Origin of the sequence: Actinomadura sp. B10D3 (assembly GCF_039871695.1) — a bacterium.
GTDB lineage: Bacteria > Actinomycetota > Actinomycetes > Streptosporangiales > Streptosporangiaceae > Spirillospora > Spirillospora madurae.
Genome location: NZ_JBDPLY010000005.1, coordinates 53,695 through 107,840, shown reverse-complemented (window position 1 = coordinate 107,840; position 54,146 = coordinate 53,695). Strand labels below are relative to the sequence as shown.

At 74.7% G+C, this 54,146-nt stretch carries 56 protein-coding genes and 3 pseudogenes (2 of these 59 only partly in view); 23 read left to right on the top strand and 36 right to left on the bottom strand.

Features of this window, described 5'->3' with window-relative positions:
- The 4 genes and pseudogenes from ABGB11_RS11105 to ABGB11_RS11090 form a co-directional block, all read left to right on the top strand.
- Positions 1–211, top strand: partial view of a response regulator transcription factor gene (locus ABGB11_RS11105; protein WP_347631553.1) — the end only. Its footprint begins 455 nt before the window's first position; only the last 211 of its 666 coding nucleotides appear in the window; its start codon lies off the left edge, out of view; it ends in the stop codon at positions 209–211.
- 45 nt (positions 212–256) lie between these two features.
- Entirely contained in the window at positions 257–928 is a 672-nt protein-coding gene (locus ABGB11_RS11100; protein ID WP_347631551.1) for an RNA polymerase sigma factor, read from the top strand.
- Positions 925–1,692 (top strand): methylated-DNA--[protein]-cysteine S-methyltransferase, encoded by a 768-nt coding sequence (locus ABGB11_RS11095; protein WP_347631549.1) that lies wholly within the window; start codon positions 925–927, stop codon positions 1,690–1,692. The genes ABGB11_RS11100 and ABGB11_RS11095 overlap by 4 nt, the downstream gene beginning before the upstream one ends.
- Before the next feature lie 487 nt (positions 1,693–2,179).
- Positions 2,180–6,295 (top strand): annotated as a pseudogene (locus ABGB11_RS11090) (Pls/PosA family non-ribosomal peptide synthetase); the annotation flags it as partial.
- An 81-nt stretch (positions 6,296–6,376) separates the two neighbouring features.
- Here ABGB11_RS11090 and ABGB11_RS11085 read toward each other — a convergent pair.
- Positions 6,377–7,339 carry a DMT family transporter gene (locus ABGB11_RS11085; RefSeq protein WP_347631547.1) on the bottom strand — a complete coding sequence of 321 codons (963 nt, stop codon included), beginning with the start codon at positions 7,337–7,339 and terminating at the stop codon, positions 6,377–6,379.
- An 83-nt stretch (positions 7,340–7,422) separates the two neighbouring features.
- Here ABGB11_RS11085 and ABGB11_RS11080 point away from each other — a divergent pair, with 83 nt between their 5' ends.
- From ABGB11_RS11080 to ABGB11_RS11070, 3 genes are all read left to right on the top strand, one after another.
- Entirely contained in the window at positions 7,423–7,977 is a 555-nt protein-coding gene (locus tag ABGB11_RS11080) for a CGNR zinc finger domain-containing protein (protein WP_347631545.1), read from the top strand.
- Between the two features lie 127 nt (positions 7,978–8,104).
- Positions 8,105–9,181 (top strand): NAD-dependent epimerase/dehydratase family protein, encoded by a 1,077-nt coding sequence (locus ABGB11_RS11075; protein ID WP_347631543.1) that lies wholly within the window; start codon positions 8,105–8,107, stop codon positions 9,179–9,181.
- A 50-nt stretch (positions 9,182–9,231) separates the two neighbouring features.
- Positions 9,232–9,483: a hypothetical protein gene (locus tag ABGB11_RS11070; protein ID WP_347631541.1), complete on the top strand. Its 252-nt coding sequence runs from the start codon at positions 9,232–9,234 to the stop codon at positions 9,481–9,483.
- Between the two features lie 44 nt (positions 9,484–9,527).
- Here the strand turns inward: ABGB11_RS11070 and ABGB11_RS11065 are convergent, their stop codons facing one another.
- From ABGB11_RS11065 to ABGB11_RS11050, 4 genes are all read right to left on the bottom strand, one after another.
- Complete coding sequence (locus tag ABGB11_RS11065; RefSeq protein WP_021600351.1) at positions 9,528–9,692, bottom strand: CDGSH iron-sulfur domain-containing protein; 165 nt, start codon at positions 9,690–9,692, stop codon at positions 9,528–9,530.
- A gap of 85 nt (positions 9,693–9,777) precedes the next feature.
- Positions 9,778–10,479: a HemK2/MTQ2 family protein methyltransferase gene (locus tag ABGB11_RS11060; protein ID WP_347631539.1), complete on the bottom strand. Its 702-nt coding sequence runs from the start codon at positions 10,477–10,479 to the stop codon at positions 9,778–9,780.
- Positions 10,480–10,508: 29 nt separating this feature from the next.
- Entirely contained in the window at positions 10,509–11,621 is a 1,113-nt protein-coding gene (locus ABGB11_RS11055; RefSeq protein WP_347631537.1) for an iron-containing redox enzyme family protein, read from the bottom strand.
- 14 nt (positions 11,622–11,635) lie between these two features.
- The gene (locus tag ABGB11_RS11050; protein ID WP_347631535.1) at positions 11,636–12,904 is read right to left on the bottom strand and encodes a glutamate--cysteine ligase; all 1,269 of its coding nucleotides are present in this window, start codon (positions 12,902–12,904) and stop codon (positions 11,636–11,638) included.
- A gap of 213 nt (positions 12,905–13,117) precedes the next feature.
- Between ABGB11_RS11050 and ABGB11_RS11045 the strand changes: the two genes are divergently transcribed.
- Together ABGB11_RS11045 and ABGB11_RS11040 are read left to right on the top strand one after the other, a co-directional pair.
- Positions 13,118–13,726 (top strand): isochorismatase family protein, encoded by a 609-nt coding sequence (locus tag ABGB11_RS11045; protein WP_347631534.1) that lies wholly within the window; start codon positions 13,118–13,120, stop codon positions 13,724–13,726.
- A gap of 7 nt (positions 13,727–13,733) precedes the next feature.
- The gene (locus ABGB11_RS11040; RefSeq protein WP_347631533.1) at positions 13,734–14,678 is read left to right on the top strand and encodes a DJ-1/PfpI family protein; all 945 of its coding nucleotides are present in this window, start codon (positions 13,734–13,736) and stop codon (positions 14,676–14,678) included.
- A 28-nt stretch (positions 14,679–14,706) separates the two neighbouring features.
- Here ABGB11_RS11040 and ABGB11_RS11035 read toward each other — a convergent pair whose 3' ends face one another.
- From ABGB11_RS11035 to ABGB11_RS11025, 3 genes are all read right to left on the bottom strand, one after another.
- The gene (locus ABGB11_RS11035) at positions 14,707–15,465 is read right to left on the bottom strand and encodes a sulfite exporter TauE/SafE family protein (protein ID WP_347631532.1); all 759 of its coding nucleotides are present in this window, start codon (positions 15,463–15,465) and stop codon (positions 14,707–14,709) included.
- Positions 15,462–16,238, bottom strand: a complete 777-nt coding sequence (locus tag ABGB11_RS11030) for a GntR family transcriptional regulator (RefSeq protein ID WP_347631530.1) — start codon at positions 16,236–16,238, stop codon at positions 15,462–15,464. The genes ABGB11_RS11035 and ABGB11_RS11030 overlap by 4 nt, the downstream gene beginning before the upstream one ends.
- Before the next feature lie 101 nt (positions 16,239–16,339).
- Entirely contained in the window at positions 16,340–16,471 is a 132-nt protein-coding gene (locus tag ABGB11_RS11025; RefSeq protein WP_347631528.1) for a hypothetical protein, read from the bottom strand.
- 172 nt (positions 16,472–16,643) lie between these two features.
- Here ABGB11_RS11025 and ABGB11_RS11020 point away from each other — a divergent pair, with 172 nt between their 5' ends.
- Complete coding sequence (locus ABGB11_RS11020; protein ID WP_347631954.1) at positions 16,644–17,255, top strand: recombinase family protein; 612 nt, start codon at positions 16,644–16,646, stop codon at positions 17,253–17,255.
- Between the two features lie 189 nt (positions 17,256–17,444).
- On the opposite strand, the gene ABGB11_RS11015 is transcribed toward ABGB11_RS11020, so the two are convergent.
- From ABGB11_RS11015 to ABGB11_RS11005, 3 genes and pseudogenes are all read right to left on the bottom strand, one after another.
- Positions 17,445–17,873, bottom strand: a complete 429-nt coding sequence (locus tag ABGB11_RS11015) for a hypothetical protein (RefSeq protein ID WP_347631526.1) — start codon at positions 17,871–17,873, stop codon at positions 17,445–17,447.
- Between the two features lie 71 nt (positions 17,874–17,944).
- A pseudogene (locus ABGB11_RS11010) lies at positions 17,945–18,697 on the bottom strand (crosslink repair DNA glycosylase YcaQ family protein); the annotation flags it as partial.
- Between the two features lie 173 nt (positions 18,698–18,870).
- The gene (locus ABGB11_RS11005; RefSeq protein ID WP_347631524.1) at positions 18,871–19,458 is read right to left on the bottom strand and encodes a TetR/AcrR family transcriptional regulator; all 588 of its coding nucleotides are present in this window, start codon (positions 19,456–19,458) and stop codon (positions 18,871–18,873) included.
- Between the two features lie 149 nt (positions 19,459–19,607).
- Between ABGB11_RS11005 and ABGB11_RS11000 the strand changes: the two genes are divergently transcribed.
- Positions 19,608–20,399 carry an alpha/beta hydrolase gene (locus ABGB11_RS11000; protein ID WP_347631522.1) on the top strand — a complete coding sequence of 264 codons (792 nt, stop codon included), beginning with the start codon at positions 19,608–19,610 and terminating at the stop codon, positions 20,397–20,399.
- A gap of 31 nt (positions 20,400–20,430) precedes the next feature.
- Here the strand turns inward: ABGB11_RS11000 and ABGB11_RS10995 are convergent, their stop codons facing one another.
- Positions 20,431–21,054 (bottom strand): YigZ family protein, encoded by a 624-nt coding sequence (locus tag ABGB11_RS10995; protein ID WP_347631520.1) that lies wholly within the window; start codon positions 21,052–21,054, stop codon positions 20,431–20,433.
- Between the two features lie 54 nt (positions 21,055–21,108).
- Here ABGB11_RS10995 and ABGB11_RS10990 point away from each other — a divergent pair, with 54 nt between their 5' ends.
- Positions 21,109–21,528, top strand: coding sequence for an ester cyclase (locus tag ABGB11_RS10990; RefSeq protein WP_347631518.1), 420 nt, complete (start codon positions 21,109–21,111; stop codon positions 21,526–21,528).
- Between the two features lie 3 nt (positions 21,529–21,531).
- Here ABGB11_RS10990 and ABGB11_RS10985 read toward each other — a convergent pair whose 3' ends face one another.
- Positions 21,532–22,311 carry an HAD-IIA family hydrolase gene (locus tag ABGB11_RS10985; protein ID WP_347631516.1) on the bottom strand — a complete coding sequence of 260 codons (780 nt, stop codon included), beginning with the start codon at positions 22,309–22,311 and terminating at the stop codon, positions 21,532–21,534.
- A 177-nt stretch (positions 22,312–22,488) separates the two neighbouring features.
- Between ABGB11_RS10985 and ABGB11_RS10980 the strand changes: the two genes are divergently transcribed.
- Positions 22,489–24,234 (top strand): class I adenylate-forming enzyme family protein, encoded by a 1,746-nt coding sequence (locus ABGB11_RS10980; RefSeq protein ID WP_347631514.1) that lies wholly within the window; start codon positions 22,489–22,491, stop codon positions 24,232–24,234.
- 39 nt (positions 24,235–24,273) lie between these two features.
- Positions 24,274–24,696, top strand: a complete 423-nt coding sequence (locus ABGB11_RS10975; protein WP_347631512.1) for a RidA family protein — start codon at positions 24,274–24,276, stop codon at positions 24,694–24,696.
- Between the two features lie 141 nt (positions 24,697–24,837).
- Here the strand turns inward: ABGB11_RS10975 and ABGB11_RS10970 are convergent, their stop codons facing one another.
- The 3 genes from ABGB11_RS10970 to ABGB11_RS10960 form a co-directional block, all read right to left on the bottom strand.
- The gene (locus ABGB11_RS10970) at positions 24,838–25,413 is read right to left on the bottom strand and encodes a TerD family protein (RefSeq protein WP_347631510.1); all 576 of its coding nucleotides are present in this window, start codon (positions 25,411–25,413) and stop codon (positions 24,838–24,840) included.
- A 144-nt stretch (positions 25,414–25,557) separates the two neighbouring features.
- Complete coding sequence (locus tag ABGB11_RS10965; RefSeq protein ID WP_347631508.1) at positions 25,558–27,342, bottom strand: acyl-CoA dehydrogenase; 1,785 nt, start codon at positions 27,340–27,342, stop codon at positions 25,558–25,560.
- Positions 27,339–28,370 (bottom strand): acyltransferase domain-containing protein, encoded by a 1,032-nt coding sequence (locus ABGB11_RS10960; RefSeq protein ID WP_347631506.1) that lies wholly within the window; start codon positions 28,368–28,370, stop codon positions 27,339–27,341. Before ABGB11_RS10960 ends, ABGB11_RS10965 begins: the two co-directional genes overlap by 4 nt.
- A gap of 154 nt (positions 28,371–28,524) precedes the next feature.
- Between ABGB11_RS10960 and ABGB11_RS10955 the strand changes: the two genes are divergently transcribed.
- Together ABGB11_RS10955 and ABGB11_RS10950 are read left to right on the top strand one after the other, a co-directional pair.
- Complete coding sequence (locus ABGB11_RS10955; RefSeq protein ID WP_347631504.1) at positions 28,525–29,583, top strand: ketoacyl-ACP synthase III; 1,059 nt, start codon at positions 28,525–28,527, stop codon at positions 29,581–29,583.
- Between the two features lie 121 nt (positions 29,584–29,704).
- Positions 29,705–30,076: pseudogene (locus tag ABGB11_RS10950) on the top strand (SRPBCC domain-containing protein); the annotation flags it as partial.
- A 329-nt stretch (positions 30,077–30,405) separates the two neighbouring features.
- Here ABGB11_RS10950 and ABGB11_RS10945 read toward each other — a convergent pair.
- From ABGB11_RS10945 to ABGB11_RS10935, 3 genes are all read right to left on the bottom strand, one after another.
- The gene (locus ABGB11_RS10945; protein ID WP_347631502.1) at positions 30,406–30,549 is read right to left on the bottom strand and encodes a hypothetical protein; all 144 of its coding nucleotides are present in this window, start codon (positions 30,547–30,549) and stop codon (positions 30,406–30,408) included.
- 190 nt (positions 30,550–30,739) lie between these two features.
- Complete coding sequence (locus ABGB11_RS10940) at positions 30,740–31,162, bottom strand: DoxX family protein (protein WP_347631500.1); 423 nt, start codon at positions 31,160–31,162, stop codon at positions 30,740–30,742.
- Between the two features lie 112 nt (positions 31,163–31,274).
- Positions 31,275–32,132 (bottom strand): LysR family transcriptional regulator, encoded by an 858-nt coding sequence (locus ABGB11_RS10935; protein WP_347631498.1) that lies wholly within the window; start codon positions 32,130–32,132, stop codon positions 31,275–31,277.
- A gap of 71 nt (positions 32,133–32,203) precedes the next feature.
- On the opposite strand from ABGB11_RS10935, the gene ABGB11_RS10930 reads away from it, so the two are divergent.
- The gene (locus ABGB11_RS10930) at positions 32,204–32,956 is read left to right on the top strand and encodes an SDR family oxidoreductase (RefSeq protein ID WP_347631496.1); all 753 of its coding nucleotides are present in this window, start codon (positions 32,204–32,206) and stop codon (positions 32,954–32,956) included.
- 19 nt (positions 32,957–32,975) lie between these two features.
- On the opposite strand, the gene ABGB11_RS10925 is transcribed toward ABGB11_RS10930, so the two are convergent.
- From ABGB11_RS10925 to ABGB11_RS10885, 9 genes are all read right to left on the bottom strand, one after another.
- Positions 32,976–33,578, bottom strand: a complete 603-nt coding sequence (locus ABGB11_RS10925) for a DUF6058 family natural product biosynthesis protein (RefSeq protein ID WP_347631494.1) — start codon at positions 33,576–33,578, stop codon at positions 32,976–32,978.
- 59 nt (positions 33,579–33,637) lie between these two features.
- The gene (locus tag ABGB11_RS10920) at positions 33,638–35,011 is read right to left on the bottom strand and encodes a hypothetical protein (protein WP_347631492.1); all 1,374 of its coding nucleotides are present in this window, start codon (positions 35,009–35,011) and stop codon (positions 33,638–33,640) included.
- Entirely contained in the window at positions 35,008–35,475 is a 468-nt protein-coding gene (locus ABGB11_RS10915; protein ID WP_347631490.1) for a hypothetical protein, read from the bottom strand. The genes ABGB11_RS10920 and ABGB11_RS10915 overlap by 4 nt, the downstream gene beginning before the upstream one ends.
- Entirely contained in the window at positions 35,472–36,596 is a 1,125-nt protein-coding gene (locus tag ABGB11_RS10910) for a molybdopterin-dependent oxidoreductase (RefSeq protein WP_347631488.1), read from the bottom strand. Before ABGB11_RS10910 ends, ABGB11_RS10915 begins: the two co-directional genes overlap by 4 nt.
- Before the next feature lie 11 nt (positions 36,597–36,607).
- Positions 36,608–37,225, bottom strand: coding sequence for a class I SAM-dependent methyltransferase (locus tag ABGB11_RS10905; protein ID WP_347631486.1), 618 nt, complete (start codon positions 37,223–37,225; stop codon positions 36,608–36,610).
- The gene (locus tag ABGB11_RS10900; RefSeq protein ID WP_347631484.1) at positions 37,222–37,890 is read right to left on the bottom strand and encodes a TIGR04282 family arsenosugar biosynthesis glycosyltransferase; all 669 of its coding nucleotides are present in this window, start codon (positions 37,888–37,890) and stop codon (positions 37,222–37,224) included. The genes ABGB11_RS10905 and ABGB11_RS10900 overlap by 4 nt, the downstream gene beginning before the upstream one ends.
- On the bottom strand, positions 37,887–38,555 hold the full coding sequence (locus ABGB11_RS10895) for a glycosyltransferase family 2 protein (RefSeq protein ID WP_347631482.1): 669 nt from the start codon (positions 38,553–38,555) through the stop codon (positions 37,887–37,889). The genes ABGB11_RS10900 and ABGB11_RS10895 overlap by 4 nt, the downstream gene beginning before the upstream one ends.
- 37 nt (positions 38,556–38,592) lie before the next feature.
- Entirely contained in the window at positions 38,593–39,618 is a 1,026-nt protein-coding gene (locus tag ABGB11_RS10890; RefSeq protein WP_347631480.1) for an NAD-dependent epimerase/dehydratase family protein, read from the bottom strand.
- Positions 39,619–39,719: 101 nt separating this feature from the next.
- Positions 39,720–40,781 carry an aminotransferase class V-fold PLP-dependent enzyme gene (locus ABGB11_RS10885; protein WP_347631478.1) on the bottom strand — a complete coding sequence of 354 codons (1,062 nt, stop codon included), beginning with the start codon at positions 40,779–40,781 and terminating at the stop codon, positions 39,720–39,722.
- An 84-nt stretch (positions 40,782–40,865) separates the two neighbouring features.
- On the opposite strand from ABGB11_RS10885, the gene ABGB11_RS10880 reads away from it, so the two are divergent.
- Positions 40,866–41,768: a LysR family transcriptional regulator gene (locus ABGB11_RS10880; RefSeq protein ID WP_347631476.1), complete on the top strand. Its 903-nt coding sequence runs from the start codon at positions 40,866–40,868 to the stop codon at positions 41,766–41,768.
- Here ABGB11_RS10880 and ABGB11_RS10875 read toward each other — a convergent pair.
- Positions 41,765–42,541: an IclR family transcriptional regulator gene (locus tag ABGB11_RS10875; RefSeq protein WP_347631474.1), complete on the bottom strand. Its 777-nt coding sequence runs from the start codon at positions 42,539–42,541 to the stop codon at positions 41,765–41,767. The genes ABGB11_RS10880 and ABGB11_RS10875 overlap by 4 nt on opposite strands.
- A gap of 61 nt (positions 42,542–42,602) precedes the next feature.
- On the opposite strand from ABGB11_RS10875, the gene ABGB11_RS10870 reads away from it, so the two are divergent.
- Positions 42,603–43,967, top strand: a complete 1,365-nt coding sequence (locus ABGB11_RS10870; RefSeq protein ID WP_347631472.1) for a cytochrome P450 — start codon at positions 42,603–42,605, stop codon at positions 43,965–43,967.
- A gap of 19 nt (positions 43,968–43,986) precedes the next feature.
- Here ABGB11_RS10870 and ABGB11_RS10865 read toward each other — a convergent pair whose 3' ends face one another.
- A complete protein-coding gene (locus tag ABGB11_RS10865) occupies positions 43,987–44,940 on the bottom strand; it encodes a YafY family protein (RefSeq protein WP_347631470.1) in 954 nt (317 codons plus the stop codon).
- Between the two features lie 62 nt (positions 44,941–45,002).
- Here ABGB11_RS10865 and ABGB11_RS10860 point away from each other — a divergent pair, with 62 nt between their 5' ends.
- On the top strand, positions 45,003–47,294 hold the full coding sequence (locus ABGB11_RS10860; RefSeq protein ID WP_347631468.1) for an excinuclease ABC subunit UvrA: 2,292 nt from the start codon (positions 45,003–45,005) through the stop codon (positions 47,292–47,294).
- 157 nt (positions 47,295–47,451) lie between these two features.
- On the opposite strand, the gene ABGB11_RS10855 is transcribed toward ABGB11_RS10860, so the two are convergent.
- Positions 47,452–47,796, bottom strand: coding sequence for an ArsR family transcriptional regulator (locus ABGB11_RS10855; RefSeq protein WP_347631466.1), 345 nt, complete (start codon positions 47,794–47,796; stop codon positions 47,452–47,454).
- 54 nt (positions 47,797–47,850) lie between these two features.
- On the opposite strand from ABGB11_RS10855, the gene ABGB11_RS10850 reads away from it, so the two are divergent.
- Positions 47,851–48,630 (top strand): SDR family oxidoreductase, encoded by a 780-nt coding sequence (locus ABGB11_RS10850; RefSeq protein ID WP_347631464.1) that lies wholly within the window; start codon positions 47,851–47,853, stop codon positions 48,628–48,630.
- Between the two features lie 66 nt (positions 48,631–48,696).
- On the opposite strand, the gene ABGB11_RS10845 is transcribed toward ABGB11_RS10850, so the two are convergent.
- From ABGB11_RS10845 to ABGB11_RS10835, 3 genes are all read right to left on the bottom strand, one after another.
- Positions 48,697–49,248, bottom strand: coding sequence for a carboxymuconolactone decarboxylase family protein (locus ABGB11_RS10845; RefSeq protein ID WP_347631462.1), 552 nt, complete (start codon positions 49,246–49,248; stop codon positions 48,697–48,699).
- 2 nt (positions 49,249–49,250) lie between these two features.
- Entirely contained in the window at positions 49,251–49,868 is a 618-nt protein-coding gene (locus tag ABGB11_RS10840; RefSeq protein WP_347631460.1) for a TetR/AcrR family transcriptional regulator, read from the bottom strand.
- 106 nt (positions 49,869–49,974) lie between these two features.
- Entirely contained in the window at positions 49,975–50,436 is a 462-nt protein-coding gene (locus ABGB11_RS10835; protein ID WP_347631458.1) for a PPOX class F420-dependent oxidoreductase, read from the bottom strand.
- A gap of 85 nt (positions 50,437–50,521) precedes the next feature.
- Between ABGB11_RS10835 and ABGB11_RS10830 the strand changes: the two genes are divergently transcribed.
- Complete coding sequence (locus tag ABGB11_RS10830; RefSeq protein ID WP_347631456.1) at positions 50,522–51,046, top strand: pyridoxamine 5'-phosphate oxidase family protein; 525 nt, start codon at positions 50,522–50,524, stop codon at positions 51,044–51,046.
- Between the two features lie 787 nt (positions 51,047–51,833).
- Here ABGB11_RS10830 and ABGB11_RS10825 read toward each other — a convergent pair.
- Positions 51,834–53,132 carry a hypothetical protein gene (locus ABGB11_RS10825; protein ID WP_347631454.1) on the bottom strand — a complete coding sequence of 433 codons (1,299 nt, stop codon included), beginning with the start codon at positions 53,130–53,132 and terminating at the stop codon, positions 51,834–51,836.
- A 3-nt stretch (positions 53,133–53,135) separates the two neighbouring features.
- Entirely contained in the window at positions 53,136–53,555 is a 420-nt protein-coding gene (locus ABGB11_RS10820) for a hypothetical protein (protein WP_347631453.1), read from the bottom strand.
- Between the two features lie 136 nt (positions 53,556–53,691).
- Between ABGB11_RS10820 and ABGB11_RS10815 the strand changes: the two genes are divergently transcribed.
- A protein-coding gene (locus ABGB11_RS10815; RefSeq protein WP_347631451.1) for a hypothetical protein crosses the window boundary here: on the top strand, positions 53,692–54,146 show its beginning. 1,399 nt of this gene lie beyond the right edge of the window; the window shows 455 of its 1,854 coding nt (coding positions 1–455); its start codon is at positions 53,692–53,694; its stop codon lies beyond the right edge, outside the window.

Here is a 54,146-nt window from a genome sequence, read left to right as displayed (position 1 = left end):
GAACTCCCTCACCGACCGGGAACGCGAGGTGCTGGAGCTGGTCGCGGCCGGGCTGTCGAACGAGGAGATCGCCGGGCGGCTGGTGCTGTCGCCCGCCACCGCCAAGACCCACGTCAGCCGTATCCTGTCCAAACTGGGGGCGCGGGACCGGGCGCAGCTGGTGGTGCTGGCCTACGAGACGGGAATGATCCGCCCCGGCTGGCTCGGCTGACCCGGGGGGCTGCAACCGGGCCGGTCACGGCGGTGTTGAACGGATGTGACGGTCACGGACGAAGCTCTTGCCCACACCCCGCCCGACACCGGCACCGACACCGGCACCGGCACCGACGGTGGCGCCGGTTCGGGGGCGGGTGGTGACAGCGCCGCCGGTGAGGTCGTCGCGGCGCTGGCCGACGACCTGGACGCCGGGTTCGCCGCCCTGTACGAGGCGTACCGGGGCCCGGTGTTCTCCACGGCGCTGCGGCTGTGCGGGCGGTGGGCCGAGGCCGAGGACCTGTCCGCCGAGGCGTTCCTGCGCGCCTACCGGGCGCTGGCCGGATACGAGGCGGACCGGATCGCCGAGCTCCGGCCGCGGGCGTGGCTGCTGACGATCCTGACCAACGTGTGGCGCAACGGGCTGCGCACCGCGGCGCGGCGCCCGCCGCCGGGCCCGATCGAGGACGCCCCGGACCCGCCGGACCCGGGCGAGGGCGTGGAGGACGCCGCGGCGCGGCACGAGACCGGCCGGGAGCTGGCCGCGCTGCTGGCCGAGCTGCCCCGGGCCCAGCGCGCCGCCGTCGTCCTGCGGCACGTCACCGACCTTCCGGTCGCCGAGATCGCGGTCATCCTCGAGGTGCCCGAGGGGACCGTGAAGTCCCACATCTCCCGCGGCCTGGCCCGCCTCCGCCGTCTCCGCACCGACCCTCCGCAGAAAGGGGGCATCCGATGAACCGCACCGAGCCCGACGACGAGCTCGCCCGGGAGCTGGCGGCGCTGGCCGCCGACGCGCCGCCCGCGCTGCTGGACCGCATCGCCGCGCACCGCGTCCACGTCCCCGGGCCCTTGGACGGCCTGCAGGTCGCCTTCACCGACCACGGCGTGGCCTACCTGCGCGCCGGGATGGACGAGCGGGAGTTCGCGGCGGCGTTCCGGGCCCGGTTCGCGCGGCCGCTGCTGCCCGCCGACCGCCCGCCGGCCGGGCTGGTCCCGGCGCTGCGCACCGGGCGGCTCGGCGGGCTGCGGCTGGACCTGCGCGGCCTCAGCGACTTCGAGGCCGCGGTGCTGCGCGCCGCGGCGCGGATCCCGCGCGGGCAGACCCGCCCGTACGCGTGGGTGGCGCGGCAGGCGGGACGGCCCAGGGCGGTCCGCGCGGTCGGGTCGGCGCTGGGCCGCAACCCCGTCCCGCTGCTGATCCCCTGCCACCGGGTGACCCGGTCGGACGGGGCGCTCGGCGACTACGTGTTCGGCGCCGACGCCAAGGAGCGGCTGCTGCACGCCGAGGACGTCGACGTCGACCAGGCGGCCGAGCTGGCGCGGCGCGGTGTGCGGCTCGTCGGCTCCGACACCACCGGGATCGTGTGCTACCCCACGTGCGGTGACGCCCGCCGGATCAGCCCCGATCACCGCCGCGGGTTCCGGGACCTGGCCGCGGCGCGGGCCGCCGGGTACCGGCCGTGCCTGCGCTGCCGCCCCGGCGACCCGCAGCCCGCGTAAGCGCACCACCGGTCGACGGTGGCGGCCCATTCCGCCGTGGCCCGAATGAGACGGCTCCCGCGCGGGTGCCGATGACCACCGGCCGAATCCTGGAATACCTTTTACTTCGGACCCGAGTTGCTCGAAGAAATGCATGTCGAGTAAGGGGAAGTGGCGTTGATCGCAGTTCGGCCGGGCGGCGCCGTTTGTTCGGGTCGCACTCGTCCGTTCGGATCCGCTTCGCAGCGCCGGTCAAGACGACGTCGGTCACGTGCTCGTCATGGCCGGGCACTGACACCGCCGTCCCGTCAAAAACGACGGCAAGCCGGGCTACTGTAGCGGTCAAACCGCATTTGCGCTGCATTTGGGAATGCTCTCCATAATTCGATCAAGACATCATCAGATCGGTGCGGGCTAGAGTCGCGATGGTGTTGCTGGGCATCATCCACGGGCCCCCGACAACGTCGCGGGAAATGAACGGCGGATTTACCGATCTGGGGAGCGAAGAATGGCGGCGAGCGGTACCGGCCGGGCCACCCCCGGCGAGGCGGCCGGCCATGTCACCGCGGACCACGTCCTGGTCCCCGCGGGGCCGGCGCACGGGACGCGGGGGCGGCAGGGGGAGCGCCTGGAGCACCTGTTCGAGGAGCGGTGCGACCGGCTGCGAGCCGAGGGCTCCCCTGACCACCCCGCCGTCGACGCCGGCGGCACCACCCTGACCTACGACGACCTCGACGCGCGGGCCAACCGGCTCGCCCGCCACCTGCTGGCGCGGGGCATCCGCCCGGGCGACCGGATCGGGCTGCTGTTCGACCGGGCCCTGCCGTCCTACACGGGCATGCTGGCCGCACTGAAGATCAACGCCGTGTACGTGCCGCTCGACCCCGGCTACCCGCCCGACCGGCTGTCCTACATCGCGGCGGACGCGGGCGTGCGGACCGTGCTGACGCTGTCGCACCTGCGCGGGCCCCTGGCGGCCGCGACGGCGCAGGTCGTGTGCCTCGACGAGGCGGAGCCGCAGATCGCCGCCCTTCCCGGCCACCGCCTCACCGCCACCGAGAAGGGCGTTCCGGCCGGCGACCTGTGCTACATCATCTACACCTCCGGCTCGACGGGACGGCCCAAGGGCGTGGCGATCCAGCACGCCGCCGTCTGCAACTTCGTCCGCGTCGCGGCCGAGGTCTACGGGGTGGAGCCGGCGGACCGGATGTACCAGGGCATGACGATCGCCTTCGACTTCTCCGTGGAGGAGATCTGGGTGCCCCTGGCCTCGGGCGCGACCCTGGTCCCCAGGCCGGGCGGGACGGCGCTGGTCGGCGCCGAGCTGGGCGACTTCCTGCGGGACAGGCGGGTCTCCGCCCTGTGCTGCGTCCCGACGCTCCTGGCCACGCTCGACCAGGACCTCCCCGGGCTGCGCTTCCTGCTGGTGTCCGGTGAGGCGTGCCCGCAGGACCTGGTCGCCCGGTGGCACCGCCCCGGACGCCGGTTCCTGAACGTCTACGGGCCCACCGAGACCACCGTCACCGCCACCTGGACGACGCTCCACCCCGACCGGCCGGTGACCATCGGCGTCCCGCTGCCCACCTACGCGGTGGTCATCCTGGACCCGGACGAGGACCGCGCCCTGGAGCCCGGCCGCCCGGGTGAGATCGGCATCGCGGGGGCCGGGCTGGCCGCCGGGTACGTCAACCGCGAGGACCTGACCCGCACCAGGTTCGTGCCCGACTTCCTCGGCATCGAGCACAACCCGTCCGGCCGGATCTACCGCACCGGTGACCTGGGCCGGATCAACGCCGACGGCGAGCTCGAGTACCACGGCCGCATCGACACCCAGGTCAAGATCCGCGGCTACCGCATCGAGCTGACCGAGATCGAATCGGTCCTGTCGGAGGTGCCGGGGATCGCGCAGACGGTGGTCGGCGTCCACGAGCCCGAACCGGGCGTGGTCGAACTCGTCGCCTACTACACCTGCCGCAACGGCGACGGCCAACGCGAAGGTGGAGGCGGCGGCCACCGTGAACGCCTGCACCGGCGCGCGCGGGAGCGGCTGCCCCGCTACATGGTGCCCGCCTACTTCGAGGAACTCGACGCCATCCCGACGCTGCCGAGCGACAAGGCCGACCGCAGCAGGCTCCCCGCACCGAGAGGACCGCGCGGCCTCGCCGCCACCGGCGGCGGCACCGGCGGCGGCACCGCCCCGGCCGGCGGCACCGAGCGGTTGCTCGCCGACGTGCTGGCCGGCCTCACGCGGCTGGACGGCGTGCCGGCCGACGGCCACTTCTTCGACGACCTGGGCGCCGACTCGCTGGTGATGGCCCGCTTCTGCGCCGCGCTGCGGGACCGGACGGACCTGGCGGCACCGTCGATGGCCGACATCTACCAGAACCCCACGATCAGGGATCTGGCCGCGACGATCGACGCCACGGCCCCCGCGCCCGCGCGTCCGCCGCTGGCACCGCCGGACGCGGCCGAGCCGGTCCTGGCGACGGCGAAGGCCCCGCGGCGCACGGCGGAGTACGTGCTGTGCGGCCTCCTGCAGTTCCTGCTGTTCCTCGGCATCATCTACCTCGGCGCCAAGGCCGCCCTCGGATACCGGTGGGTCGCCCACGCGGACGGGCCGCTGGACCTCTACCGGCGGGGACTGGTCTACGGCTGCGTGGTCTACGGGTACCTGTGCATCCTGCCGATCCTGGCCAAGTGGGCGCTCGTCGGCCGCTGGAAGCCCCAGGAGATCCGCGTGTGGAGCCTGCCGTACGTGCGGTTCTGGACGGTCAAGACGCTGGTACGGGCCAGCCCGCTGGCGCTCTTCGCCGGATCACCGCTCTACCTCCTGCACCTCAGGATGCTGGGCGCGAAGATCGGCCGCGGGGCCGTGGTGTTCTCCCGGACGCCGCTGTGCACCGATCTGCTGACGATCGGCGCCGGGACGGTCATCAGGGAGAACTGCGCCATGTCCGGATACCGGGCCGACGCGGGCGTCATCCGGACCGGCGCGATCACCCTCGGCGACGACGTGTTCGTCGGCGAACAGACCGTCCTGGACATCGACACCCGCATGGGCGACCGGTCCCAGCTCGGGCACGCCTCGTCCCTGCACGCCTCCCAGACCGTCCCGGAGGGCGAACGCTGGCACGGATGCCCGGCCCGGCGCACCGACGCCGACTACATGCCGGTCCCCCCGGCACGCTGCGGCACCCTGAGGAGATTCGCCTACGGGTTCACCCAGGTGTTCGTCCTGCTCGCGATCTCCCTGCCCTTGGCGGCCATGATCCTTACCGTGCTCTTCACGCGTTTCCCAGTGCTCGACGAGGTGCTGGGCCCGCATCCGGAAGGGCTCGGCAGCCCGGCGTTCTACCTGGACGCCCTGCTGCTGTCCACCGTGCTGTTCTTCGGCGGCGCCCTCACCGGACTGCTGGTGGTGGTGACCGTTCCGCGCCTTCTCACCCTCCTGGTCAGGCGGGACCGCGTCTATCCGCTCTACGGGATCCACTACTGGGCCCAGACGGCGATCAGGCGCGCGACGAACGCGAAGTTCTACACCGACCTGTTCGGCGACAGCTCCTACATCGTCCCCTACCTGCGCGCCCTGGGGTACCGCTTCGCGCGGCCGATCGTGCAGACCGGGACGAACTTCGGCACCGAGCTGAGCCACCATTCGCCCTACCTGACCACGGTGGGCAGCGGCACGATGGTCTCCGACGGGCTGTCGATCATGAACGCCGACTTCTCCAGCACGTCCTTCCGGGTGTCGCGGGTGACGATCGGGGCGCGCAACTTCTTCGGCAACGCCATCGCCTTCCCGGCCGGGGCCCGCGTCGGCGACGACGTCCTGCTCGGCACGAAGGTGGCGGTCCCCGTCGCCGGGCGGGTACGGGAGAACGTCGGGCTGCTGGGCTCGCCCTGCTTCGAGATCCCCCGGTCGGTGCGCCGGGACCGCGGGCTCGAACACCTGGACAAGACCCCAGAGGCCGGGGACGAGACCGGGGACCTCCAGCGGCGCCTGGCCGCCAAGAACCGCCACAACCTCACCACCATGGGCCTGTTCCTGCTGGTGAGGTGGTTCGGGTCCACCGTGGTGATCACGCTGTGGCTGCTCGCCGAGGAGGTGTTCCAGGGCCCGCGGGCGCTGGGCATCGTCGCGGCGGTCCTGGTCACCCTCCTGTTCGGTGTCGGCTACGCCGTGCTGGTCGAGCGCGCCGTCACCCGGTTCCGCCCGCTCAGGCCCCGGCTGTGCTCGATCTACGACCCGTACTTCCGGTGGCACGAACGCCTGTGGAAGCTGGGCGCGCCGGCACCGTTCAGCGGAACCCCGTTCAAGAACCTCATCTGGCGCCTGCTCGGCGTGCGCATTGGCCGCCGGGTCTTCGACGACGGCTGCGCGGTGCCGGAGAAGACCCTGGTCACCATCGGGGACGAGGCCACGCTTAACGCCGAAAGCGTGATCCAGTGCCACTCGCTGGAGGAGGGCGTCTTCAAGTCCGACCGGACCACGATCGGCGCCGGCTGCACCCTGGGCGTCGAGTCGTTCGTGCACTACGGCGTGACGATGGGGCAGGGGGCGACGCTCGACGCCGACTCCTTCCTCATGAAGGGCGAGCAGGTCCCCGCGAAGGCGAGATGGCGGGGAAACCCGGCGGGCCACACCCGCACGACCACCCCGGACCTCACCGCGCCGGCGGCGGCCGTCCCGCCAGGGCGTTCCCCGTCAGCGGCGGGCGGCCAGGGCGACGCCGGCGCCGCCCAGCACCAGACCCGCCACGGCCATGGCGTTCAGCGACTGCCCGATCGTCAGCCACGCCATGACCGCCGTGACCGAGGGGATCAGGAAGAACAGGGTGGCGACCCGGGCCGCCGGGGCGCGCCGCAGCATCAGGTTCAGCAGCACGAACGCGCCGATGGAGTTGACCAGCACCATCCAGCCGAGCGAGGCGCCGAACGGCGCCCAGTCCGTCACGCGCGGCGTCTCGGTCAGCAGCGACAGCACGCCGACCGGGACGGCGGCGATGAGGAACTGCGCGGCCGTGCCGGTCCGGACGTCCATGGCCGGGACGAACCGCTGCTGGTAGAGGGTGCCCAGGCTCAGGCCGAGCAGGCCCGCCGCGCACAGCGCCACCCCGAGCGGTGAGAACGCCAGGCGGCCGGCCACGGCCAGCACGACCCCGGCGCCGCCGAGCGCGAACCCCGCCCACTGGCGGGCGGTGACCCGCTGCCCCGGCAGCAGCGCCGACAGCGCCGCGATCACCACCGGGTTCAGGCCCTGGACGAGCGCGACGACGGCGGCGGGCAGGCCCATGTCCATGGCCGTGTACAAGGCGCCGAACTGGACGGCCTGGATCAGCAGCCCGCTCACCGCCACGTGCGCCAGCGCCCGGCCGCGCGGCCAGGGCGCCCGGACGGCGACCGCGAACGCCGCCAGCAGCAGCCCCGCCAGCCCGAACCGGGCGAAGATCAGCAGCAGCGGCGGGGCCGCGTCCACCCCGATCACCCCGGCGATGAACGCGCTGCTCCACAGCAGCACGAACACCCCCGGGACCGCCCGCACCGCCCTCCCGCCGGCGGGCGGCGCCGCCGTCTCGCTCGCGGGTCGTGCGGTGGCCGGGCCGCTGCCTGCGGCCCGCCGCTCGGTACCCACCAGCTCGGTGTCCACCCGCCCGGTGCCCGCGGCCATCGGATCCCCTTAAGTAACCAGTCAGAACGGTTACTGAGTCTGAATCCCCCCACGTAACCTGTCAAGCCGGTTACGATAGGGGGATGACGTTCAGGTTCGTCAGCGGCAACCTCGCCCTCGACTTCGTCGGCACCCTCCAGCACCGCCGGCACGACCGCCGCGACCTGCTGCGCGACCCCGCCGACGTGGCCGCCTGGATCACCGCCGCCGGCCTGGTCACCGGCACCCCCGCCCTGCGGCCCGGCGACCTGGAACACGCCCTCGCCCTGCGCGAGGCGATCTTCCGCGCCGCCGCCGCGGCCATCCGCGGCGAGCCCCCCGCCGACGACGACGACCGCGCCACGATCAACGCCGCCGCCGCGCCGCCGCCCCCCGTCCCCTCCCTCCCTCGTCCCGGCGCCGCCGGCGATCCCGTGCACCGCTCCGGGGACGCCCGCGCGGCCCTGTCCCAGGTCGCCCGCGCGGCGATCGACCTGCTCGGCGGAGCCGTCCCCGGCACCCTCAAGGAATGCGGATCGGGCACCTGCACCCGCCTGTACCTCGACACCTCCCGCCGCGGCACCCGCCGCTGGTGCGACATGCGCGAATGCGGCAACCGCGCCAAGGCCGCCGCGTTCCGCGCCCGCCAGCGCACCTGACCCCCCGCCCGCCCCGGCGCCGCCCGGCTCCGGGAGCCGGGGGGCGGGCATAGAACGGCACGGGACGGGAATGGGGCCGTCCACCTGCGGGAATCCCGCGGGAACCGCCGACGAGGGGGAGATCGCCATGCGCGTCGTCGTCACCGGCGCCACCGGCAACATCGGGACCAGCACCATCCGCGCGCTCACGCAGGACCCGGCCGTCACCGCCGTCACCGGACTGGCCCGCCGCCGGCCCGGACCCGACGCCGCCGGAGAGACCGACCCTTCCGGCACCGGCAAGCTCCAGTGGGAGGAGGCCGACGTCACCGACAGCGACCTGGTCCCCCTCATGCGCGGCGCCGACGCCGTGATCCACCTGGCCTGGCTGTTCCAGCCCACGCACCGCCCCGCGGTGACCTGGGACGCCAACGCCGTCGGCAGCGCCCGGGTGTTCGACGCCGCCGCCGAGGCCGGCGTGCCCGCACTGGTGTACTCCTCCTCCGTCGGCGCCTACTCCCCCGGCCCCAAGGACCGCCCCGTCGACGAGTCCTGGCCCACCCACGGCTGGCCCGGCGCCGCCTACAGCCGCGAGAAGGCCTACGTCGAACGGCTCCTGGACGCCTTCGAGACCGCCAACCCGAGCTGCCGCGTCGTGCGGATCCGGCCCGGGTTCATCTTCGAACGGGGGAGCGCCGCCCAGCAGCGGCGCCTGTTCGCCGGGCCGCTGCTGCCCGGCCGGCTCGCCCGCCCCGGCCTCATCCCCATCGTCCCGGACCTGCCCGGGCTCCGCCTGCAGGTCCTGCACTCCGCCGACGCCGGGCAGGCGTTCCGCCTGGCCGCCACCGGCGACGCCCGCGGCGCCTTCAACATCGCCGCCGACCCCGTCATGGACGCGGCCGAGCTCGCCGGCCTCCTCGGCGCCCGCACCGTGCGGCTGCCCGCCCGCGGCGTGCGGGCCGCGCTCGCCGCCGCCTGGGGACTGCATCTGGTCCCCGCCTCACCCGGCCTGTTCGACCTGGCCCTGCAGGTCCCGCTCATGGACACCGCGCGGGCCCGCACCGAACTCGGCTGGACGCCCCGGCACACCGCCCGGGAGGCCATCACCGAGTTCCTGGAGGGCCTGCGCGCCGGCGCCGGCCGCGACACCCCGCCGCTGTCCCCCGAGACCGGGGGGACGATGCGCGCCCGCGAGTTCAGCACCGGCATCGGCCGCAAACCCTGACCCCGCAAACCCGACACCAGGCCCTGCCGCCACCGACCCGGAGGTCACCCATGCCGACGATCACACCCGACCACCTGTACGCCCTGCTGGCCTCCGACGACCGCGGCGCCGCGCTCGTCGTCATCGGCGGCGAGGCCACCGTCGTCCCTACCGCCCCCGGCCGCGGCGACGGCCCCGAGGACGCCCTGGTGATCACCACTCGGGACGCCGTCATCGCCGAACTCGACACCGGCGCCAACGAGGAGCAGATCGAACGCCTCGCCCAGCGCCTGGACGTCGCCCTCGACAGCCTCGGCGGCTGACCTCCGCGCCGCGGCCCTGCACGAGCACGAACGGCCCCGGGGGATCACTCGCGGCGGCGGCGCCGGTGGCTGGTGTCGCAGAACGGGTAGGCCCGGCTGCGGCGGCACGCGCACAGCGCCACCAGCCACCGGTCCGACACCACCGTCGTGCCGTCCTCCAGCACGACCTCGACCGGGCCCTCCACCAGCACCGGCCCGCCCGGCACCATCCGCACCCGCCGCCGCTCCCGCGACCCCGCAACGGGTTCCGCAGCGGTCTGCGGGGCGGTCTCGGGCGCGGTGTCAGGCGCGGTGTCAGGCGGCCCGCCGGGCACTGTCACGTTCGCTCCCCTCCTCGATCCGCGCGGCGCGCACCACCACCAGCTCCTCGTGAAGCTGACCCGGATCCACCATGCCCCGCGCCCGCAACGCCGCTGCACGGCGCCGCATCACCGGACCGAACGGCTCGCGGTGCCGCGCCACCACCGACGCCCGCATGCCCGCACTGCGCAGCGCCACCAGCGTGGCCGCCACCCCGTTCAGCGACGAGTGCACCATCAGCAGGGTCCCCGACGGGCTCAGATGCCCCGGCGCGCCGGCGCAGATCCGGTCCAGCAGCGCCCGCCCGTCCGGCCCCGCCTCCCACGCCCGCGCCCGGCCGCGCACCGCCGCCGGGTCGGCGTCCCCCGCCACGTACGGGGGGTTGGCGACGATCACGTCGAACTCCTCGCCCGCCACCGGTGCGAACAGGTCCCCGCGCAGCACCCGCACCGGCAGGCCCCGCATCCGCGCGTTCACCCGCGCCGCCAGCACCGCCTGCGCGGACACGTCCACCGCCACCACCCGGCAGCCCGCCCGCGCCGCGGCCAGCGCCACCGCTCCCGTCCCGGTGCCGAGCTCCAGCACCCGCGCGCCCGGCGGCGCCCCCGCCTGGCCGAGCGCCCGCAGCAGCTCCCCCGCCAGCAGCGAGGTGTCGGACTGCGGCCGGTACACCCCCGGCGGCCTGAACAGCAGCATTCCCCGTCCCCCCTTCACCCGTGCCCCCTTCACCCGGCGGCCCGCAGGCCCGCGGGCGATCCCGACAGCAGGCCCGGCGACAGGTCCGGCAGCGGGCGCCGCAGCGCCGACCGCCCCTGCCGCCACCGGTCCAGCAGATGCGCGCCCAGCCGGTCCTCCAGCAGCGCGGTCGCCTGGATCCCCAGCACCACGTCCCCCGCCAGGCCCGGCTCGGACTCCAGCAGCCCGCCGACCACCTCGTGCCGCAGCACCTGCTCGTGGACGGCGTCGGCCTCGACGTGCTCGGTGTAGAAGAACCGGGCCCGCGGACCGGCGCCCAGCCGCTCCAGGGCCCGCACCATCCGCCGCGCCGACGGCGCCGTGGTGATCTCCGCCGCGGCGAAATGCCCCACCAGCGCGGCCCGCAGCGAGCGCCGGAGCCCGAACAGCGACATCATGTTCACCGTCGCCAGCATCACCGCCGGAGCCGCGTCCACGTACGCGCCGTAGGAGGAGTCGAGGCCGAGATCGTCCAGCAGGTCGGCGTACAGGCCCTGATGGATCATCTGCGCGCGGCCGCCCCCGAACTCGTCGTTCTCCACCGCGACCAGCGCCGTCTTGACCCCACCCCGCAGCCGCGGGATCACCCACGCGTGCGGATCGGCCTCCTTCAGGTGGTAAACCGACCGCAGCGCCGCGTGTTCGAGCAGCTGCCACCACTCGCCCTCGTCACGCAGGTACTGCGACACGCCGCGCGCGTCCACCGGCTCCACCAGCAGGTCCTCCAGCGCCTCCACCACGTCGCCGCCGCCGGGCACGTCGCGGCGCAGCGCCGCCAGGAACACCGCCTCCATCGCGCCGCGCAGCCGCAGCAGCCCCGCATCCCACTCCCAGTCCGGGTCCACGCCGGCGAACCCGCGGTAGTGCAGCTCGTAGCACAGGTGCAGCGCCAGCTGCAGATCCTCCCCGTAGGGATCGGCGGCCGTCACCTCGGCGACCGGAACCTCCGGAATCGGCGGCGCCGCCGCGTGCGGGACGGGGCCCGGGGCCGGGCCCGACTCCAGGGCGGCCGCGACAGCGCGCGACAGCGGCCCGCGCGGCTCCGGCACCACCGGGTCGCCGCTGGGCCGCCGTGAGGGCGGCAGATCCTGCTGAACGCTCATGTCTCCTCCGTGCATCAGGGGGTGTCCGGCTCCGGTACCCGCTCACTCGCGTCCCATACGCACGGTTTCTCCCCCGATGTCGCACCAGGCCCCTCCGCGGGGCCTCCCGGCCCGTCCGCTCCGGTGCCGGCGCCCGCCAGGCCACCGGACTCGGTCTGCCGCGCCAGCATCTCCACCACCGCGCGCGGGCCGCCCCGGCGCGCGGCCCGCCGCTGCCGCTGCGCGCCCGTCCCGGCCCTGCGCACGCCCTCCACCAGCGCCAGCACCGCGTCGAGGTCGCCCGAGCGCGCCAGCGCCGGGCCCGCGCGGGCCACCAGATCGTCCACCCGCCGCCACGCCGGGACGCTCCGCCGCGCCACCGGGTCCGCCATCGGGCCGTCCATGCCGTACCGTGACGCGCTCCACAGCGCCGCAGCGCACACCTGCCCGTCCGCCCGCGGCGCCTCCCGCCCCCGCGCCAGGTCGTCCAGCGCCGCGCCGACCAGCCCCCGCACCAGCGCGGCCTGCAGCAGCGCCTCGTCGGCGGTGGCCGCCGCGTCCGCCGCCCGCACCTCCACCGTCGGCCACCGCGGCGACGGCCGCGCCAGCCAGAACGTCATCGCCGCGTCCACCAGCACCCCCGCCTCCACCAGCGCCGCCACCCGCGCGTCGTACTCGGCCGCCGACGCCGACCACGGCGGCACCCCCGCCCCCGGGAACCGCGACATCTCCACCTGCCGCCGGCCCGGATAGCCCGCCGCGCGGCCCCGGTCGAACGCCGAGTTCACCGACAGCGCCATCAGGACCGGCAGCCACGGCCGCAGATGGTTCACCACCGCCACCGCGGTGTCCCGGTCCGGCACCCCGACGTGGACGTGGCACCCGCACGCCTGGTAGTCGCGCACCACCTCCCCGTAGGCGGCCACGATCGCGGCGAACCGCTCCCCGCGCGCGACCGGCGGCGGAGGGCCGCCCAGTACCGGCGTCCCCGCCGACACCAGCAGCGCGCCGCACCCGCGCGCCGCCTCCGCCAGCCGCGCCCGCCCGTACCGCAGCTGCGCCCGAATGCCCGCCAGGTCGTGGCACACCCCTGTCGTCGCCTCCACCTGCGAGGCCAGCAGCTCGCCCTGGAACGACCCGCGGGTCCCCGCCCACCGGTGCGGGCCCGCCGCGCGCAGGACCTCCTCCGCGCGCCCGACGCACTCCCCCGACACCGCGTCCACCAGCAGGAACTCCTCCTCCACTCCGAGGCTCCTGCCCGCCACCACCGCGTCCGGCGCAGTGTCCGGCGCGGTGTCCGGCACGCCGCCGTCTCCCGCAGGCCCGTCTCCGCCCATGCCCCGTGCCCCCTCGCTCGCACAGACCCGTCACCCCCGGCAGATGCCCGTCCGGAACGTCCCCTCCCACCCCCGGGCAAGATCCTTTACGGCGGGCGGTGCCGCCGTGACCGGATCGTTCCGCATGGCGCCGCGATGATGCCTGCCGCCGCGGCGCGGCTCCCGGCCAGCATCGGACGCATGAACCGAGCGCTTCTCGTCATCGACGTCCAGGAGTCCTTCCGCCACCGCCCCCTCTGGGCCGCGGTCTCAACCCCCGACATCGCCGCCCGCACCGCCCGCCTCGCCGCCGCCGCCCGCGAAGCGGGCGACCTGGTCGTGTGGATCCTGCACGCCGAACCCGGCAGCGGCGATGTGTTCGACCCCGCCCTCGGCCACGTCCGCCTCATGGACGGCCTGCGGCCCGCCGCCGGGGAACCGGTCCTCACCAAGACCTCCCGCAACGCCTTCACCACCACCAACCTGCAGCAGTTGCTGACCTCCCGCGGCATCGGCGAGGTCACCGTCTGCGGCATCCAGACCGAGCAGTGCTGCGAGACCACGGCCCGCCTGGCCGCCGACCTCGGCTACCGGGTCACCTTCGTCACCGACGCCACCGCCACCTTCCCCATCCCCCACCGCGACGCCCCGCCCGGCCGCCCCCTCGCCGAGATCCTCGCCGACCCCGCCACACTGCCCACCGACCAGATCATCGCCCGCACCGAGTACGCCCTGGCCGGACGGTTCGCCGCCATCGCCTCCCTCGACGACCTCGCCCCCGCGGAGGGCGCCACGGCCCCGGTAGGCTGACCGGATCGTGACACGCATCGTCTTCCTGCTCGTCCCCGGACTGCACCTGCTCGACCTCGCCGGCCCCGCCCAGGTGTTCTCCACCGCCGCGAACGCCGGCCTGCCCTACCGGCTCGCCTACGTCGCCGACCGGCCAGGCTCCGGGGACGAGCCGGACGACGACCCGCCCGAACACGTGCCGACCGCCCAGGGCATCGCGCTGCAGGCCGACACCGCCTGGCCCGCCCTGACCGCCGACGACATCGTCCTGGTCCCCGGATGGCGCTGGGGAACCGGCCGCCCCCACGCCCCGCCTGTCTCCGACCACGCCGCACACCGCCTGGCCGGCCACCACGCCGCCGGCGGCACCGTCGCCAGCGTCTGCGCCGGCGCGTTCGCCCTCGCCCACGCCGGGCTCCTGGACGGACGCCGCTGCACCACCCACCACGAGCTCCAGGACGCCCTCGCCCGCCGCCACCCCCGCGCCACCGTCGTCCGCGACGTCCTGTACGTCACCGACGGCCGCGTCATCACCTCCGCCGGCATCGCCTCCGGCATCGACCTCGCCCTGCACCTGGTCGCCGCCCGATACGGCCCCGCCGCCGCCGCGCGCATCGCCCGCACCATGGTCGTCTACGCCCGCCGCAACGGCGACGAACCCCAGGCCAGCGCCCTGCTGCGGCACCGCGCCCACGTGTCCGACACCGTCCACCGCGCCCAGGACCTCATCGACGCCCGCTACACCCGCCCCCTCCCGCTGGCCGCCCTCGCCGCCGAGACCGGGGTCAGCGAACGCACCCTCACCCGCCGCTTCACCGCCGCGACCGGCCTCACCCCGCTGCGCTACCAGCAGGAATTGCGGCTCGAACGCGCCGAGCACCTCATCGGGCAGGGCGCCACCACCGACGCCGCCGCCCGCGCCGTCGGGTTCACCGACGCCCGCATGCTCCGCCGCCTGCGTGCCCGCCCCTGACCTCGCGCCCGCACGGCCGAGGGCGGGGTCAGCCGTGCAGCGCCACGTACGGCGCCAGCACCAGCAGGCTCACCACCAGCGCGCCCTTCAGCACCCCCGCCGGGACCGCCCGCGCGATCGCCCACCCCGCCACCACACCCGCCAGCTCCGGCACCCCCACCAGCGCCGCCAGCGGCCAGTCGACCGCTCCCGCCGCGACGTACCCCAGCGTCCCGGCCCCGGCGATCACCACCGACTGGGCCTGCGCGGCCGCCAGCGCCGCCAGCACCGGCGACCCGAGCGCCACCAGCAGCGGGACGCACAGCATCGGCCCCCCGACCCCGAACAGCGCCCCCGCAGCCGCCACCGCCGCCCCGGCCGCCAGCACCACCGGCCACCCCGGCCCCGCCGCCCCGGCCCCCTCACCCCGGCGGCACAGCACCAGAATCGCGGTCAGCGCGACCAGCACCCCCAGCAGCACACCGAACACCCGCCCGGTCACCAGGCCGTTCAGCCACACCCCCAGCGGCGTCCCGGCCACCGCGCCCCCGCACAGCAGCGCCGCCGTCCGCCGCGTCCCCGGCTCGCGCAGCTGCCCCGACCGGGTGTAGACGGCCGTCCCCAGCACCCCGGTCGCGACATTGGTCACCATGGCCGTCCCCGCCACCTGCGCCGGCGGCAGCCCCGTCAGCGCGAACAGCCCGGCCGTGACCAGCACTCCGCCCGGCCCGACCGCCGTCACCCCCACCCCGGCGGCCACCCCCAGCAGCACCAGCGCCGCCACCACCCCCGGCTCCAGCCCCGTCACGGCCCAGATCCCCGCCGCTCGGCGGCGCCCCGGTACAGGGTCGCGTGGAAGGTGAGCCGGTCCGCGCGGATCCGGATGTCCTCGCAGTCGACCGGGCGGCCGTCGGCGAGCCGGGTCAGCCGGCCCACCGCGAACACCGCCGCGCCCTCCGCCACCCCCAGCAGCCCCGCGAGCCCCGGCCCGGCGCCGACCGCGTCCAGCGTCACCTCCGCCCGCCCCAGCCGCTGCCCGGCCACCTCCTCGATCAGCGCGAACAGGTCGCGCCCCGCCAGGTCCAGCCCCAGCACCGCACCGCCCACGTCCGCGGGCAGGTAGCTGACGTCCAGCGACAGCGGCTCCCCCTCCAGCCGCCGCAGCCGCTCGATGCGCACCGCGCCCTCACCCGGCGCCAGCCCAAGCCGCGCGGCCACGCCGTCCGGCGGGTCGTCGACGCGCCCGGCCGCGCGGACCTCGTTGGTGACCGCGCCATGCCCGGCCAGGGTCTCGGCCAGCCCCTCCAGCCGGTCCAGCCCGTGCCCGTACCAGGGCGCCACCACCATCGTCCCCACGCCCCGCCGCCGGACGACCAGCCCCTCGTCCCGCAGCAGCGCCAGCGCGTCCCGGACCGCGTTGCGGGACGCGCCGAGCCTGGCCCCGAGCACCCGCTCGTCGGGCAGCAGGCCGTCCGCGAACGCCCCGCCCGCGATGTCGCGGCGCAGCACCTCCGCCGCCCGCCGCGCCCGCTCCGCCCGCGGGCTCGACGACACCCACCCCGCCCGCGCCGCATCATCCATGCCGCCCCTCCCACCCCCGGCCGACTTCCGCCACTGTTCCGCCACCCAAGGGTACGACGCTCGTCCGCCGCATGGAGGCCGTCCGCTGTCGCGGGGGTCGCTCAGCGGGGTGAGGCGGCGCCCCGGACGCGCTCGGCGGCACCGTCCGACAGGAACGAGGCGAGCTTCCGCCCCTCCGCGGTGACGGCCTCGCGGTCGGCCCGGGTGAAGCGGCGCAGCGGCGTGACCGACACGGTGCCGTCCTCGACGTCCCACGTGGGGGCAGACCAAGTAAGCAGGAAAGGGGCAACGGGGCAGGTCGGCGGTGGTTGTGCTAGGTGAGGTGTGACCGTCCGCGTTGACTTGATCACAGTTCTGTGAACTGTGTGATGTTGGATCGTTGTAGTCCGTTACGGTGCGTAGGTCCTGGTTCGACGTGGTTCGGAAAGAGGCCCCGCGAGTGACGTCGATCGAGCGCACCGCCTACCCACAGTTCAAGAAGCTGATCTCGGCGCGGGTGCTGCATGTGTCTTCACTCCGACGAAGGTGTTCGAGGAGAAGATCGGCGGCAAGCTGAACACCGACGACCGGCCCGCGCTACTGGAAGCGCTGTCCCACATCCGCGACGGCGACATGCTCACCGTCCAGGAAGTCGACCGCCTCGGCCGCAACCTCCTGGAGGGCCTGATCGTCCTCAACGACCTGTTCCAACGCAGTGTCGCCGTCAAGGTCCTGGAGGGCATCGCGGCCGGTGAGCACACCGAGCGCTCCTTCCTGCTCGACCTGGCCCTCGCCCTGGCCGAAGACCGCCGCCGCGACATCGTCCGCAAGACCAACAACGGCCTGGAAGCGGCCCGCCGCCGCGGCCGCATCGGCGGCCGCCGACCCGTGGTCGACGACGACAAACGCGCCGCGATCCTGGCCCGCCGCGGGCGCGGAGAATCAATCCGCACCATCGCCGCCGGAGTCAAAGTCTCCGTCGGCGTCGTCCACAAAACCCTGGCCGAAGCCCAGCGAGAGACTCAGCGGGACCAGTAGCCCCTCTCAGTGCTTGGGGTCCCGGTAGCAATCGCCGATTGCTATAGCTGACCTGCGGGAACGTATTCGCGGTACGACAGTCGGCTGGTACTGCTTATCTGCGGTAGCCCCGCCGCAGGATTATGCCGCTGAGCTGCGCGAAGAGATTCGCTTTGGGCTCATCACACCAACCCAAGCGAAGTGCTTGTGTTAGCAGGACATCTTGCAGTACAGGTGCTCGTTCTTAGCCGTGGCCCGCTCAGCGAGGTCGGCGAGTTCCCCGAGGAAGTTGACCAGTCCCGATGTATCTGCTCCCTGGAAGTCCTCGAACCGCGACCATGACTCAGCCGCCTCGGCGAGCTGCTGGCCGCTGGCTGCCGCGAGACCGGCCATGAGCTCGTCAGATACCGTCACCACCACGACCTGATGGTCGTCGACTGACGCCACTAGTCTGCCGTGGCGGGGCCCCTCCTCGATCTCCTCAGTACTGCTGCCAGTGAGAAAGGCCTCCACCGGCACCAGGTGGTAGTCCGGAAAGAGGCCCTTCATCTCGATCATGTCGTAAGACGAGATATCAGTGATCGCATGGGCGGCCGCCTCGTCGGAAGGGGCTGAGAAGTAATCGCTCAGAACGCTCATGGCAGCATAGTGCCATTGGCCCTCCCATCGCACGAACCCGAGGGCCGGGCCTTCTAGCTGGCCGTCAGCACTCAAGACCCCTTGATCGTCACCATTGCCGGGGCCCACCGGACGGTCGTTGCCCCTTTCTGGCGTACTTGGTCTGGCCCCCACGTGGCGGCGACCCGTCCGTCCACCAGCACGGCGCGGGCGCCGGAGACCGGCAGGCCGCGGTGGGCGTCGTCGATGATCCGGCGCCGGTCGTGGTAGCCGAGGATCGCGTTGTCGAACGCCGGCAGGAACCGCACCGGCGCCGGCACATCGGGATCGGGGCGGGGCGCGCCGGGCAGGTCCAGCAGCTCCCGGCCCCGCTCGTCGCGGAAGGAGACCAGCTCCCCGCGGATCGCGGCCACCGCGCCCGGCAGCCCGGCCAGGCCGGACCAGGCGCGCAGATCGGCCGTGGCCGCCGGCCCGTACGCGGCCAGGTAGCGGCGCACCAGTGCCTCGCCCGCCGGGTCGGCGCCCTCCGCGGCCGGCGGGTCGTGCTCGCGGCCCAGCCACGAGGACAGCAGCACGTTGCGCACACCCGCCCGCTCCCGCCACAGCCCGCGCGGTGGCGCCTGCACCATCGGGACCAGCGCGGCGACCATCAGCTCGCCCAGCGCGCGCCGGCGCCGCGCCGGCAGGTCCCCCGCCACCGCCCGCACGAGCTCGGCCATCGAGCGGGGCTCGCCGTCGGCCATGACCGCCCGGCCCGCCGCCGCGAGCTCCTCCAGATCCACCCCGTCCAGCTCGCGGCGGTAGACCCCGAGGACCCGCTGCCGCAGCATCGGATCGTGGCGAGCAGCAGCTGCCGTGCGAGCGTCGCACGGTTGAGCGCCCGGACGGTCAGGACGGTCACCCGGCACCGCCGATACGCGGGGACGACACGTCGTTGTGGATCGTCATGAGGCAACGCTGGCAGACGAAGCGGTCAGGACATGACCGCTTCTCCGTCCCGACTGCGGCACGGAACCGGTCAGCCTCGGCCGGCGGGACCGTCGGGCGGCGGGGCCAGGGCGCCGGACAGGAACAGGGTGGTGACGGCGGCGCTGGCCTCCTCCACACCCAGGCGGTGGCGGATGACGCGGGAGACCGCGCCCTCCAGCAGGCTGAAGTAGAGCTCGGCCAGGGTGTGGACGGGCAGGTCGCGGCGGAAGTGGCCGCCCTTGGCGCCGCGCTCGAACACCGCGCGCAGCGGGCCGGCGAGCTGGCGCTCGACGCGGCGCGCCTCGACCGGGCTCCTCTCGAACAGCCCGAGGGCCCGGTACCTGCCGGTCGCGGCGATCGTCGCGCGGGTCATCCGGGCGACGGCCTCCTCGATCGGGACCGCGTCCAGGCGGGCGTCCTCCAGCCGGTCCGTGAGGTCGGCCAGGGCCGCCTCGTAGAGGGCGTACAGGAGTGCCTCGCGGCTGGGGAAGTAGCGGTAGAGCGTCGCCCGCGCGACGCCCGCGGCCTTGGCGATGTCGGTCATGCTCGCCGACTCGCCGCGCTCGGCCAGCACACCGGCCGCGACCTCGAGGATGCCCGCCCTGACGTGGTCGCGGATGACCGTGCTCCTGCTCATCGCCCGGAAGGCTACACCACCGTCCCAAAAGGCGACGCCATGCCCCATGTACGAGACAGCCTGTCTCTTGTCGGCCCCAGTCCGGATACTGGAGCCCGCCGCGCGTGGAACACCGCGCCAAGACCGCCGCACCTGGGAAGGAACCCCCCATGGAAACCGTGCACTCCAAAGACGGCACCCGCATCGCCATCGACCGGACCGGGACGGGCCCCGCCGTGGTGTATGTCGGCGGAGCCCTGAATGACCGCGGGTCGGGCGCCGCGCTCGCCGAGCTGCTGGCCCCGGTCCACACCGTCCTCACCTACGACCGCCGCGGCCGCGGCGACAGCGGCGACACCCCTCCCTACGCCGTCGAACGCGAGATCGAGGACCTGGCCGCCGTCATCGAGGCCGCCGGCGGATCCGCCGCGGTCTACGGAATGTCCTCGGGCGCCGTCCTGGCCCTGCGCGCCGCCGCGCACGGCCTGCCCGTCACCCGGCTCGCGCTGTTCGAGCCGCCGTTCAACCCGGCGCACGACGACCACCTCACCCGGGCCAGGGCCTACCACACCGACCTGTCCGGCCTGCTCGCCGACGGCCGCCGCGGCGACGCGCTCGCGCTGTTCATGACCAACGTCGGCATGCCCGCGGAGATGGTGCGGCAGATGCGGGACGCGCCGATGTGGCCCGCGCTGGAAGCGCTCGCGCCCACCCTCGCCTACGACTCCGCCGTCATGGACGACGCCGCCACCGGCGCCAAGCTCCCCGAGGACCTGCTCGCCCGGGTCACCGTCCCGGCGCTGGTGCTGGACGGAGGCGACAGCCCCGCCTGGATGCGCGACATCGCCCGCCGCGCCGCCGAGATCCTGCCCGCCGGGGCGCACCGGACTCTGGAAGGGCAGACCCACGACGTCGCGCCCGCCGTGCTCGCGCCCGTCCTGGCCGACTTCCTCGCCGCCTGACCGCCGAATCAGGCGCCAGGCCGGCCGCTGGTCAGGGCACCGGGACCTCGACGTGGCCGGGCGCGCCCCGCCGCACCGACGCGCGCCCGGCCGTGACCTGCGCGGCCCACGCCTCGAACGCCTCCAGCTCGGGCACGGGCACCGCCACATCAGCCTCGACGCCCGCCCCGTAGCGGACGTCGGCGGGCTGGTGCCCCCGGGAGTGCAGGTCGCCCAGGAACCGCCCCGACAGCGCGTGCTCCACCCCGACGGTCACCGTCACCACCGGGCGCAGCTCCACCACCCCGACGGCGTCGATCGTGTCGGCGACGGCCTGGGTGTAGGCGCGGACCAGGCCGCCCGCGCCGAGCTTCACCCCGCCGAAGTAGCGGGTGACGACCGCGACCGTGCCGGTCAGCCCGCGCCGGGTCAGCACCTCCAGCATCGGGACGCCCGCCGTCCCGGCCGGCTCGCCGTCGTCGCTGCTCTTGGTGATCTCGCCGTGCTCGCCCACGACGTAGGCGGTGCAGTTGTGGGTGGCGTCGCGGTGAGCCCGCCGGTGCGCGGCCACGAACGCCGCCGCCTCCGCCTCGTCGGCCGCGCGGGCGAGCGTGCAGACGAACCGGGACCTGCGGATCTCCAGCTCCCGCGATCCGCCCTGCCTGATCATGCGCATGGTCGTCCCCGATTCTACGTTTGGCCGGCCGGGCCCGCGAGCAGCACCCCGGGCATGGACGACGCACTGGACGCCCTCTACCGCAGGTGGCTGTTCGAGGTGTGGGGCGGCGACCACGCCGCCGCCGCCGAGATCCTCACCCCCGGCTTCACCGGCCACTGGCCGAACCTGGAGGTGCACGGCCCCGCCGAGGCCGCCGAGCAGGTCCGCCGCTCGCACGCCTACTTCACCGACGTGCGCGTCACCCTGGACGTCGGCCCGGTCGTCGGCGGCGGGATGGTCGCCGCCGGATGGAGCTTCCACGGCTCCTACCGCGGCGGCATCCCCGGCGCCACCGCCGAGCCCGGCACACCCGTCTCCTTCAGCGGCCAGGACATCTTCCGCGCCGAGGACGGCCGGTTCGCCGAGTACTGGGTCGTGTCGGACGCGCTCGGCCTCATGACCGCCCTCGGAGCCGTGGCCCTCCCCGGCTGACGGTCAGACCAGGTCGACCAGGTCGGCGATGGACGCCACGACGCGGTGCGGCCGGAACGGGAACCGGGCGATCTCGTCCTTGCCGGTCACCCCGGTCAGCACCAGGATCGTCTCCAGCCCGGCCTCGACGCCCGCGACGATGTCGGTGTCCATCCGGTCGCCGATCATGGCGGTGCTCTCGCTGTGCCCGCCGACGACGTTCAGCGCCGTCCGCATCATCAGCGGGTTCGGCTTGCCGACGAAGTAGGGCTCCACGCCCGTCGCGCGAGTGATCATCGCGGCGACCGCGCCGCACGCCGGCAGCGACCCCTCCGGGGACGGGCCGATCGGGTCGGGGTTGGTCGCCACGAACCGGGCGCCGTTCTCGATCAGCCGGATCGCACGGGTGATCTGCGAGAAGCTGTAGGTGCGGGTCTCCCCCAGCACCACGTAGTCGGGGTCGATGTCGGTCAGGACGAAGTCCGCCTCGTGCAGCGCGGTCGTCAGCCCCGCCTCCCCGATCACGTACGCCGACCCCTCGGGCCGCTGGTCGGCCAGGAACCGGGCGGTGGCCAGCGCCGACGTCCAGATCGACTCGGCCGGGACGACGAGCCCCGCCGCGGCCAGGCGGGCCGACAGGTCCCGGCGGGTGTAGATCGAGTTGTTGGTCAGGACGAGGAACGGTTTCCCGGAGGCGGCCAGGCGCCGGATGAACTCCTCCGCGCCGGGGACGGGACGGCCCTCGTGGACCAGCACCCCGTCCATGTCCGACAGCCAGTACTCGATCGGCTTGCGCTCGGTCATGCCCCCATTGTCGCAGGCAGGGATCATCCGAAGGACCATCCGGGCGAATCGGCCCGCGGCGGCGGGGGCGTTGACCCGCCCGTGATGTGGATCATAGATTTCGAGCACGGCGCACCGAACCGTGTTCGGCGGAGGGGCCCGCGCGGCGGCGCGCCGTGACCCCGCGGGAGGCGCGACGTGCAGGACCGTGACGTGAAGGACCGGGACACGCAGGGCACCGGACAGGACGGCGGGCTGCCCGCCATCGCCGAGGTCCGGGCGGCGATGACCGCGCCCGGGCGGCTGTTCGAGATGGCCGAGACCGAGGTACGCGGCGTGCGGACCCGCATCTGGAAGAACGCCCCGGCCACCCTGCGCGACATCCTGGAGATCTCCCGCGCCCACGGCGACAAGGACTACCTGGTCTACGGCGACGACCGGCTCACCTTCGCCGCCAACTACGCGCGGGCGGCGGCGTTCGCGCGGCGGCTCATCGACCGGTACGGGATAGCCAAGGGCGACCGGGTCGCGATCGCCATGCGCAACTACCCCGAATGGTCAGTGGCGTTCTTCGGCGCCGCCGCGGCGGGCGCGGTGGTGGTGCCGCTGAACGCCTGGTGGAGCGCCGGAGAGCTGGAGTACGGCCTGGCCGACAGCGGCGCGAAGGTCCTCATCGCCGACGCCGAGCGCGCCGAGCGCCTGGCCGGGGTGGTGACGAAGCTCGGCATCCCCTCCCTGGTCGCCCGCCCGGACGGGCCGCTGCCCGCCGGGGCCGAGGCGTTCGAGGACGCCGTCGGCGACGCCGGCGACCCGGCCGCGGCCTCGCTGCCGGAGGTGGCGCTCGATCCCGAGGACGAGGCCACGATCTTCTACACCTCGGGCACCACCGGACGGCCCAAGGGCGCGCTCGGCACGCACCGCAACATCGCCACCAACCCCGTCAGCCTCGCCTACGGGATCATGTCGGCCGGGGTCCGCGCCGGCCGGACCGTCGAGGAGCTGACCGCGCCGCAGCCGCGGGTGACGCTGCTGAGCGTCCCGTTCTTCCACGCCACCGGCTGCCACTCGGTGCTGGTCACCAGCGCCCTGCAGGGCGGCACCGTGGTGCTGATGTACAAGTGGGACGTCCGCAAGGCGCTGGAGCTGATCGAGCGGGAGAAGGTCACCGGGTTCGGCGGCGTGCCCACCATGGCCTGGCAGGTGCTCACCTCCCCCCACTTCGGCGAGTACGACACCTCCAGCCTCACCGGCGTCAGCTACGGCGGCGCGCCCGCCGCGCCCGCCCTCGTCGACAAGATCAAGGAGCGGTTGCCCGAGCGCATGCCCGGCAACGGGTACGGCCTGACCGAGACGTCTTCGGTCACCACCTACAACGGCGGGGTGAACTACCTGGAGCGGCCCGAGAGCGTCGGCCCTCCCGTCGCCGTCTGCGACGTCAAGGTCGTCGACCCCGCCGGGGAGGAGCTGCCGCCCGGCGAGGTCGGCGAGCTGCTCATCAAGGGCCCCAACGTCATCAAGGGCTACTGGAACAAGCCCGAGGCGACCGCGCGGGCGTTCGTGGACGGCTGGTTCCACAGCGGCGACCTGGCCCGCTTGGACGAGGACGGGTTCGTCTACATCGTCGACCGCGCCAAGGACATGCTCATCCGCGGCGGGGAGAACATCTACTGCGCCGAGGTCGAGGCCGCCCTGTACGAGCATCCCGCGATCGCCGACTGCGCGGTCATCGGCGTCCCCCACCAGGTCCTCGGCGAGGAGGTCGGCGCGGTGGTCGTGCTGCGCCCCGGCGCCGCGGCGGGCGAGGAGGAGATCCAGGAGTTCCTGCGCGGCCGGATCGCGGCGTTCAAGGTGCCGGTGCACTTCTGGTTCCGCGACGAGGGCCTGCCCCGCAACCCCGGCGGGAAGATCCTCAAGACGCGGCTGCGGGAGGAACTGCTCGGCTGATCCTCGGCACCGCCACCGGACGGCGCGTATCGTGATCTTGTGAGCGACCACGATCCGCGCACCGGCATCAGGCAGATCGACGCGCCGGGCCTGGCCCCCGGCCCCGGCTACAGCCACGCCGTGTCCGTCGACGTCCCCGGCCGGCTGGTCGTGCTCAGCGGCCAGATCGCCCTGGACGCCGCCGGGAACCTCGTCGGCCCCGGCGACCTGGAGGCCCAGACCCGGCAGGTGTTCGCCAACCTGGAGGCCGCGCTGGCCGCGGCCGACGCCCGCTGGGAGCACGTCGTGCGGCTCGGGTACTTCCTGCGGGACGCCGGCGGCGTCGGCGTCGTGCGTGCGGTGCGCGCCGAGTTCATCCCCGAGGGCGTGTCCCCGGCCGCGTCGCTGGTGGAGGTGTCCCGCCTGGTCCGCGACGACCTGCTCGTGGAGATCGAGGCCATGGCCGTGGTCCCCGCCACCTAGCCCGTCCCACCGCAAGATGCGTCGCGGCGGTCGACATGCCCGGACTGGAACACGCGCCCCGCCGAAGAAGCGTGACCACGCCTAAGAACGCGACGGGGCGCCCCGGGCACCCGGGACGCCCCCGTCACCTGCGGCGGACGCTCAGACGTTCACCCCGAAGTCGGACGCGATGCCCGACAGGCCCGAGGCGTAGCCCTGCCCCACCGCGCGGAACTTCCACTCGGTGCCGTTGCGGTACAGCTCGCCGAACACCATCGCGGTCTCGGTCGAGGCGTCCTCCGACAGGTCGTAGCGCGCGATCTCGCCGTTGTCGGCCTGGTTCACCACGCGGATGAACGCGTTGCGGACCTGGCCGAAGTTCTGCTGGCGGGTGTCGGCGTCGTAGATCGACACCGGGAAGACGATCTTGGAGACCTCGGCGGGGACCGAGGTGAGGTTCACCTTGATCTGCTCGTCGTCGCCCTCGCCCTCGCCGGTGAGGTTGTCGCCGGTGTGCTCGACCGAGCCGTCCGGGCTCTTGAGGTTGTTGAAGAACACGAAGTGCTGGTCCGACAGGACCTTGTTCTCCGCCGAGCACAGCAGGGCGCTGGCATCGAGGTCGAAATCGCTTCCGGTCGTGGTCCGAACGTCCCAGCCCAGACCAACCACGACGGCGGTCAGTCCGGGGGCCTCCTTGGTCAGCGAGACGTTGCCGCCCTTGCTCAGACTGACTCCCACTGTCTACCTCCGTATCGGCCAGCGGGTGAAGGGCACCCGCGTGCAGTCTGTCTTACCAGAACGGTAGCCACTTCCCGCTGGTTCCCCTTGATCCTTGGCGAATTCGCGGCGTGGCGGGCCGGTCCGCGTGCCGCGGCCGGGCGCTCAGGCGAGGAAGGCGGCGGGCGCGGTGACCGGGGCGGGAAGGTCGAGCGCGGCGGCCAGATCCTGGGCGCCGGGGGCCAGTTCGTCGCAGGTGCGGCGCCGTGCCGCCCACAGCTCGTCGAGGAGGCCGGGCGGCACGACCCCCTCGTTGAGCAGGTCGGCGGCGCGGCGCTCCAGCCGGTCGAGGGCGTGCAGCCGCAGGACGGGCCCGAGGGCGCGCGGACCGCTGTCCAGGGCGGAGGCCAGGATCTCCAGGACGACCCGGTCGGCGCAGGCGGTGGCGGTCCGCGCGGCCAGGACGAGGTTGCCGTTCCACGCGGTGAAGGCGTCCTCGCCGTCGTGCAGGGCGTCGTTCACCCGGGCGGCGAGCCGGTCGCGCATCCTGCGCTCGGTGTCGCGGGCGAGGAACAGCCAGACGCGCGGTGACTCCAGATCGCCGTCGTCGGGCGGCCCTGCCTCGGCTTCGGGCGGGACGTAGCGGTCCAGGTCGGCCATCGCGCGGGCGGTGTCGTAGAGGATCAGCTCGTTGTCGCCGCCGGCGTTCTGGTAGGCGTGCGTCAGCCCCCGGTAGGCGTTGAGACGCTCGACCGCGGCGAACCCGGGCGCGCCGCTGTGCACGCGGCAGGCCGACACCGTCTCCTGCGCCTGGACGGTCGCGGCGGCCTTCAGCAGCGCCAGGTCGCGGTCGACCGCCGACCAGGGCGCCCACGCGGTCGCCGGGCCCCCCGTGGCGTCCGCCGCGGCGGCGGGCCGGGGGGCGGTGACGTGGGCGGCGACCGCGGTGAGGGCGTAGGCCGACGCCAGCGCGCCCAGCACCGCCTCCTGCTGGTTGCGGTAGTCGGTCAGCGGACGGCGCGGCGCCAGCCGCCCGAGCGTGGTGCGGCCCGCCGAATGCGCCAGCAGCGTCCCCGCCGAGGCCCGGGTGATCGCGGCGGAGGCGGACACGACCGCCCGCCACACCGGCGGCGCGATCCCCATCGACCGGGTCAGCCGCGCCGCCGCGGTCCCGGCGGGGTCGTGGAACGTCCCGTCGGCGTCGATGCGGGCGCCGTCACGCAGCCACGCCTCGTAGGGGACGCGCAGGCCGTCCAGCAGGACGGCGGCGTAATCGACCTGCAGCCCGGTCGTCTCCGGCGCCGCGACGATCCGGACGCCGGGCGGGACCGAGCCGTCCGGTCCCCGCAGCGGCACCGCGAACACGAATACGCCGCGCTCCTCGCCGCCGTGGACGAGGGTGGCGTAGACGGCGGCGGTCTTGGGGACGTCCGGATGGGCGGTGTTGGTGGGGAACTTGGCCGCCTGTCGGTCCGGGGTGCTCAGCACGAACCCTCCGGTGCTCGGGTCGTGGCGGGCGACGGTCCGCGGCGACAGGTGGCTGTTGCTGCGCCCTACCTCGGTCATCAGCAGGGTGCCGAACGACGCCATCGACTCCAGGGAGTCGCGCACCGCCCGCGTCCCGTCCTGGTCCCCGCCGAACCGCAGGACCGGGCCGAGCGCGAGGGTGTAGTGCAGCAGCATCACGTGGAACAGCGGCGGATCGGCGATCGCGGCGCGCTCCAGCAGCGCGCAGAGCGCCGGCGGGTCGGCCAGCAGTTCGCCCGCCGGCGGCGCGGCGAGCCCGGCCCGGCGCAGCCGCTCGTAGGTGAGCGCCTGCCGGTCCCGGGCGGTGAGCCCGTCGGGGACGGTGAAGAACTCCTCCGGGACGGCCTCCTCCACCCTGGCCCGGTCCTTGGCGTCCAGGGACGTGCCGCGCACGAACCCGAGCAGATCGGCGGCGGTGCTCATGATCCGTCCTCCTGGTCGCGGGCGGGGACTACGCCGGAAGCGGCCTTGCCGGTGAGTCCGTGGCGGGGGCGGTCACGCAGCGGCGCCAGGGTCCGCACCCCCGGGACGGTCAGCCGCGCGCACTGGCACAGCGCGTTGCCCGTGCCGGCCTCGGTGAACACGGTCGCGCCCGCCGCGTGCACGGCGCGCAGCGCCTCTGGCAGTCGGACGGGCCGGACGATGCAGTCGGCCATGGCGCGGTGCAGGTCGTCGCCGTCGTGGTAGGCGCGGCCCCGGACCGGTGAGTGCACCGGCAGCTCCAGGGGCCGCTGCGGGCAGTCGCGGATCAACGCGTACCACTCGTCGTCGGCGCCGGTCATCGCGGGATGGTGCGACATGTAGGGGACGGCCAGGCGCACGGCGTTGACGCCCCGGCCGCGTGCGGTGTCCAGGACGGTGTCCAAGGGCCCGTCGGGGCCGGACACGACCGTGACCTCCGGGGCGTTCAGGCAGGCGACGACCACCTCCGGGGCGCCGGCGGCCTCGATGCACGCCCGGGTGGCGTCCTCGCCGGCCTCCAGCAGGCCCATCCCGCCGCCCCGGCCTCGCCGGGCCAGCACGCCGACCGCCGCGACCGCCATGCGGGCGCCGTCGGCGATCGCGAACGCGCCCGCGCACACCAGCGCGGCGATCTCCCCGAAGCTCTGCCCGACCGCGAACCGGGGGTGGACGCCGTGCGCGCGCAGCGCCCGGTCCACGGCGACGGACGCGGCGTAGGAGGACAGCTGGGCGACGCCGGGCGTGCGGGCCGCGGCCCGGTACCCGCCCGGATCCACCAGCAGGATCGACCGCAACGACGGCCATCCGCTGCGCGGCAGGCCCTCCTGGACGGCGTCCAGGACGTCGGTGACGGCGCGGGCGGTGGCGGGTCCGGTGGCGGCGAGGCCCGCCAGGTCGGGGACGCCGGCAGAGCCGGTGCCTGGGAAAAGGAAGGCGCAGACGTCGTCGGGTTTGAGCTCCTCGACCGGGCTGAATCGGGGGGACGGCACGCGGGGTCTCCTTACCTGGAAGGAAGGCTCACGTCTCTATTCGACTCAATGCTGCGTTACAGACAGATATGGAACAAAAACCCTGAAATGGGATTATTCACTCATGGAATGGGGCTGACAACCGTCAGTGCTGTGAGCAGGGGGGAGTGCGCGCATGACAATGCCGGACGCGCCCGGACGGACCCGGACCGGACCGGGCGGACACGAGGCGGACGCCGGCCGGGGATGGGCGATCCGCGGGACCGGCGCCCACCTGCCCCGCGAGTGCGTGGCCAGCGCCGAACTCTCCCGCGCGCTGGGCCTGGAGCCGTCCTGGATCGAGCGCCGCACCGGGATCGCGCGCCGCCACGTCGCCGCGCCCGGCGAGGCCGCCTCCGACCTGGCCGCCGCCGCAGCGGACCGGGCGCTGCGCGCCGCCGGGCTGGACGCCGCCGGCATCGGGCTGCTCGTGGTCGGCACCTCCACCCCCGACGTCATCGCCCCCTCCACCGCCTGCCGCGTGCAGACCGCGCTCGGCGCCCGCAACGCCGCCGCGTTCGACATCTCCGCCGCCTGCAGCGGGTTCGTCTTCGGGCTGCAGACCGCGATCGGCTGGCTGGCCACCCAGCGCGGCTCCGCCCCGTACGCGCTGGTCGTCGGCGTCGAGGTGTACTCGCGGTTCCTCAACCGCGCCGACCGCGCCACCGCCGCGTTGTTCGGCGACGGCGCCGCCGCCGCGGTCGTCGGGCCCGCCCCGGCGCCGTACGGGATCGGGCCCATCACCCTCGGATCCGACGGCTCCGGCGCCGAGGACGTGCTGATCCCCGCGGGCGGCAGCCGGCTGCCCGCCAGCCCCGAGACCCTCGCCGCGCTCGGCCACACCATCCACATGGACGGCCGCGCCGTCCGCGACTTCATCACCGCGATCTTCCCGCGGCTGGTGGCCGAGGCGACCGACGACGCCGGGATCAAGCCCGCCGACCTGGCCCTGGTGGTGCCCCACCAGCCCAACCCGCGGCTGGTCGCCTCGCTCGCACCGGACGCCGGCCTGGAACCGCGGCAGCTGGCGATCGTCGGGCAGGACGTCGGCAACATCGGGGCCGCCAGCATCCCCTTCGCCCTGGACCGGGCCGTCCGCACGTCCCGGATCGGGCCCGGCGACCTGGTGCTGCTCGCCGGGTTCGGCGCCGGCCTGACCTGGGGGCACACCGTCATCACCTGGCCGCCCGCCTGACCTTCCCTCCGTACATGCCTTGAAGGTTATATGCGATAAGGGTTATGTTCGGAGGCGGCGGCACGCACTGCGCGTGGCCCGCCGCACGTCCGGGCAGAACGCGACCGAGGAGGCAGGCGAGATGAGCACCGGCGAGCAGTACCCCGACGGCACGGCGACCCAGCGGGACGGGCGGGCCCTGCTGCGTTTCGAGCGCCGCCTGCGCCACCCGCCCGAACGGGTCTGGCGCGCCCTCACCGACCCCGGCGAGCTGTCGGCCTGGCTCGCCGAGGCCGTCCTGGAACCCGCCGTGGGCGGCAAGTTCGAGCTGAGGTGGCTCAACGCCGGCGACGCCGCCGACGAGCCCGTCGCCCGCGGGACCGTCACCGCCTTCGACCCGCCCCGCCTGCTGGAGCTGGACTCCGACATCCACGGCCGGCTCCGCTGGGAACTGACCCCCTCCCCCGAAGGGACGCACCTGGTGTTCACCAGCGACGTCCAGCTCCCCGGCGAGTACCTCGTCCAGACGCTCGCCGGATGGCACCTGCATCTGGACTACCTCGCCGAGGCCCTGGACGGCGCGCGCGTCGACTGGGACGGCTGGACCACCGACCGCTGGCAGGTCCACCACGACCGCTACGCCGAGCGGCTCGGCTCCCTGGACGCCGTCCGCGCCCTGTACCGGCGGATCCTGGACGGCTGGAACGCCCGGGACGGCGCCGCGTTCGCCGCGCCGTTCCGCGACGACGGCGAGACGATCGGTTTCGACGGCACCCTGCACTCCGGCCGCGAGCGCATCGCCGCAGAGCTCGACGCGATCTTCGCCGACCACCAGACCGCACGCTACATCGGCCGGGTGCGCGACGTCCGGCTGATCGCCCCGGGCGCCGCCGTCCTGCGCGCCGTCGCCGGCATGGTCCCGCCCGGCTCCTCCGGTATCGACCCCGAGGCCAACAGCGTGCAGACGCTCACCGCGTCCCAGCTCATGGGCGAATGGCGCGTCGCGCTGTCCAGAACACCCCGGCCGCCTACCACGGCCGTCCCGAGGCCGCCGAGGCCCTCAGCGCCGAGCTGCGCTCCCTCCTGCCCGGCGACGGCTGAGACCGCGCAAACGGCGGACGGCCCGGGGTCAGGTGGCCGCCGGGCCGTCCGCCGTGCGCGCCGCGCGGGCACGCCGTCAGCGCTTCAGCGAGCGCAGCACCTCACGGGACTCGGCGCGGCGGTCCCAGACGACGGCAGCGAACACGACCGCGAACCCGACGGGCATCAGCGCCCACGCCGGCTCCAGCACCAGCAGCTGGGTCAGCGCGGCACCGGCCATCAGGCCGATCAGCCCGGCCGCGGCGAGCCCGGCCAGCCGCGGGACCACCAGGCCGATCGCGCCGGCGGCCTCGACCGCGCCGGTCACGTACCGGAACCACTGGCCCCAGCCGATCTCCTCGAAGGTCCGGACGGCCTCGGCCTGCCCGGCGAACTTCGGCAGCGCCGACGCGAACAGCAGGAACGCGGCGAGGAAGATCTGCGCGCCCCACAGCACCCTGCGGAGCGTGCGGCGCCCGCCGGCGCCGGTCTGGGTGGTGGCGAGGGTCTGGGTGCTCATGATCGGGGTCCTTCCGTGCGGTGTCCCATCGGCCTTTCACTGACGCGTCGCACGGCCGGCCGCCGGATCGACATCCCGCCGGATTTTTCTTCGGAAGTTTTTCGCCGCCGTATCACCCCAGGTGAGACGCGGCGGCCTCGGCCGCGACGGCGGCCGTGGCGCGGACGAACGCCGCCAGCGCCCGGGACCGGGACGTCTCGGGCCACGCCAGCACCAGCGTGGTCGGCTCGGCGTCCCGCACCGGCACCGCGGTCAGGTCGTCGCGCAGCAGCCCCCGCATCGACGCCGGCAGGATCGCCACCGCCCGGCCGAGCGCGATCAGCTGCATCAGCTGCCCGCCGTCGCTGATCACGGGACCGTCGCCCGGCCTCGCCCCGTAGGGCGCGTGCGGCTGGACCTCGCCGTCCAGGTCGGCCATCGCCACCTCGGCGCGGCCCGCCAGCCGGTGGTTCTTCGGGAGGACGGCGACCTGCCGCTCCCTCAGCAGCTCCTCGGTGGCCAGGCCGGTGACGTCCTGCCGCGGCGTGTACAGCAGCGCGGCGTCGGCGCGGCCCTCCCGCAGCACCCGATCCGCCCCGAACCCGAGCAGCATCTCCACCGGCACCGCGTCCGGCTCGCGCTCGTAGGCGGCCAGGATCGCCGGGAGCAGCCCGCCGCCGTCCCCGCCGGGTTTCAGCGCCAGGACCAGCCGGGGCCCGCCGTCACCGGCGCGGCGGGTGCGGCGGACGGCGGCCGCGACCGCCTCCAGCGCGGCGGACCCCTCGGCCAGCAGCGTCTCCCCGGCCGGGGTCAGCACGACGCGGCGGCTCGTGCGCTCCAGCAGCGTCACCCCCAGCCGCCGCTCCAGCCGGCTGATCGCCCGCGACAGCGGCGGCTGCGCGATGCCCAGCCGCTCGGCCGCCCGCCCGAAGTGCAGCTCCCGCGCCACCGCCAGGAAGTAGGTCAGCTCGCGCGTCTCCACCACGTCCATACCCCCAGGGTATTGATCGCGCGCCGATCGGTGTTGGAGCCCGCGGCCCCGCCGGTGGTGGGGTGAACGGCATGAACGACACCACGACCGCCCTGGTGACCGGGGCGAACAAGGGCATCGGGTACGCCATCGCCGCGGGGCTCGCCGCGCGGGGCATGACCGTCCTGATCGGCGCCCGCGACCCGGGGCTGGGCGAGAAGGCCGCCGTGTCGCTGCGCGACGCCGGGCACGACGCCCGCGCCGTCACCCTGGACGTCACCGACCCCGCCACGGTGCAGGCGGCGGCCCGGCAGGTCACCGACACCGACGGGCGCCTGGACGTCCTGGTCAACAACGCCGGCGTCTCCGGCGGCGCCGACCACCTGCCCGACGAGGCCGACCTCGACGTCGTGCACCGCGTGTTCGACACCAACCTGTACGGCGTGATCAGGGTGACCAACGCGATGCTGCCGCTGCTGCGCCGGTCACCCGCGGGACGCATCGTCAACGTCTCCAGCGGTACCTCCTCGATGACCGCGATGACCGACCCGGACCACTACTTCTGGAACACCGCCGCCTCGGTGGCCTACCCGGCGTCCAAGGCGGCGCTGAACATGCTCACCATCCAGTGCGCCAAGCGGCTGCGCGACACCGGCATCCTGGTCAACGCCGCCGCGCCCGGAGCCTGCGCGACCGACTTCACGGTGGAGTTCGCCCGCCTGACGGGCCGGATCGTCGACCGGACGGCCGAGCAGGGCGCTGCGATCGCGATCCGGCTCGCCACCCTCGGCGACGACGGCCCGACCGGCGGGTTCTTCCACGACGACGGCCCCGTCCCCTGGTGAACCGCCCAGGTGAGCGAGGTCAGGCGGCGCGGGGGTAGCGGGCGCGCATGCCGTCGATGCACCGGTCGCGGGAGACGGGCCCGCCGAAACGCAGCCGGTCGTAGGCGGTGAACGGGGGCGTCAGCGCGTCCAGCTCGTCGATCAGGGCGTGCAGCCGGTGCGTCCAGGCCGGCGTCCCCGCGTCCGGTTCGCCCGGCGCCGCCTCGATCGCGCTGGCCAGGGCGTCCTTGTACTGGATCGTCTGCGGCGCGACCGAGCGCAGGCACACGTACTGGCCGCTCAGGTAGGCACTCCACTCCGCCTTGCCGGCGGCCGCGTCGTCCCAGTGCGCCAGGAACCACTCCTCCAGCGCGTCGACGCCCCCGGCCCGGTCGGCGAGGGCGAACAGGTCGGACGGCACCATCTCCGCGCCGTCGGAGCGCAGGTAGCCGGGCAGGGGGAGCCTGCCGTCCAGCATCAGCCGGCGAACCCGACCGGCGTCGCGGCCGGTCCGGGCGCACAGGTCCTCCAGTTCGGTGAACCACGCGGTGACGTAGGCGTCGTCCTCCGCCGTCATCGGATGGTCGCCGTTGACCTCTCTGAACCGCCCGGCCAGCCGCGCCTTCAGCTCGGAGTCGCTCATTCCCGGACGCTAACCCGGGGTCGTTTCGGCGCCCGCCGAAACGTGAGCGCCCCGCCCGCTCACCAGGGCGACAGGACGAGCGCCTGGACGGCCAGCGCGGTCGCCGCCTGCGCCGCCAGCCACGCCCGCGGGCGGGACCGGTGCAGGGCGGCCGCGACCATCGCCCACGCCGCGAACGGCAGCCAGATCCGCTCGACCTCTCCCTTGGTGACCCCGGAGGCGTCCAGGGCGAGCACGCCCAGCAGCGCCGCCCCGGCCAGCGCGGCGACCGGTCCCGCGGGCGACAACGTCCGCGACCTGCCGTCCCGCCACAGCGTCCCCAGCGCGCGCGGCAGGGCGTGCGCGACCGCGGGGCCGGTGAGCAGGCCCAGCACCGCAAGGTTCGCCACCACGAAGTAGGCGTAGGAGCGCTGCGCCGACCCGCGGCTGACCAGGTAGGTGTCCAGGGTGGCGCGGACACCGTCCGGCCACCAGAACCCCAGCAGCGTGAACGCGGCCGGCGCCACCGCCAGGCCTGCGGCGAGGGCCACCAGTACCCGGACCCGGGGACGGGCGAGCAGCAGCACCGCCAGCGGCACCGCGAACAGCGGCAGCAGGCCGTAGCTCAGATACGGCAGGCACCCCAGCAGCACCCCGGCCGCGACGGCGCAGGCCGGCGCCCGCGTCCCCGCCCGGCGTGCGGCCAGTGCCGCCAATGCCGTGCCCCACGCGCCCACCGCCAGGAAGAACGCGTCCATCGACGTGGCGAACCACACCGCCATCGGCGCCAGCACCAGGAACGGCAGCGCCGCCCGCGCCGCCCGCTCCCCCGCCACGCACCGCACCGTGACCGCGATCGCGGCCACCGCCGACGTGCCCGCCGCGATGATGAACGCCGCCGCCCAGCCCGTGCCGCCGAACCCGGCCTTCTCCAGCGCCCACAGCACCAGCATCGGCAGCGGCGGATGCCCCCGCACATGCGTGGTGTAGCCGCCGAGCCGCTCGGTGAAGGTCTGCAGCCACAGGAGCGGGTCGGGCCGCAGCTGGGCCAGGCCCGCCGGGTACTCGGTCGGTGCGTCCAAAGGCGCCTTCAGCGCGCCCCACCCGCCGGAGGCCGCCAGCGCGACCGTCCACAGAGCTGCGCCCGCCCACGCGACCGGCGGCAGCGCCCGCCACGGGAGCCGCGCCGCGAGCACCGGCAGGGCCGCCACCGCGGCGGCGGCGACCACGGCCGCGGGCAGCATCTGCCAGGTCAGGGGCCACCCCCGCGCCCGCGCATGCAGCGGGGGCAGCCGGTCCTCGGTGGCCAGGCCGGCGCGCCGCAGGTACCAGCCCACCGCGAACGCCGCCGCGATCCCGGCCGCCCACACGGCGACGGCGACCCATCCGGGCCACCCGCGCCGCCTCGGGGATACGGCCGCCGGCGGGCGCTCGCGGACATCGGTGAGTGTCATCGGCTCGGTCCCTTCGCAGACGGCCGGGGCGCGCGGGTCGCTCCGCCGCTCCGGACGCGGCGGCGTCCGATGACGGCGCGCGCCACCGCGGTGCAGACCGCCACCGCGGCGATGGCGCCCAGCACGATGAGGAGGTTGCGCTCGTAGGGCAGCGGCAGGCGGGACGGCTCGTCGGGGCGGCGCCCGTACCCCAGCACGAGCGGGAGCGCGACCGCCGTGACGCACGCGGCGACGACGAGCGCCGCCCGCACGACGCGCCGGTACCGCGCGGGCAGGAGCCCGGTGACCAGCCCCGCCGCCAGCACCGCCGGGACCAGGACCCCGTCGTGCAGGATCGCCGCCCCGGCGAACCACGCCGCCCACCGGGCGACCGGCACCTCCGCCACGATCCCGCGGAGCCCGAGACCGATGAGCGCCAGGCCCGCGGCGTACGCCACCGCCAGCGCGGCGGTCCGCGCGTTCACGAGACCACCAGCCGGTGCACCCATTTGGTCTGCATGACCCCGGGCCGGTTCGGAGCGATCAGGCGGCAGGGGTAGCCGTGGTCGAGCGCGAGGGGCTCGCCGTTGAGGCCGAGCGCCAGCAGGGTCAGCGGGTCGTGCCAGTGCGGCGGCGCGACCTGCGAGGTGCGGTAGAGCCCGTAGCGTTCCAGCGACTCGACCCGCACCTGCGCGTCGTCGGAGACGCCGGCCATGCGCAGCACGTCCCGCAGCCGGACGCCCCGCCAGGACGCCTCCACGCTCCAGCCCTCCACGCAGGAGATCGGCAGCCGCGAGGTGTGCTGCGGCAGCGCGCGCAGGTCGTCCAGGGACAGGCTGACCTCCCGGGCGACGCGGCCGGTCACCGTGAGCCGCCAGCCGGGGTCGCGGGCCATCGGGCCGACACCGGTCGCGGCGGCCGACTTGTTGACCGGCACCCCCTGCGGCCCGTCGCCGGGACGGCGGGGGGCCAGCACCGCCAGCCGCGCCAGCGGTGTGAACGCCTCTCCCACCGTCGTCGCGGCGATGACTCCGCTCGCCCCGGCGACGGTGAGCAGGAAGCCGCGGCGTCCCACCGAGTCCTGCGGCCGGGTCATCACCGTCCGGCGCACCTTCGTCCACCGCTCGGTCACGTGGATGACCAGCGCGCCGACCAGGATGTAGGCCGTCCAGTAGTGCGCGGTGGTGAAGAAGAACCGGAACGCGTACCAGTAGGCGATGTTCAGCACCCCGGTGACGAACTGGAACAGCGCCGCGCCGACCAGGACGAACACCAGCAGCCGCTGCGCCCCGTGGACGAGCGAGCGGACCGGCGGCCACTCCCACAGCTTCGGGTAGACCGTCCACATCTTGGCCAGCAGCAGCGGCACCGTCGCCACCCCGCCGATGACGTGCACGCCCTGGGTGACCCGGTACAGGTTCACCGGCCGGGACGGCCACTGCATCCACCCGGCGGGCTGCTGCATGAAGTGGCTGACCAGCCCGGTCCCGAACGAGACCAGGATGCTGGCGCCGAGCGCGATGCCGAGCCAGGACGCGACCCGCTCGTCGTGCAGGCGGCTGGTGAACCGCCCCGAAAGCGTCGTCAGCACCGCCGGGGGTTTCACGAACGCGGGTCTTATGACCGCAGGGCGACGAACCATCGGCCCGCCTCCTCCCAGAACTCGGTGACGGTCGCGGCGCACGCGGCGGCCAGTCCCGCGGCGGCGTCGGCGGACACGTGCGCCCAGGCGAACCATTCGCCGACCGACCGGGGCGAGCGCAGCCGCAGCGGCTCGACCCGCGACCCTGCGCCCGGCGGCTCGACCTCCATCAGCACCTGCCCGCCGGGCGCCAGCAGCGCCAGGACGCGGCGCAGCAGCGCGGCCGGGTCGCCGCCGATCCCGATGTTGCCGTCGGCGAGCAGCACGGTGCCCCAGCGGCCGGTGCCGGGGACGCGGCCGAACACGTCCCGGCACAGCGCCGGGCCGCCCGCCGCGACCGTCAGCGCGACCGCGGAGGGGGCCACGTCGATGCCCAGGACCGGGAGCCCGCGCCGGGCCAGCGCCACCGTCAGCCGGCCGGGCCCCGAGCCGACGTCGAGGGTCGGGCCCGCGCAGCGGTCCAGCAGGCCGCCGTCGCCGGGCCGGACCGCCAGCCAGTCCTGGAGGGGCAGCGGGCGGCGGCGTCCGTCGGCGTGCTCGATCTCGACCCGGGCGCCGCCGCGCAGCGCCTCCTCGTACAGCTCACCGATCATGCCGGGACGGTCCTGACCCCGAGGGCGCGGACGGCGGCGGCGAACCGGGTCCCGGGCGCGGACGCGGCGACGGCCTCGGCGTCGGCGGGGGTGTCGACGTCGGTGAGTTCGGGCAGCACCGCCACCCGCAGCCCGGCCGCGCGCAGCCGCGCCCGCTGGACCGCCCCGGTGTCGGGCCGCGACATCGGGACGCCGCGCAGCAACCGCGCGTCGGGGCGGCGCAGCCCGAGCAGCCAGAACCCGCCGTCGGCCGCGGGGCCGAACACCGCGTCGCTGCGGCGGAGCTCCCGGGCGGCGCGGGTCAGCATCGCGGGCGTGACCTGCGGGGTGTCCATCCCGATCAGCACCAGCGGCCGGCCGTCCCAGGCGTCGTCGAAGGCGGCGGCCAGGCGCTCGTCCAGGCCGGCGCCGCGCTGGGGCGTGACGGCGAAGCCGTCCGGCAGCCACGGGCCGGGAGTTCCGGCGAGCGCGAGGGTGCGGCGGGCGGCGGGCGCCGCGGCGACGGCGGCGAGGGTGTCGCGCAGGGCCGCCGTGGCCAGGTCGGCGGCCTCGGCGGGCGTGTAGGCGGGCGTCAGGCGGGTCTTGACCCGCCCGGCGGCGGGTTCCTTGGCGATGACGATCAGATCGGCGTCCGCAGTGCCCTTCGTTCCAGTGGTTGCCGTCATGGCGTGACCTCCGCCAGGACGCGGCGCATGTCGCGGACGGCGCGGACCGTCCCGCCGACCGTCCCGGTCACCTTCGAGGTGCCGGTGCGGGGCAGGTAGGGGACGTCGATCTCCCCGATGCGCCATCCGGCGCGGGCGGCGCGCAGCACCATCTCCAGGGGGTAGCCGAACCGGCGGTCCTCCAGCCCGAGGGCCAGCAGGCCCGCGCGGCGGGCGGCGCGCATCGGCCCGAGGTCGTGCAGCCGGGTTCCGGCGCGCCGGTTCAGGGACCGGGCCAGGACGGCGTTGCCGAGCCGGGCGTGCGGCGGCCACGCGGCCCGCCCGGACGGCCGCCGCCGCCCGAGCACCAGCCCGGATCCGCCGCCCGACTCCAGCATGTCGAGCTCGGCGGTCAGCCGGGGCAGCTCGGCGGGGTCGAGCGAGGCGTCGGCGTCCATGACGCACACGACCTCGGTCTCGGCGGCCAGGAGCCCGGCGTGGCAGGCGGCGCCGAAACCGCGGGCCGGCGCGGGGACGACGCGGGCGCCGTGCTCTGCGGCCACGCGCGCCGAGTCGTCGGTGGAGGCGTTGTCGACCACCAGGGGCCGGAAGCCCTCGGGCATCCTGGCCAGCACCCAGGGCAACGCCTCGGCCTCGTTGAGGCAGGGAAGAACCACATCGATCACAGCTCAGACGCTACTTTCCGTGACGGAAGGATGACCCTTACGAACTGGTGACGGGCCGCCGGGCGAACTCGGCGATGCCCTCGGCGAACGGCACCGACGGGGAGAACCCCAGCTCGCGGCGGGCGCGGTCGGGCCGGGCGACGATGTGGCGGACGTCCCCCAGCCGGTAGCCGCCGGTCACCCGCGGCCGCGGGCCGCCGAACACGGCGGCGAGCGCGTCCGCCATGTCGCCGATGGTGCGCGGCTCGCCGCTCGCGATGTTGTAGGCGCGCAGCCCGGCGGGCTCGGGCGGTCCGGCGCCGACCCGCTCCAGCGCCAGCACGTTGGCGCGGGCGACGTCGCGGACGTGCACGAAGTCGCGCCGCTGCGCGCCGTCCTCGAACACCAGCGGCTCCTCGCCGCGCATCAGCCGCGACCGGAAGATCGCCGCGACCCCGGCGTAGGGGGTGTCGCGCGGCATCCGCGGCCCGTAGACGTTGTGGTAGCGCAGCGCCGCGACCGACCCGCCGGTGGAGCGCGCCCAGGACGCGGCGAGGTGCTCCTGCGCGAGCTTGGTGTCGGCGTAGACGTTGCGGGGGCCGGGCGGGGCCTCCTCCCCGACGGCGCCGGGCGCGAGCGGCCGCTCGCAGGCGGGGCAGCCGGGCTCGAACCGCCCGGCGCGCAGCGCGTCCTCCGGACGCGGCCGGGGCCGGACGGGGCCGTGGACGTCGCAGGAGTAGGCGCCCTCCCCGTAGATCACCATCGAGGAGGCCAGGACCAGGACGCCGACGCCGGCGCGCGCCATCTCCGCCAGCAGGACGGCGGTGCCCTGGACGTTGACCGAGGTGTAGTCCGGCAGGTCGGAGACGTCCACGCCGAGCCCGACCTTGGCGGCCTGGTGGCACACGGCGTCGACGCCCTCCAGCCGCCGCGCGACCGCGGCGGGGTCGCGGACGTCGGCGGGCCCGTCGCCGAGCCCGTCCGGCCGCAGGTCGAGGCCGCGGACGTGGTGGCCCGCGGCGGTCAGCGCCTCGGCGATGTGCGAGCCGATGAATCCGGCCGACCCGGTGAGCAGTACTTTCATGCGGACGAACGTAGGCCGCCGGTCCCGCCCGCAGCGCCGCGAAATGGCCCGTCAAGGCACCTTGTTCGAACCTTGTAAGAACTTCACCCGGCCCCGCCGGGTCAGGCGGCCGCCCCGGCGACGATGGGGGCGAGGAGGTCGACGGCCTTGTCGACGTCGGCCTCGGTGGTGCTGAGGTGGAACGCGCAGCGCAGCCTCCCGGCGCGCACGTTGGCGACCACCCCGTTGCGTCGGAGCATGTCGGCGGTGCCGTCCGGGACGGGCACCGGCACGATCGCCGAATCCCCCGGCGGCAGGCCGAGGCCGGCGCGGAACCGGCGCGCCAGCGCCACGTTGTGGCCGTGGATCGCGGTGACCCCGACGCGTTCGAGCAGCTCCAGCGCGGGGGCGTGCCCGGCCCAGCTCTGCCAGGCCGGGGACAGGTCCAGGCGGCGCGCGTCCTCGGCCAGCCGCAGCGGCAGCCCGTAGATGGAGTCCCAGACGTCGGCGCCGGCGTACCAGCCGGCGCCGACGGCCGGCAGGTCGTCCAGAGCCTCCCGGGTGCCGGTGAGGAAGCAGGTGCCGCGCGGGCCGAGCAGCCACTTGTAGCCGCCCGCGACGAGCCAGTCGACCCGGCCGGCGGGCAGCGGCAGCCATCCGGCGGCCTGGGTGGCGTCCAGCAGGATCCGGGCGCCGTGGCCGCGGGCGGCGTCGATCAGGTCGTCCATGGGGGCGATGCGGCCGTCGGCGGACTGGACCGCCGACACCGCGACCGCGCTCGTGCCCGCGCGCACCTCCTCGGCGATCCGCTCCAGCGGGACGGACCGGACGGCCAGGTCCGGGCGGGCCGCGAACGGGAACAGCAGCGAGGTGAAGTCCCCGTCGGCGACCAGGACCTCGGCGCCGGCGGGCAGGGACGCCGCGACCAGCCCCACGAAGTAGGACACCTGCGGCCCGCACGCGACACGGGCCGCGGGGACGCCGAGCAGCCGCGCGAACGCCTCCCGGGACCTGGTGACCACCTCGTCCATCGCACCGGTGGTCAGCAGCCCGGCGGCCCGGTCCCGCTCGGTCGCCAGCATCGCCTCGTGCGCGGCGCGCGGCGGCAGACCGTAACTGGCGGTGTTGAGGTAGGCGGCGCCGGCGGTGAACTCGCGCTGCGCCTCCTGGAGGGAAAGGCTCATGCACCGATGGTCGGTGACGGACGACCCATAGCGCAAAGTACGGTTTTCTTGGCCACCCATCAGTGCGGTTGATACCTTCCGGGGATGCTGGACCTGCACCGGGGCCGGATCCTGCGCGAGGTGGCCAGGCTCGGCTCGATGACCGCCGCCGCGAAGTCCCTCTCCTACACCCAACCCGCCGTCTCCCACCACGTCGCGCGGCTGGAGGCCGAGGTCGGCACCCCGCTGGTGGTCCGGCACGGCCGCGGCGTCCGGCTGACCGAGGCGGGCCGCATCCTGGTCGAGCATGTCGAGGACGTCCTGGCCCGCATGGACGACGCCGAGGAGCAGATCGCCGCGATCGCCGGGCTGCGCGCGGGGCGGGTGCGGGTCGCGGTGTTCCCCACCGCGGCGGGCGGGCTGCTCCCCGATGCGCTGGCCCGGCTGCGCGCCCGCGCGCCGGGCGTGTCGGTCACGCTGGAGGACGCCGAGCCGGCGGAGGCGCTGGCCCGGTTGCGCGCCGGGGAGACCGACATCGCGGTGGTGTTCCGCCACGTGTCGAGACCGCCCGAGACCGACTCCCGGTTCCGCGAGATCGTGCTGTGCGAGGACCCGCTGCGGCTGCTCGTCCCCGCCGCGCACCCGGTCGCCTCGTCCGGCCGGCCGCGGCTGGCGGACCTGGCGGGCGAGACGTGGGCGTCGGGCTGCGCGCGGTGCCGCGACCATCTGCGGTGGGCGTGCGCGAGGGCCGGGTTCACGCCCGACATCGCCTTCGCCACCGAGGACCACGTCGCGATCCAGCGGCTCGTCGCGCGGGGGCTGGCCGTCACGACCCTGCCGGGGCTGGCGCTCGGCCTGCACACCGAGCCCGGCGTCGCCGTCCCCGACGTGCCGGACGTCGGCGGCCGCACGATCAGCGCGGTCGTCGCGGCGGGCCCGCGCCCGCCGGCGGTGGCGGCGCTCCTGGACGAGCTGGCCGCCTCCACCGCGTCCTCCCCCGAGGGCTAGGACAGGTGGCGGTGCAGGTCGGTGAGGCGGCCCGCGGCGGCGCGGACGGCCTCGGTCAGGCCGGGCAGCCGGTCGTCGCCGAACCGCACCGACGGGCCCTGCACCGCGAGGGCCGCGAACACCCGCCCGCCGCCGTCGCGGACCGGCGCGGCCACCGCGCGGACGCCGAGCAGGCGTTCCTCGTCGTTGACCGAGAAGCCGCGCTCGCGGACCCGTTCCAGGTCGGCGTCCAGGTCCGCGCGGGTGACGATGGTGGCGGGCGTGTAGCGTGGGTACGGCTCGTCCATCGCGACCGGGTCGTCGTCGTAGGCCAGCAGCGCCTTGCCCATCGCGCAGGTGTGGATCGGGTTGCGGTCGCCCGGCGGCTGGTCGTAGCGCAGCGGGTGCACCGACGGCAGGTGCATCAGCACGGCGACCTCGTCGCCGGCGCGCACGCCGAGGCTGACCGCCTCGCCCGTCCCGTCCCGCAGCGCGGTCAGCTCGGGCTGCAGGAGGGTGGCGCCCATCCGCTCCAGCGCGAGCCGGCCGAGGATCGCGGTGGTGGGCCCGAGGAAGTACCGCTCGGTCGCCGGGTCCTGCGCCAGCATCCCGGTGGCGTGCAGCGCGTGCACGATGCGGTGCGCGGTGCTGACCGACAGCCCGAGCCGGTGCGCGATCTCCGTCGGGGTCTGCCGGGCGGCGCCCTCGAAGGAGCGGAGCACGGCCACCGACCGGTCCACCGTCTGCGTGCCCGGCTTGGGGTGGTACGTCCCTTCCGTGCGCTCGTCCGTCACGGACCCATCCTCCCACCGCGTCCGGATGGGACGGCCGCAGGGGGCGTGCCATAGTGGGCGCGTGGCACCCGACACCCCGGTACGCGCGTCCAGTCCGCCCAGGGCCCGCGGGGCGGCGCACAGCCCGTCCCCGTCACTGACCGTCCGGCACGGGATCGGGTTCGCCGTGAACCCGTGCGCGAGCCTGCTGCGCCTGTACGCCGAGGCGGGCCCCGTCGCGGCGGTCGGGACGCGCCGCAGGCCGTTCGTGCACCTGTTCGGCCCGGACGCCAACGCGTTCGTGTTCGCCAACTCCGCCCTGTTCCAGTGGCGGGAGGCGTTCGACCTGCTGGTCCCGGTGAACGGCGAGACCGCGCTCATCGTCAGCGACGGCGCCGACCACCGGCGGCGGCGCCGGCTCGTCCAGCCCGCGTTCCACCACCGCCGCGTCGCCGGCTACGTGGCGCGGATGGCCGCCAACACCGACGCGGCCCTGTCGTCCTGGCGTCCCGGCCGGACCCTGGACGCCTACGCCGAGCTGCGCGGGGTGATCCGCCGCAACACCGTCGAGGTGCTGTTCGGCGACCGGCTCGCCGCCGACGCCGAGGTGATCGGCGGGCGGCTGCAGGTCGCGCTCGCGGCCATCGACCGCAACTTCGTGCTGCAGATGATGCTGCGGTCGGTGCCGAACCCGTACATGCGGCGCGTCGCCGCGTCCCGCGCCCTGGTCGCCCGCCGGGTCGACGAGGAGGTCGAGCGGCGGACGGCCGAGGGCGGCGAGCACGACGACGTGCTCGGCATGCTGATGGCGGCCCGCGACGACGACGGGACGGGCCTGACCCGCCAGGAGCTCCAGGACCAGGTCATCAGCCTCATCTCCGCCGGCTACGACACCACCAGCGCGGCGATGGCGTGGGCGGTGTACGCGCTGCTGGCGCACCCGGACGCGGCCGAGCGGGCGCGACGGGAGGTCGCCGAGGTGGTCGGCGACCGGCCCGTGCAGGCCGCCGACCTGCCCGCGCTCACCTACCTGGACGGCGTGGTGAACGAGACGCTGCGGCTGTTCCCGCCCGCCGTGCTCAGCGCCCGCGTCCCGGTCGAGGACTTCGAGTACGCCGGCCACCGGATCCCGGCGGGCGCGATGGTGTTCTACTCCCCGTTCGTCACCCACCGGATGCCGGAGGTGTGGCCGCAGGCGGGACGGTTCCGCCCGGAGCGGTGGGATCCGTCCTCGGACCTGCACCGTCCCACCACCCCGGCGACGTTCCTGCCCTTCGGCGGCGGCCCGCACCGCTGCATCGGCTCCACGCTGGCGACGACGGAGCTGAAGACCATGCTGGCGTGCCTGCTGCGCCGCACCCGGCTGCGCCTGGTCTCGCCCGCCGTCACCCCCAGGAGCGTGACGGCCATGCGGCCCCGCGGCGGCCTGCCCGTGCAGGTCCTGTGACCGACCGCTCCCGGCGGCTCTACCGGACGGCGCGGGACAGGCGCTCCGCCATGGCGGCCAGCAGGTCGCGGAGCTCGGGCGGTTCGCGGACCTCGAAGTCGATGTCGAGGTAGGCGATGCGCAGCGCCGTCCACTCCAGGGACTCGGGGGCCGTGCGGAGGACGCAGGTGCGGTCGTCGACGGGCTCGACCTCGGCGCCGGTCACCCGGAAGCGGTCGGCCAGCTCCTCCGCGGACGCGTGCACCAGCAGCACCGCCCGCCGCAGCGGGCGCGACAGCGCCAGCGAGCGGGTCACGAACTCGGCCGCGTCCGCGGCGGGCGGCTCGCGCGGCGGGCACCGGACGCCGGTCGGCAGCGGCGACGACACGCGGTCGACGCGGAACGTCCGCCAGTCCTCGCGCCCGAGGTCGAACGCGACCAGATACCAGCGGCGCCCGGCCGACACCAGCCCGTGCGGCTCGACATGGCGGCGGGTCTCGCCGTCACCGGCGTCGCGGTAGGCGAAGCGGACCCGCTCGTGGTCGCGGCACGCGGCGGCCAGCACCGTCAGCGCCGCCGGATCCACGACCGGTCCGGCGGGCGGGCCGTTCAGCGACGTCGTGGCGGCGTGCAGGGCGCTCACCCGGCGGCCCAGCCGAGCCGGCAGCACCTGTTCGAGCTTGGCCAGCGCACGCACCGACGCCTCCCCGATCCCCTCGACCGCTCCCCCGGTGGCGGCGCGCAGCCCGACGGCGATCGCCACGGCCTCCTCGTCGTCCAGCAGCAGCGGCGGCATCGCGGCCCCCGCCTCCAGCCCGTAGCCGCCGGCCGCGCCGAGGGTGGCGTGCACCGGATAGCCGAGGCCGCGCAGCCGCTCCACGTCCCGCCGGACGGTGCGCGGGCTCACCCCGAGCCGCTCGCACAGCTCGGGCCCGCTCCACTCGCGGCGGGCCTGCAGAAGGGACAGCAGCCGCAGCAGGCGTTCTGACGACATGGCCCCAGTATGCGCGGCAATGAGGCCAGATCCTGACCTCCTTGCCGCCTAGCGTCGCGGCCATGGACACCGACCACATCGTCATCACCGGGGCCAGGCACAACAACCTCAAGGACGTGTCGCTGCGCATTCCGAAGAACCGCCTCGTGGTGTTCACCGGGGTATCTGGATCGGGGAAGTCGTCGATCGTGTTCGGCACGGTCGCGGCGGAGTCGCAGCGGCAACTGGGCGAGACGCTCAGCTGGTTCGCCCGCGACCGGATGCCCAAGCGGGAGCGGCCCGACGCCGACGCCATCGACCACCTCGCCCCCGCGGTCGTGGTCGACCAGCGCCCGATCGGCGGGAACGCCCGGTCCACGGTCGGCACGATCACCGACATCTCGCCCGTCCTGCGGGTGCTGTTCTCCCGGCACGGGACGCCCAGCGCCGGCGAGGCCGCCGCCTACTCCTTCAACGATCCGCGCGGCATGTGCACCGAATGCGACGGGCTCGGCGCCGTCGTCCGCGTCGACCTGGACCGCTTCCTGGACCCCGGACGGTCTCTGAACGAGGGGGCGGTCGACTTCCCGCCGTTCGGCGTCGGGACGTTCGTGTGGCAGCTGTACGCCGAATCGGGCCTGTTCGACCCCGACAAGCCGCTGCGCGACTTCACCCCCGAGGAATGGGACCTGCTCCTGCACGGCAAGGGCTTTCGCGTGCCGCGCCTGAACCGCACCGGCTCGATGGGCCACAACGCCTACGAGGGCGTGCTCGAACGGTTCCACCGCCTCTACATCCGGCGCGACATCGGCTCGCTGCCGCCGAAGGTGCGGGACGCGGCCCGCCGCGTCACCCGCGAGGACGCCTGCCCCGCCTGCGGCGGCGCCCGCCTCAACCCGGCCGCGCTGGCGTCCCGCATCGGCGGCCGCACCATCGCCGACCTGCACCGGATGGAGACCGCCGACCTGATCGCCGCGCTCGGCGAGATCACCGACCCGGTCGCGGCGCGGGTCGCGGACGCCGCGGTCGCCCGGCTGCGGCGGCTGGAGGACATCGGCCTCGGCCACCTCACCCTGGACCGCGCGACCCGCACGCTGTCGGGCGGGGAGGCGCAGCGCCTCAAGGTCGTCCGGCACCTGGGGTCGAGCTTGACCGGGCTGACCTACATCTTCGACGAGCCCAGCGCCGGCATGCACCCCCGCGACGTCGACCGGCTGAACGCGCTGCTGCGGCGGCTGCGCGACAAGGGCAACACCGTGCTGGTCGTCGAGCACGACCCGCACGTGATCGGCGCCGCCGACCATGTGATCGACATGGGGCCCGGCGCGGGGGTGCACGGAGGCGAGGTGGTGTTCACCGGCAGTGTCGCCGAGTTGCGCGGCGCCGGCTCGCCGACCGGCCGCGCGCTGCGGCGGACCCCGCCGGTCAAGACCGGGTTCCGGCGGCCGTCCGGCTGGCTGACGGTGGCCGGCGCCCGCGCCAACAACCTCAAGGACGTGACGGCGCGCTTCCCCCTCGGCGTCCTCACGGTGGTCACCGGCGTGGCCGGGTCGGGCAAGACCAGCCTGGTCCTGGGCGAGTTCGCCGCCCGCCACCCCGGCACGGCCGTGGTGGACCAGTCCGCGATCGCCGCGTCACGCCGCTCCACCCCCGCCACCTTCCTCGGCGTGATGGACCCGCTCCGGCGCCTGTTCGCGCGGGCCAACGGCGTGGAGGCCGCCCTGTTCAGCCACAACTCCGCGGGCGCCTGCCCGGACTGCGACGGCAACGGCGTCATCGTCACCGACCTGGCGTTCATGGACCCCGTCACCACCACCTGCGAGGCCTGCCGGGGCGGCCGGTACCGCGCGGAGGCCCTCGCGCACACCCTGCGCGGCCGGACGATCGCGGACGTGCTGGCGATGACGACCGAGGAGGCCCGCGCCTTCTTCACCGGCCCGGCCGAGCGCGGGATCGCCGCCCGGCTGCGGGCCCTCGACGAGGTGGGGCTCGGCTACCTGGCGCTCGGCCGCCCGCTCGGCACGCTGTCGGGCGGCGAGCGCCAGCGCATCAAGATGGCGACGCGGCTGCACCGGACCAGCACGGTCTACGTCCTGGACGAGCCCACGACCGGCCTGCACATGTCCGACGTGGACGCCCTCCTCGCCCTGCTGGACCGGCTCGTGAACGCCGGCGACACCGTCATCGTCGTCGAGCACGACCTGCACGTCGTCAAGCACGCCGACTGGGTGATCGACCTCGGTCCCGGCGGCGGCCGGCACGGCGGCGAGATCGTCTTCTCCGGGACGCCCGCCGAGCTGACGGACGCGCCGTCCTCCGTCACGGCCGGCTTCCTGCGGCGCGACCTCGCCCGGCTTCCCGCCGCGGCCGTGTAACGCCGGCGGTCCGGTTCCGATCTCCGGACGGAGAGCATGACCCTGCGCCGCCGGGCGTCCGCGCTCGCGACCTCCGCCGCCCTCGCCGCGTCGCCGGCGGCCGCCCCCGCCCTGGACGGCACCACCACCTCCGGACACGCTGACCAGGGGCCTGGCGTCAGCCCCTGCCGGTCACCTGGACCTGGGCGCCGACGTCGTCGTTGTCGGCCGTTTCGAGTACGGCGTCCAGGAGGCCGGGGAAACGGGTGTCGAGGTCATGGCGGCGTAGGACGACGAAGCATCGGGTGCCTTCCTGGCGGGTGCGCGTCAGGCCGGCATCGCGCAGGATCCGCAGGTGGTGGCTGAGGGTCGACTTGGCCACCGGGGCGCGGAGCTGGCCCCATCCGCGTTCGCGCCCGTCGGACAGCACCCGCACCAGCCCGACCCGGATCGGATCGCTGAGCGCTCCCAGCACCGCGACCAGGCTCATCTCGCCCGGTTCGGGATGGTGTGCCTGCCTCATGACAACGATGCTACCTTGTTCGATGTTCATCGAACATCGAACAAGAGGGGCGCCATGGTGACCATCCGGCTTCAGGACGAGGCCAGCGGGACGTTCGAGGGCAGGGTCGTGGTCGTCACCGGTGCGGGCTCGGGGATCGGGCGCGCCGCCGCCGTGGCCTTCGCCGCGGCCGGGGCTCGGGTGCTCGGCGTCGGCCGCCGCGAGGATGCGCTGGAAGAGACGGCCGCCGGCCATCGGCGGATCGAGGTGCATCCGGCGGACCTGCGCGCGCCGCAGGCGGCGCAGCGGGCGATCGATGCGGCGGCCGCACGCTGGGGGCGGGTGGACGTGCTGGTCAACAACGCCGGCGTGACCAAGGTGATGCCGCTGGGCCAGACCACGGCCGAGGGCATCGGCGCGGTGTTCGACCTCAACGTCACCGCGCCCAGCCTGCTGGCCCGCGCCGCGCTGCCGCACCTGCGCGACAGCGCGGGCTCGATCGTCAACATCTCCAGCACCTACGGGCACCGGCCGCTGCCGGGCGCCGCGCACTACGCCGCGTCCAAGGCCGCGCTGGAGCAGCTGACCCGCAGCTGGGCGGTGGAGCTGGCCTCAGCCGGAGTCCGCGTGAACGCGCTGGCTCCCGGCCCCACCGAAAGTCAGGCTCTGGCCTCCGCCGGACTGGACGAGACCACCATCGCGCGGATCAAAGCCGAGGAGACCGCACGCATCCCTCTCGGACGCCGCGGGGAACCCGCGGAGGTCGCGGCCTGGATCCTGCGGCTCGCCGACCCGGCCTCGACCTGGCTCACCGGCCAGGTCCTCACCATCGACGGCGGACTGGAACTCGCCTGACCGCACCCCGCTCCACCGTCTCCTCCCGGCATGCCGGGAGGAGACGGTGGAGCGGGCCGCGGCGGGTCAGGTGCGGGTCCACTGCTGGTCGGCCCAGGCGGGGTCCAGCGGGGTGTGGGCGATGTGATTGGTGTAGTTGGACAGCGTCTTCATCCCCACGCCCAGGATGACGTCCATGACGTGGCGGCGGGTGTATCCGGCGTCCAGGAACGCCTGCACCTCGGCTTCCTCGACCCAGCCGCGGCCCGACACCATCAGCCGGGTGAAGCGGCGCGCCGCCTCCAGGCCGGGCTCGTCCAGCGGCTTGCCGGCCCGCAGCGCCTCCACCACCTCGGGTGACACCTTCGAGCGCAGCGCCATGGTGGAGTGGGCGGCCACGCAGTACTCGCAGCCGTTCTCCACGCTGGCGGTGATCCACACCACGTGCTTGGCCCGCACCGGCAGCGACGACTTCCCGAACAGCTCGGCCAGCGCGTTGTACCCGGCCAGCAGCTCGGGCGACTCGGCCATCACGGCGTTGAGGGTGGTCACGAAACCCATCCGCTTCTTGGCCGCCTCCAGAAAGGGACGGGCCGCTTCGGGCGCGGTGGTCTCGTCATGGACGGTGAACTCGGCCATTCTCACTCTCCTTCACGGGGGTTCGGCGCGCTGAGCGCTTGCAGTGCCGCCGTCACGGTCGCCTTCAGGTCGGCCGCCGGCGCCCCGGCCCGCGACCGCAGGTTCACCCCGTAGGCCAGCAGTGCCAGCACGTCCGCGGTGGCCTCCACCTCCACGCCGCGCCGCAGTTGCGAACGGGATCGCGCGGTTCCGAGCGCTGCGGCCATGGCCGCGCGCAGCCGTGCGTGGTGCTCGTCCAGTACCTGGCGCACCCGCGCGTCCTCACCGTCCGGACCGCCGACCCCGGCATGGGCGTTGGAGACCATGCAGCCCCAGCGGGCGTGCGGACCTTCGCAGCGCGCCCGGATCAGCTGGTCGAAGAAGGCGGCGATGGCCGGCAGGCCGCGGCCATCGGCGGCCAGCGCCTCCAGCACCGGCCGGGACCGCCGCTCGACGTAGCGCCGCAACGCCGCCAGGTAGAGCTCCTGCTTGCCGCCGAAGGTGGAGTACAGGCTGGAGCGGCTGAGTCCGGTCGCCGCCACCACATCGGCCACTCCGGCCGAGGTCGACCCGCGCCGCCAGAACAGTTCCACCACCTGGTCCAGCACGTGCTCGGGATCGAAGTGCTTGACGTCGGGCACGATACCTCCCCCTATCTTGGAATGATCGTTCCAAGATAGGGGCGGCATCACGCCGCCGCAACCCCGTCCGACGATGACGGCGGCTGCGGCTCTCGTTCGTTGCCGGTCAGTCCACGAGGCGGGCGGGGAAGCCGCCGGTCGCGATGGGGCCCCACCGGTTGATGGTGATGCGGATCAGGGACTTGTCCTGGCGGCGCATCGCCTCCCGGTACTCGTCCCAGTCGGGGTGCTCCCCGGCGATGCACCGGTAGTAGTCGACCAGCGCGTCGGCGGCCTCGGGCATGTCGATGACCTCGGCGGTCCCGTCGACCTGCACGTAGGGGCCGTTGAACTCGTCCGACAGCACGCACACGGACACCCGGGCGTCGCGGCGGGCGTTGCGCGCCTTGACCCGCTCGGGGTAGGTGGAGATCACGATGCGGCCCTCGCCGTCCACCCCGCAGGTCACCGGCGACATCTGGGGGCGCCCGTCGGACCGGACGGTCGACAGCAGCGCGTGGTGCCGGGGACGCAGGAATTCGAGCAGTTCGGGACGGTCGACGCGGTTCGCGGTGGCGATCGAAGGCATGCCGCAACCTTACGGAACCCCGTGCCGATGAGTTCTCGCGCGGTTCCTTGTCTACTCCCCGAAGCCGAATCCAAGGAGGACGACGATGAGCGACCGTGAACCCGTCAAAGCGCGCAACCTCGACATCTACGGAAGCGGCGAGCTGGCCTGGGACACCGTCCGCGACGCGCTGACCGCGGCGCTCCCGAAGCCGGAGACGCCGGTGTACCTCGGCACGGTCCGGCCGGACGGCCGCCCGCACTCGGCGGGGGTCGGCGCGCTGTGGTACGAGGGCGACCTGTACATCGTCAGCGGTCCCGGCACGCGCAAGTCCCGCAACCTCGCGGCGAACCCGGCGTGCACGATCTCGGTCCGCACGCCGATCGGGGACGTGGTGCTGGAGGGCGACGCGGAGCGCGTCACCGACCCGGCCGTCCTGGAGCCGGTCGCGGCCGGGTACCGGGAGGGCGGCTGGCCCGCGCAAGTGGAGGGCGACGCCTTCACCGCGCCCTTCAGCGCGCAGAGCGCCGGTCCACCGCCCTGGCACGTCTACCGGATCACCTTCCACACGGTGTTCACGGTGGGGACGGTGGAGCCGTTCGGCGCGATGCGGTGGGACTTCGAGCGCTGACGGTCGGCCCCGGTGCCGACTTTGGTCTACCCGCCGTGGCCCTTAGGGCGATGGACCGGCCGCGGGCGCCGGAAAGACTGGCGGCATGACAGGGGGTATGTCGCCGAGCGGCGCGTCCGCCGGCCGCTGGACGCTCGTCCACGACGGGCACCGGCTGGAGGTCGAGACCGAACGCGCCGGCTGGGACCACAGGGCGCGCCTATACGTGGACGGCGACCGCACGGAAGAGGCCACGGGCTTCCCCAAGGCCACGCTCCCCTACGGGGGACTGCACGTGCTGGTCGCGTTCGACGTCATGGGCCTGCGCGACGGGCAGGCCGCACGCTGCGAGCTGCACCCGCCCAAGGCCGGCGAGGACGCCGAGGACGAGGAAAAGAACGAGGAGGAGGACGAGGACGACGGGTCGCCCGCTGAGCCGGTGATGTTCGAGCCGCCCGCGGGGACTCGGGCCGCTCGGCGCGAGGCGTTCGCGCGGGCACATCCCACCCTGTACGCCTCCCGGCACGTGGCGATCGCGACGGGGCAGGTGCTGTTCCCGCTGCTCGGGCTGGGCGCGCTGGTCAAGGTGCTGCTGGACCGGGTCCCGTGGCCCGACGTCCGGTTCCCCGACCTCGATCCGCCGTCGATCCCGTGGCCGGACATCCCCTGGCCCGACGTTCCGTGGCCCGACCTCCCGGACGTGTCCGTGCCGCCGTGGGTGGGCGCGATCCTGGCGGCGGCGAAGTACGCGGTGCCGGTCCTCGTCGCGGTGGGCGTCGCGGCCAAGGAGGTCGAGCGCCGCAAGCGGTCAGCCGCTCAGCAGGGCGAACAGCCCGGCGCAGGTGAGCGCGACCATGACGGCGGCGACCGGGAGCTGCCCGCGCGCGGTCGCGCCCGGGCCGCGCAGGGCGAGGTCGTGCGCGGCGATCGTCCCGGCGATGTGCCCGAGGACGATGGCGTTGACCTGCACCTGCGCGGTCAGGACGGGCCCGGCGAGGTCGTAGTCGACGCGGTTGCCGGTGGAGCCGAGCAGGTCCAGTCCCGTCCCGAACGGGTCGCTGGCGAGGATGAACGTGGTCTGCCCTTCCAGGACGAGGAAGGAGAAGTAGTGCGCGACGGTGTAGCCGAGGGCGATGGGGAGCAGGGTCGCGGCGAACCGTCCGGGGAGCACGGCCGGGTCCTGGCCGGTCAGCCGGGCGCTGAGCCGCAGCGCCGCGACGTACAGGCCGGTGACGGCGGTGATCGCGGCGGCGAGTCCTAGCGTTCCGGCGGGGACGCTGGTGGGGTCGACGTTGTCGCGCCAGTAGGTCGTGCGGGTGATGCCGTCGAACCCGGTGGAGCCGATCAGCACGCACGCCGTCGCGGTGAGGCCGGGTTCGGCGGTGCCGTGCGTGAGACCGGTGAGCGGCGTGCGCAGGACGAGCGTCCCGTCGCCGCGCCGCCCGACCGGGCAGAGCCGGGCGAGCAGGCTGGAGTAGGCCTCGAACCCGTCCCCGCGGGTGAACCAGTCGCGGCCGAACCACCAGGCCGGCGCGAGATTGGCGGCCGCGTAGGCGACGATGAGGGTCCCGACGACGCGCGGGTCGGAGCGGTGCGGAGCGACCAGCTCCAGCCACACGAATCCGGCGAGCCACGCCGCCGCGGGCCAGTACCCGAGCCGCGCCGGGAGGGCGCGGCGCCCCGACGGCGGGGTGCGGGTGAGGCGGCACAGGGCGGCGTGCAGCGTCCGCAGCGGATTGACGCGCCGCCACACGGGGCCGAGCAGGACGCTGGCGGGCACGAGCCCGACCCAGAACGTCACGAACAGCGCCCAGGGCGCGAGGTTGGCGGCCTCAGAGGGCGGTCCGGCGAACGCGACCGCGACGACGAAGAGGGTTGCGGCGAGCGCGAGAACGCGTCCGGTGACGGTGAGGGCCGGTGCGTCCAAGGCGCGGGCGAGGGCGGCGGGCAGCGGGCGCCCGGCCGCCGGGTGTAGGCGGGGGCGCTTCCACGCGGCCGTGAGCGCGAGGAACGAGGCGGCCACGGCGGCACCGCCGCCCACGATGGCGGCGACGGCGTCCAGGGGCAGGTCGGTCCGGCCGCCGAGCCCGTGCGCGAGGACGTGCACGGGTCACCCGACCTGCAGCTCGAACACGCGCGTCCCGGAGTGGTGCAGCTCGGCCTCGAACACCCCCGGGGTTCCCGCGGTGAACCGCAGGGTGGCGGGGCGCCCGGCCGGGAGATCCAGCTCGCGGTCGTAGCCGTGCAGGTGGAACTCGTCGGCGGTGTCGCTGGTGATAGTGATCTCGACGGTGGCGCCGCGCGGGACCTTCACCCGGCGGTGCGCGGTGCGCACCTTCCCGCCGGTCACGGTGGCGCTGATGCGGATCGCGGACGGCGTCGACGTCACGGGACCGCCGCCCGGTGCGCCGGACGATCCGGTGCCGGACGTTCCGGACGGTGCGGGTTCCCCGCAGCCCGCGGCCGTCGCCAGAGCCGCCGCGACCACGACCGCTCCCGCGATCGATCTTGCGCGCGTCCGCCGCGTCATCGTGCCCCTTTCCTCCCGGTGTCCCACACCACACATTGTGACACTAGACAATGACACATTGAAAAGTGACATACTCCATGCGGGGGGGTGTTCACCCCTGTTCTGTCCTGGTTCGCTCGGCGAGGGAGGAGCGGTGTTGGATCACCTCACGGTCCTGGAGGCGGCGTTCGCGGTACGGTTCGCCGCCGGGGCGCCCGCCAAACCCGCGGGCGGTGCGGCACTCGACCAGATCCTCATCGCCTCCGGCGCCGCCGCGGTCCTGACCGCGGTGCTGCTGGTGCTCGGCTGGGGTCACCGCACCGGCCGCGTCACGCTCCTGGCGCGCCTGGCGGAGGCGGCCGCGCGGGGACCCGGCCGCGGCACGCCCGGCTGGGCGGCGCTGCCGACCCCGATCGCCATGGTGTCCCTGCTCACCGCGCTGCTCGGCATGTACTGGGACATCTCCCTGCACATCTCCCACGGCCGGGACGAGGGGCCCCTCGCCAACATCGCCCACTACCCGATCCTGATCGGGCTGTTCGGCATCTTCACCGCCGGCGTGCTGGCCGTGGTGCTACCGAAGGGCGCTCGCCCGGGCGCCGCGTCCGTGCG

Excerpts from the sequence above, each read along its gene's own strand:
- ABGB11_RS11030 (WP_347631530.1), bottom strand. The coding sequence starts at position 16,238 with ATGGATGATGCGGCGCGGGCGGGGTGGGTGTCGTCGAGCCCGCGGGCG.
- ABGB11_RS11095 (WP_347631549.1), top strand. The coding sequence starts at position 925 with ATGAACCGCACCGAGCCCGACGACGAGCTCGCCCGGGAGCTGGCGGCG.
- ABGB11_RS10925 (WP_347631494.1), bottom strand. The coding sequence starts at position 33,578 with ATGAGCGACTCCGAGCTGAAGGCGCGGCTGGCCGGGCGGTTCAGAGAG.
- ABGB11_RS10965 (WP_347631508.1), bottom strand. The coding sequence starts at position 27,342 with ATGAGCACCGCCGCCGATCTGCTCGGGTTCGTGCGCGGCACGTCCCTG.
- ABGB11_RS11015 (WP_347631526.1), bottom strand. The coding sequence starts at position 17,873 with ATGAGCGTTCTGAGCGATTACTTCTCAGCCCCTTCCGACGAGGCGGCC.
- ABGB11_RS11045 (WP_347631534.1), top strand. The coding sequence starts at position 13,118 with ATGAACCGAGCGCTTCTCGTCATCGACGTCCAGGAGTCCTTCCGCCAC.
- ABGB11_RS10820 (WP_347631453.1), bottom strand. The coding sequence starts at position 53,555 with ATGACGCGGCGGACGCGCGCAAGATCGATCGCGGGAGCGGTCGTGGTC.
- ABGB11_RS11070 (WP_347631541.1), top strand. The coding sequence starts at position 9,232 with ATGCCGACGATCACACCCGACCACCTGTACGCCCTGCTGGCCTCCGAC.
- ABGB11_RS10905 (WP_347631486.1), bottom strand. The coding sequence starts at position 37,225 with ATGATCGGTGAGCTGTACGAGGAGGCGCTGCGCGGCGGCGCCCGGGTC.
- ABGB11_RS10860 (WP_347631468.1), top strand. The coding sequence starts at position 45,003 with ATGGACACCGACCACATCGTCATCACCGGGGCCAGGCACAACAACCTC.
- ABGB11_RS11055 (WP_347631537.1), bottom strand. The coding sequence starts at position 11,621 with ATGAGCGTTCAGCAGGATCTGCCGCCCTCACGGCGGCCCAGCGGCGAC.
- ABGB11_RS10885 (WP_347631478.1), bottom strand. The coding sequence starts at position 40,781 with ATGAGCCTTTCCCTCCAGGAGGCGCAGCGCGAGTTCACCGCCGGCGCC.
- ABGB11_RS10930 (WP_347631496.1), top strand. The coding sequence starts at position 32,204 with ATGAACGACACCACGACCGCCCTGGTGACCGGGGCGAACAAGGGCATC.
- ABGB11_RS10845 (WP_347631462.1), bottom strand. The coding sequence starts at position 49,248 with ATGGCCGAGTTCACCGTCCATGACGAGACCACCGCGCCCGAAGCGGCC.
- ABGB11_RS10935 (WP_347631498.1), bottom strand. The coding sequence starts at position 32,132 with ATGGACGTGGTGGAGACGCGCGAGCTGACCTACTTCCTGGCGGTGGCG.
- ABGB11_RS10945 (WP_347631502.1), bottom strand. The coding sequence starts at position 30,549 with ATGAGCTGGGACGCGGTGAGCGTCTGCACGCTGTTGGCCTCGGGGTCG.
- ABGB11_RS11065 (WP_021600351.1), bottom strand. The coding sequence starts at position 9,692 with ATGGTGCCGGGCGGGCCGGTGCTGGTGGAGGGCCCGGTCGAGGTCGTG.
- ABGB11_RS10830 (WP_347631456.1), top strand. The coding sequence starts at position 50,522 with ATGAGCGACCGTGAACCCGTCAAAGCGCGCAACCTCGACATCTACGGA.
- ABGB11_RS10900 (WP_347631484.1), bottom strand. The coding sequence starts at position 37,890 with ATGACGGCAACCACTGGAACGAAGGGCACTGCGGACGCCGATCTGATC.
- ABGB11_RS10890 (WP_347631480.1), bottom strand. The coding sequence starts at position 39,618 with ATGAAAGTACTGCTCACCGGGTCGGCCGGATTCATCGGCTCGCACATC.
- ABGB11_RS10880 (WP_347631476.1), top strand. The coding sequence starts at position 40,866 with ATGCTGGACCTGCACCGGGGCCGGATCCTGCGCGAGGTGGCCAGGCTC.
- ABGB11_RS10940 (WP_347631500.1), bottom strand. The coding sequence starts at position 31,162 with ATGAGCACCCAGACCCTCGCCACCACCCAGACCGGCGCCGGCGGGCGC.
- ABGB11_RS10990 (WP_347631518.1), top strand. The coding sequence starts at position 21,109 with ATGGACGACGCACTGGACGCCCTCTACCGCAGGTGGCTGTTCGAGGTG.
- ABGB11_RS11080 (WP_347631545.1), top strand. The coding sequence starts at position 7,423 with ATGACGTTCAGGTTCGTCAGCGGCAACCTCGCCCTCGACTTCGTCGGC.
- ABGB11_RS10955 (WP_347631504.1), top strand. The coding sequence starts at position 28,525 with ATGACAATGCCGGACGCGCCCGGACGGACCCGGACCGGACCGGGCGGA.
- ABGB11_RS10835 (WP_347631458.1), bottom strand. The coding sequence starts at position 50,436 with ATGCCTTCGATCGCCACCGCGAACCGCGTCGACCGTCCCGAACTGCTC.
- ABGB11_RS11085 (WP_347631547.1), bottom strand. The coding sequence starts at position 7,339 with ATGGCCGCGGGCACCGGGCGGGTGGACACCGAGCTGGTGGGTACCGAG.
- ABGB11_RS10850 (WP_347631464.1), top strand. The coding sequence starts at position 47,851 with ATGGTGACCATCCGGCTTCAGGACGAGGCCAGCGGGACGTTCGAGGGC.
- ABGB11_RS10920 (WP_347631492.1), bottom strand. The coding sequence starts at position 35,011 with ATGACACTCACCGATGTCCGCGAGCGCCCGCCGGCGGCCGTATCCCCG.
- ABGB11_RS10855 (WP_347631466.1), bottom strand. The coding sequence starts at position 47,796 with ATGAGGCAGGCACACCATCCCGAACCGGGCGAGATGAGCCTGGTCGCG.
- ABGB11_RS11060 (WP_347631539.1), bottom strand. The coding sequence starts at position 10,479 with ATGCTGCTGTTCAGGCCGCCGGGGGTGTACCGGCCGCAGTCCGACACC.
- ABGB11_RS10865 (WP_347631470.1), bottom strand. The coding sequence starts at position 44,940 with ATGTCGTCAGAACGCCTGCTGCGGCTGCTGTCCCTTCTGCAGGCCCGC.
- ABGB11_RS10995 (WP_347631520.1), bottom strand. The coding sequence starts at position 21,054 with ATGCGCATGATCAGGCAGGGCGGATCGCGGGAGCTGGAGATCCGCAGG.
- ABGB11_RS11075 (WP_347631543.1), top strand. The coding sequence starts at position 8,105 with ATGCGCGTCGTCGTCACCGGCGCCACCGGCAACATCGGGACCAGCACC.
- ABGB11_RS11005 (WP_347631524.1), bottom strand. The coding sequence starts at position 19,458 with ATGAGCAGGAGCACGGTCATCCGCGACCACGTCAGGGCGGGCATCCTC.
- ABGB11_RS11000 (WP_347631522.1), top strand. The coding sequence starts at position 19,608 with ATGGAAACCGTGCACTCCAAAGACGGCACCCGCATCGCCATCGACCGG.
- ABGB11_RS10985 (WP_347631516.1), bottom strand. The coding sequence starts at position 22,311 with ATGACCGAGCGCAAGCCGATCGAGTACTGGCTGTCGGACATGGACGGG.